General features: G+C 61.9%; 40 protein-coding genes, 1 tRNA gene, 11 pseudogenes and 1 riboswitch (1 of these 53 cut by a window edge). Of the genes and pseudogenes, 10 read left to right on the top strand and 42 right to left on the bottom strand.

The window, feature by feature from the left end; all coding sequences use genetic code 11:
- On the top strand, positions 1 to 3,925 hold a 3,925-nt coding region (locus QNJ43_RS10840; RefSeq protein ID WP_300469871.1), incomplete at its 5' end, for an antitoxin.
- A 542-nt stretch (positions 3,926 to 4,467) separates the two neighbouring features.
- Here the strand turns inward: QNJ43_RS10840 and QNJ43_RS10835 are convergent.
- From QNJ43_RS10835 to QNJ43_RS10790, 10 genes are all read right to left on the bottom strand, one after another.
- Positions 4,468 to 4,671, bottom strand: a complete 204-nt coding sequence (locus QNJ43_RS10835) for a hypothetical protein (protein ID WP_300469869.1) — start codon at positions 4,669 to 4,671, stop codon at positions 4,468 to 4,470.
- Positions 4,628 to 5,284, bottom strand: coding sequence for a hypothetical protein (locus QNJ43_RS10830; protein ID WP_300469867.1), 657 nt, complete (start codon positions 5,282 to 5,284; stop codon positions 4,628 to 4,630). The genes QNJ43_RS10835 and QNJ43_RS10830 overlap by 44 nt, the downstream gene beginning before the upstream one ends.
- Positions 5,278 to 5,565, bottom strand: a complete 288-nt coding sequence (locus tag QNJ43_RS10825; RefSeq protein ID WP_300469865.1) for a hypothetical protein — start codon at positions 5,563 to 5,565, stop codon at positions 5,278 to 5,280. Before QNJ43_RS10825 ends, QNJ43_RS10830 begins: the two co-directional genes overlap by 7 nt.
- A 360-nt stretch (positions 5,566 to 5,925) precedes the next feature.
- Positions 5,926 to 6,714: an AMP-binding protein gene (locus tag QNJ43_RS10820; protein ID WP_300469863.1), complete on the bottom strand. Its 789-nt coding sequence runs from the start codon at positions 6,712 to 6,714 to the stop codon at positions 5,926 to 5,928.
- A complete protein-coding gene (locus tag QNJ43_RS10815) occupies positions 6,711 to 6,833 on the bottom strand; it encodes a hypothetical protein (protein ID WP_300469861.1) in 123 nt (40 codons plus the stop codon). Before QNJ43_RS10815 ends, QNJ43_RS10820 begins: the two co-directional genes overlap by 4 nt.
- A gap of 7 nt (positions 6,834 to 6,840) precedes the next feature.
- Entirely contained in the window at positions 6,841 to 7,416 is a 576-nt protein-coding gene (locus QNJ43_RS10810; protein ID WP_300469859.1) for a nitroreductase family protein, read from the bottom strand.
- A 235-nt stretch (positions 7,417 to 7,651) separates the two neighbouring features.
- Positions 7,652 to 8,323 (bottom strand): ABC-type transport auxiliary lipoprotein family protein, encoded by a 672-nt coding sequence (locus QNJ43_RS10805; protein ID WP_300469857.1) that lies wholly within the window; start codon positions 8,321 to 8,323, stop codon positions 7,652 to 7,654.
- A 2-nt stretch (positions 8,324 to 8,325) separates the two neighbouring features.
- On the bottom strand, positions 8,326 to 9,993 hold the full coding sequence (locus QNJ43_RS10800; protein WP_300469855.1) for an MCE family protein: 1,668 nt from the start codon (positions 9,991 to 9,993) through the stop codon (positions 8,326 to 8,328).
- Between the two features lie 208 nt (positions 9,994 to 10,201).
- A complete protein-coding gene (locus QNJ43_RS10795) occupies positions 10,202 to 11,026 on the bottom strand; it encodes an ABC transporter ATP-binding protein (protein ID WP_300469852.1) in 825 nt (274 codons plus the stop codon).
- A gap of 7 nt (positions 11,027 to 11,033) precedes the next feature.
- Positions 11,034 to 12,179 (bottom strand): ABC transporter permease, encoded by a 1,146-nt coding sequence (locus tag QNJ43_RS10790; RefSeq protein WP_300469850.1) that lies wholly within the window; start codon positions 12,177 to 12,179, stop codon positions 11,034 to 11,036.
- A 113-nt stretch (positions 12,180 to 12,292) separates the two neighbouring features.
- On the opposite strand from QNJ43_RS10790, the gene dgcA reads away from it, so the two are divergent.
- Positions 12,293 to 13,285 (top strand): N-acetyl-D-Glu racemase DgcA, encoded by a 993-nt coding sequence (gene dgcA, locus QNJ43_RS10785; RefSeq protein WP_300469893.1) that lies wholly within the window; start codon positions 12,293 to 12,295, stop codon positions 13,283 to 13,285.
- A gap of 124 nt (positions 13,286 to 13,409) precedes the next feature.
- Here the strand turns inward: dgcA and QNJ43_RS10780 are convergent, their stop codons facing one another.
- Both QNJ43_RS10780 and QNJ43_RS10775 read right to left on the bottom strand, forming a co-directional pair.
- Complete coding sequence (locus QNJ43_RS10780; protein ID WP_300469848.1) at positions 13,410 to 13,730, bottom strand: MFS transporter; 321 nt, start codon at positions 13,728 to 13,730, stop codon at positions 13,410 to 13,412.
- A pseudogene (locus QNJ43_RS10775) lies at positions 13,693 to 14,325 on the bottom strand (MFS transporter). The gene QNJ43_RS10780 and the pseudogene QNJ43_RS10775 overlap by 38 nt, the downstream one beginning before the upstream one ends.
- Before the next feature lie 245 nt (positions 14,326 to 14,570).
- Here QNJ43_RS10775 and QNJ43_RS10770 point away from each other — a divergent pair.
- Together QNJ43_RS10770 and QNJ43_RS10765 are read left to right on the top strand one after the other, a co-directional pair.
- Positions 14,571 to 15,248, top strand: coding sequence for a protein phosphatase CheZ (locus QNJ43_RS10770; RefSeq protein WP_300469846.1), 678 nt, complete (start codon positions 14,571 to 14,573; stop codon positions 15,246 to 15,248).
- Positions 15,230 to 15,775 (top strand): hypothetical protein, encoded by a 546-nt coding sequence (locus tag QNJ43_RS10765; protein WP_300469844.1) that lies wholly within the window; start codon positions 15,230 to 15,232, stop codon positions 15,773 to 15,775. The genes QNJ43_RS10770 and QNJ43_RS10765 overlap by 19 nt, the downstream gene beginning before the upstream one ends.
- Here the strand turns inward: QNJ43_RS10765 and QNJ43_RS10760 are convergent.
- From QNJ43_RS10760 to QNJ43_RS10745, 5 genes and pseudogenes are all read right to left on the bottom strand, one after another.
- Entirely contained in the window at positions 15,695 to 16,090 is a 396-nt protein-coding gene (locus QNJ43_RS10760; RefSeq protein WP_300469842.1) for a hypothetical protein, read from the bottom strand. The two genes, QNJ43_RS10765 and QNJ43_RS10760, sit on opposite strands and share 81 nt — an antisense overlap.
- Positions 16,091 to 16,325: 235 nt before the next feature.
- Positions 16,326 to 17,306 (bottom strand): threonine/serine dehydratase, encoded by a 981-nt coding sequence (locus tag QNJ43_RS10755; protein ID WP_300469840.1) that lies wholly within the window; start codon positions 17,304 to 17,306, stop codon positions 16,326 to 16,328.
- 148 nt (positions 17,307 to 17,454) lie between these two features.
- Complete coding sequence (locus tag QNJ43_RS27050) at positions 17,455 to 18,081, bottom strand: glycosyltransferase (protein WP_346432934.1); 627 nt, start codon at positions 18,079 to 18,081, stop codon at positions 17,455 to 17,457.
- A complete protein-coding gene (locus tag QNJ43_RS27045) occupies positions 18,057 to 18,392 on the bottom strand; it encodes a glycosyltransferase (RefSeq protein ID WP_346432933.1) in 336 nt (111 codons plus the stop codon). Before QNJ43_RS27045 ends, QNJ43_RS27050 begins: the two co-directional genes overlap by 25 nt.
- A gap of 1,376 nt (positions 18,393 to 19,768) precedes the next feature.
- Positions 19,769 to 20,367: pseudogene (locus tag QNJ43_RS10745) on the bottom strand (UDP-2,3-diacylglucosamine diphosphatase); the annotation flags it as partial.
- Between the two features lie 204 nt (positions 20,368 to 20,571).
- Here QNJ43_RS10745 and QNJ43_RS10740 point away from each other — a divergent pair.
- Positions 20,572 to 21,351: pseudogene (locus QNJ43_RS10740) on the top strand (SDR family oxidoreductase).
- An 87-nt stretch (positions 21,352 to 21,438) separates the two neighbouring features.
- On the opposite strand, the gene QNJ43_RS10735 reads toward QNJ43_RS10740, so the two are convergent.
- The 3 genes from QNJ43_RS10735 to QNJ43_RS10725 are packed head-to-tail and all read right to left on the bottom strand — an operon-like array spanning position 21,439 to position 22,395.
- Positions 21,439 to 21,657, bottom strand: a complete 219-nt coding sequence (locus QNJ43_RS10735) for an outer membrane protein transport protein (RefSeq protein WP_300469838.1) — start codon at positions 21,655 to 21,657, stop codon at positions 21,439 to 21,441.
- Positions 21,630 to 22,067 carry an outer membrane protein transport protein gene (locus QNJ43_RS10730; RefSeq protein WP_300469836.1) on the bottom strand — a complete coding sequence of 146 codons (438 nt, stop codon included), beginning with the start codon at positions 22,065 to 22,067 and terminating at the stop codon, positions 21,630 to 21,632. The genes QNJ43_RS10735 and QNJ43_RS10730 overlap by 28 nt, the downstream gene beginning before the upstream one ends.
- Complete coding sequence (locus tag QNJ43_RS10725) at positions 22,000 to 22,395, bottom strand: outer membrane protein transport protein (RefSeq protein WP_300469833.1); 396 nt, start codon at positions 22,393 to 22,395, stop codon at positions 22,000 to 22,002. The genes QNJ43_RS10730 and QNJ43_RS10725 overlap by 68 nt, the downstream gene beginning before the upstream one ends.
- A gap of 827 nt (positions 22,396 to 23,222) precedes the next feature.
- Between QNJ43_RS10725 and QNJ43_RS10720 the strand changes: the two are divergent.
- A pseudogene (locus QNJ43_RS10720) lies at positions 23,223 to 24,073 on the top strand (fumarylacetoacetate hydrolase family protein).
- 242 nt (positions 24,074 to 24,315) lie between these two features.
- Here QNJ43_RS10720 and QNJ43_RS10715 read toward each other — a convergent pair.
- The 4 genes and pseudogenes from QNJ43_RS10715 to QNJ43_RS10700 form a co-directional block, all read right to left on the bottom strand.
- Positions 24,316 to 24,954: a hypothetical protein gene (locus tag QNJ43_RS10715; RefSeq protein ID WP_300469831.1), complete on the bottom strand. Its 639-nt coding sequence runs from the start codon at positions 24,952 to 24,954 to the stop codon at positions 24,316 to 24,318.
- A gap of 58 nt (positions 24,955 to 25,012) precedes the next feature.
- Positions 25,013 to 25,258 (bottom strand): annotated as a pseudogene (locus QNJ43_RS10710) (ABC transporter substrate-binding protein); the annotation flags it as partial.
- Between the two features lie 113 nt (positions 25,259 to 25,371).
- A complete protein-coding gene (gene thiD, locus QNJ43_RS10705) occupies positions 25,372 to 26,181 on the bottom strand; it encodes a bifunctional hydroxymethylpyrimidine kinase/phosphomethylpyrimidine kinase (RefSeq protein WP_300469828.1) in 810 nt (269 codons plus the stop codon).
- Positions 26,178 to 27,011 (bottom strand): hydroxyethylthiazole kinase, encoded by an 834-nt coding sequence (locus QNJ43_RS10700; protein WP_300469827.1) that lies wholly within the window; start codon positions 27,009 to 27,011, stop codon positions 26,178 to 26,180. Before QNJ43_RS10700 ends, thiD begins: the two co-directional genes overlap by 4 nt.
- A gap of 95 nt (positions 27,012 to 27,106) precedes the next feature.
- A riboswitch (TPP riboswitch) is annotated at positions 27,107 to 27,207 on the bottom strand.
- Positions 27,208 to 27,345: 138 nt separating this feature from the next.
- On the opposite strand from QNJ43_RS10700, the gene QNJ43_RS10695 reads away from it, so the two are divergent.
- Entirely contained in the window at positions 27,346 to 27,582 is a 237-nt protein-coding gene (locus QNJ43_RS10695) for an Lrp/AsnC ligand binding domain-containing protein (RefSeq protein WP_300469826.1), read from the top strand.
- Positions 27,583 to 27,628: 46 nt separating this feature from the next.
- Here the strand turns inward: QNJ43_RS10695 and QNJ43_RS10690 are convergent, their stop codons facing one another.
- From QNJ43_RS10690 to QNJ43_RS27025, 5 genes and pseudogenes are all read right to left on the bottom strand, one after another.
- Positions 27,629 to 28,558, bottom strand: coding sequence for a DMT family transporter (locus tag QNJ43_RS10690; RefSeq protein WP_300469824.1), 930 nt, complete (start codon positions 28,556 to 28,558; stop codon positions 27,629 to 27,631).
- A gap of 270 nt (positions 28,559 to 28,828) precedes the next feature.
- Complete coding sequence (locus QNJ43_RS27040) at positions 28,829 to 29,026, bottom strand: hypothetical protein (RefSeq protein ID WP_346432932.1); 198 nt, start codon at positions 29,024 to 29,026, stop codon at positions 28,829 to 28,831.
- The gene (locus QNJ43_RS27035) at positions 29,002 to 29,865 is read right to left on the bottom strand and encodes a molybdopterin cofactor-binding domain-containing protein (RefSeq protein ID WP_346432940.1); all 864 of its coding nucleotides are present in this window, start codon (positions 29,863 to 29,865) and stop codon (positions 29,002 to 29,004) included. The genes QNJ43_RS27040 and QNJ43_RS27035 overlap by 25 nt, the downstream gene beginning before the upstream one ends.
- 102 nt (positions 29,866 to 29,967) lie before the next feature.
- Positions 29,968 to 30,573: pseudogene (locus tag QNJ43_RS27030) on the bottom strand (molybdopterin cofactor-binding domain-containing protein); the annotation flags it as partial.
- Positions 30,462 to 31,085 (bottom strand): hypothetical protein, encoded by a 624-nt coding sequence (locus tag QNJ43_RS27025; RefSeq protein ID WP_346432939.1) that lies wholly within the window; start codon positions 31,083 to 31,085, stop codon positions 30,462 to 30,464. The gene QNJ43_RS27025 and the pseudogene QNJ43_RS27030, both read right to left, overlap by 112 nt.
- 467 nt (positions 31,086 to 31,552) lie before the next feature.
- Here QNJ43_RS27025 and QNJ43_RS10680 point away from each other — a divergent pair, with 467 nt between their 5' ends.
- Complete coding sequence (locus tag QNJ43_RS10680) at positions 31,553 to 32,425, top strand: DMT family transporter (RefSeq protein WP_300469891.1); 873 nt, start codon at positions 31,553 to 31,555, stop codon at positions 32,423 to 32,425.
- Between the two features lie 12 nt (positions 32,426 to 32,437).
- On the opposite strand, the pseudogene QNJ43_RS10675 reads toward QNJ43_RS10680, so the two are convergent.
- The 4 genes and pseudogenes from QNJ43_RS10675 to QNJ43_RS27020 form a co-directional block, all read right to left on the bottom strand.
- Positions 32,438 to 33,057, bottom strand: a pseudogene (locus tag QNJ43_RS10675) (substrate-binding domain-containing protein).
- Positions 32,972 to 33,346: a helix-turn-helix domain-containing protein gene (locus tag QNJ43_RS10670; RefSeq protein WP_300469822.1), complete on the bottom strand. Its 375-nt coding sequence runs from the start codon at positions 33,344 to 33,346 to the stop codon at positions 32,972 to 32,974. Before QNJ43_RS10670 ends, QNJ43_RS10675 begins: the two are co-directional and overlap by 86 nt.
- Before the next feature lie 118 nt (positions 33,347 to 33,464).
- Complete coding sequence (locus tag QNJ43_RS10665) at positions 33,465 to 34,784, bottom strand: AMP-binding protein (RefSeq protein ID WP_346432931.1); 1,320 nt, start codon at positions 34,782 to 34,784, stop codon at positions 33,465 to 33,467.
- Between the two features lie 70 nt (positions 34,785 to 34,854).
- Positions 34,855 to 35,022, bottom strand: a pseudogene (locus QNJ43_RS27020) (AMP-binding protein); the annotation flags it as partial.
- A gap of 336 nt (positions 35,023 to 35,358) precedes the next feature.
- Between QNJ43_RS27020 and pgi the strand changes: the two are divergent.
- Positions 35,359 to 37,005, top strand: a complete 1,647-nt coding sequence (gene pgi, locus QNJ43_RS10660; RefSeq protein ID WP_300469820.1) for a glucose-6-phosphate isomerase — start codon at positions 35,359 to 35,361, stop codon at positions 37,003 to 37,005.
- A 182-nt stretch (positions 37,006 to 37,187) separates the two neighbouring features.
- Here the strand turns inward: pgi and QNJ43_RS27015 are convergent, their stop codons facing one another.
- The 3 genes from QNJ43_RS27015 to QNJ43_RS10645 all read right to left on the bottom strand — a co-directional run bounded on the left by QNJ43_RS27015 (position 37,188) and on the right by QNJ43_RS10645 (position 38,022).
- On the bottom strand, positions 37,188 to 37,400 hold the full coding sequence (locus QNJ43_RS27015; RefSeq protein ID WP_346432930.1) for a BA14K family protein: 213 nt from the start codon (positions 37,398 to 37,400) through the stop codon (positions 37,188 to 37,190).
- A 4-nt stretch (positions 37,401 to 37,404) separates the two neighbouring features.
- Positions 37,405 to 37,674 carry a glycine zipper domain-containing protein gene (locus tag QNJ43_RS10650; RefSeq protein WP_300469818.1) on the bottom strand — a complete coding sequence of 90 codons (270 nt, stop codon included), beginning with the start codon at positions 37,672 to 37,674 and terminating at the stop codon, positions 37,405 to 37,407.
- Between the two features lie 272 nt (positions 37,675 to 37,946).
- Positions 37,947 to 38,022 (bottom strand) — tRNA-Lys (locus tag QNJ43_RS10645).
- 222 nt (positions 38,023 to 38,244) lie between these two features.
- On the opposite strand from QNJ43_RS10645, the gene QNJ43_RS10640 reads away from it, so the two are divergent.
- Positions 38,245 to 38,949 carry an HAD family hydrolase gene (locus QNJ43_RS10640; RefSeq protein ID WP_300469816.1) on the top strand — a complete coding sequence of 235 codons (705 nt, stop codon included), beginning with the start codon at positions 38,245 to 38,247 and terminating at the stop codon, positions 38,947 to 38,949.
- A 135-nt stretch (positions 38,950 to 39,084) separates the two neighbouring features.
- On the opposite strand, the pseudogene QNJ43_RS10635 reads toward QNJ43_RS10640, so the two are convergent.
- The 6 genes and pseudogenes from QNJ43_RS10635 to QNJ43_RS10610 all read right to left on the bottom strand — a co-directional run.
- Positions 39,085 to 40,169: pseudogene (locus QNJ43_RS10635) on the bottom strand (NAD(P)-dependent oxidoreductase); the annotation flags it as partial.
- Between the two features lie 188 nt (positions 40,170 to 40,357).
- Positions 40,358 to 40,804 carry a copper chaperone PCu(A)C gene (locus QNJ43_RS10630; protein WP_300469814.1) on the bottom strand — a complete coding sequence of 149 codons (447 nt, stop codon included), beginning with the start codon at positions 40,802 to 40,804 and terminating at the stop codon, positions 40,358 to 40,360.
- A gap of 46 nt (positions 40,805 to 40,850) precedes the next feature.
- Positions 40,851 to 41,333 carry a cytochrome c oxidase assembly protein gene (locus QNJ43_RS10625; protein WP_300469812.1) on the bottom strand — a complete coding sequence of 161 codons (483 nt, stop codon included), beginning with the start codon at positions 41,331 to 41,333 and terminating at the stop codon, positions 40,851 to 40,853.
- The gene (locus tag QNJ43_RS10620; protein WP_300469810.1) at positions 41,323 to 41,490 is read right to left on the bottom strand and encodes a hypothetical protein; all 168 of its coding nucleotides are present in this window, start codon (positions 41,488 to 41,490) and stop codon (positions 41,323 to 41,325) included. Before QNJ43_RS10620 ends, QNJ43_RS10625 begins: the two co-directional genes overlap by 11 nt.
- A 317-nt stretch (positions 41,491 to 41,807) precedes the next feature.
- A pseudogene (gene ilvN / locus QNJ43_RS10615) lies at positions 41,808 to 42,381 on the bottom strand (acetolactate synthase small subunit).
- A pseudogene (locus QNJ43_RS10610) lies at positions 42,378 to 43,614 on the bottom strand (acetolactate synthase 3 large subunit); it runs 549 nt beyond the window's last position. The pseudogenes ilvN and QNJ43_RS10610 overlap by 4 nt, the downstream one beginning before the upstream one ends.

Below are 43,614 nucleotides of genomic sequence, written 5' to 3'. Positions count from 1 at the left end.
CCCCCCCCCCCCCCCCACCAAGGGTGCGGAGATCATCGACACGATCACCAGCCGCACCACCGAGGTTGCGGAGATCCTGCAGGGCACCGGCGAATCCATCGTCGTCGACCTGTCGCTGCGCGGCGGCGAGATCGCGGCCAAGCTAGACAACACCGCAAGCCACCTCACTGAGACCATCACGGTCAAGGGCGGGGACCTCGCCGAACGGCTGGGCTCGATCGGCGAACGCATTCACGAGTCGATCACCGTGGAAGGCAAGGAACTGGACAAGCGTCTGGCCTCGCGCGGTGAGGCGATGGGCGAACTGATCGCCCGCCACGCCGCCGACTTCGACGCGACCGTAGCCTCCGCCACCACCGAGATCAGCGCGGCTCTGGGCGAACGCTCCTACGAGCTGGGCCAGCGCCTGTCGGAGACCGGCACCGAGCTTGCCCGCCTGATGGGCGCGCGCGGGGAAGCCATCGCCACCGACCTCGGCGAGATCGGCGGACGCATCTCCGAGACCCTCGACGTGCGCACCCGCGTGCTGCATGACAGCCTGGCGAGCCGGCTTGCCGAACTCGACAGCCTCATCAATGAGCGCGGCGGCGAGCTGGTCGGGTCCTTCGGCACCCACACCACCGAGCTTTCCAACACCCTGGAAGGCCACCTCGGCGCCTTCGACAACGCATTGGACGAGCGCACCAAGGCGCTCGACGCCGCCCTCACCCAGCACCGCTCCTCCATCGACGGAACGCTGGAGGAGCGCACCGGCGTCATCAACAGCGCTCTGGAACGCCGCATCGGCGCCATGGACCGTGCTCTGGAAGAGCGTACCGAAGCGCTGGAGGCCACGCTGGAAAGCCGCTTCAACACTCTGGACGCCACTCTCGAGAACCGCAGCCTCGCCCTCAACGAGGCCCTGGAGAACCGCACCACGGCGCTGGCCTCCGCTCTGGAATCGAGCAGCACGCAGATTTCGGAAGTTCTGGAGACGAACTCCACCAAGCTCGACGAGACCGTTTCCGGCGCCTCCACGCGCATCGTAGAAACGATGGAGAGCGGCACCGACCGCATCGCGGAGACGCTGGACGCTGGCGGCAATCGCATTGCCGACACGTTCGACGACAAGACTGCGATCGTGTCCGACGTTCTTAAGGCCCGCGCGGACGAGGCCGGAGCGGACTTCAACCGTCGTTCCGAGGAAATCGCCAAGCAGCTTGACGAGCGTTCGCGCGCAATCGGCGACACGATGAGCGAGCGGCTCGAGGCCTTCGACCAGGCGGTCGGCGAACGTATCGATGGGGCGGCCAGCCACATCAACGAGCACTCCGACAAGCTCATCGAGACCATAGGCAACAATATCACGCGCGTCGACCAGGCGCTGGATGCGCGTGCCCGCCAGATCAGCGAAACCCTGATCGCCCGCACCCGCGAGATCGCGGGCGCCTTCGTCGTCGGCCAGAACGAGATGACCGACGCGCTGAACGGTCGGCTGGAAGAAGTCAGCCAGGTGCTTTCGCACCAGACCCAGCAGCTCACCGAAACGCTGTCGGAGCGCATTGCGGAGATCAACGTCTCGCTCGGCTCCAAGGTGTTCGAGGTGGCGGAGACGCTGGACGGACACGCAGGCGAGATCGAGCGCATCCTCAACGACCGTCTGGCCGCCATCACCGGCTCGCTGTCCGAGGAGAGCGAGAAGGCCCGTTCAGTCGTCACCGAAGCCGTGAACCGCGCTTCGGAGATCATGAAGGGCGAAAGCGGCAACGTGCGCGATCTGGTTCTGCAGACCGTGGAACAGGCCGGTCGCTCGATGAACGCCGAAAGCGAGAAGGCCCGCATCATTCTGGAGAAAACCTCCGAGCAGTTGCACGCGCTTGTCTCCGGTCAGTCGGAAAGCCTGCGCGAGCGCGTCACCACCGCGGTCAACGAAGCGGCCCGTCTGCTGACTGATCGCAGCCGCAGCGTGACGGAGGATCTGAAGGTCCAGGCAAGCGACTTCAACCAGACGATAGCCGCACGCTCTTCGGAACTCTCCACCCTTCTGGGCACAGACGGCAACGAACTGGTCAACGCCATCGAGCAGCGCTCGCGCGACCTCACCGGCCGCATGGACGAGATCAATAACGCCATCCTCGATGCAATCACGGTCAAGGGCCGCGACGTTTCGGAGAACATCGCCCGCCAGGGTCTGGAAGCGGCTCGCACCATGACCGCGACCGGCGAGGAAGTCGCCACGAAGATCGAGGCGCGTTCGCGCGATGCGGTGGCGCTTCTGGGCTCCACCAACGATCGTCTGCAGTCCGAGATTGCCGGCATTCTGGACCGTCTCAACCAATCCAACGCGGGTCTTCGCGACGTGCTCTCCCATGCGGGTGAGAACCTTAACGAGATCGAGACCAAGCTCACCCAGCGCGCGGGCGAATTCCACACCGCAGTGGATCGCGCGGTCACGGACACCAACGAGTCCACCGCCATCATCGGCGATCAGGTGGCGGCGCTGCGCACCGTCTCCGGCGCGATGCTGACGGACATCACCGATCTGGCCGACCGCTTCGAGCAGCAGAGCCAGCAGATCACCTCTGCGGCCCGTCAGCTCGACGAGACCCAGCGCACCGTCACCAAGTCGGTGAGCGATCAGGCGACCACGATCGAGAACGCGGCCGAAAGCCTCGTCAACAAGACCGACGCGGTCGACGAGCTGATGCAGAACTTCGCACAGCTCCTGGCCGGCACGCTGTCGAGCGCCGACGACAAGGCCCGCGCCGTCGTCAACCTACTCGGCCGCACCACCGACGCCGCGACGCAGACCCTGACCGACCAGCTCGCCACCCTAGAAGAAACCGCGTCGTCCCACGGCGACAAGGCCCGCAAGGCCGTTCAGGCCGCCCAGACGCAGCTCGTCGAAGAGGTCGGCCGCGCGGTCGGCGAGGCATCCGAGCGCTTCAACGAGGCAACGGCCCGCATGCGCGACGTTGCCCGCGAAGTGCAGCGCGAACTGGAAGCGACCCGTGCCGATCTCAAGCGCGGCGTCCTCGATCTGCCGGAAGAGATGCAGGAATCCACCGCAACCATGCGCAAGGTAGTTTCCGAGCAAATCCGGGCACTCAACGAGCTGTCGGAAATCGTCGCGCGTCAGTCCAATGCGCTCGACACCTCCACACCGCAGCACAAGGCCCAACCTACTCAGGCACAGCAGCACGCCCCGCGCCCGGCTCCGATGGATCCGTCGACCGCCTCGCGCTGGCATGCCCCGCAGCAACCCGCCGCCAAGGCTCAGGCCCCGGCTCCCGCTCAGGCTCCGGCCAAGCAGCAGCCACAGGCCCAGGCGCCTGCCGCCCCACGTCCGCAGCCTCAGCAGGCCGCGCCGCGTCGTGCCGCACCGACCCGCTCCGAACAGCCGCGCGGTGGCCAGAAGAGCGCTCCCGTGCAGGGTCCGGCCCAGGGGCCTGCTCAGGGTCAGTTCAAGGGCTGGGTGTCCGACCTGCTCCGCCGCGCCTCGGAAGACGATCAGTCGCACGAGACTCAGGAACAGGCACCGGCCGCGCACCGTGACCGTTCCGCACCTGCGGGCCGCGGCAACGGCGGCCGCTCGCAGCTTCACATGGTTGAATCGCTGAACTCTCTGTCGATGGATATCGCACGCGCCATCGACCACGAAACCTTCATCGATCTGTGGGACCACTACCGTGCGGGCGAACGCAACGTCTTCACGCGCCGCCTCTACACGCTGCAGGGTCAGCAGACCTTCGACGAGATCCGCTCCAAGTATCATCGCGATCCGGAGTTCCGTGCCGCGGTCGACCGGTACATCGAGGATTTCGAGGCGCTGCTTGCCCAGGTCTCCCAGAACGACCGGGACAACATGCTGAGCGAGACCTACATGTCGTCGGACACGGGCAAGGTTTACACCATGCTCGCCCACGCCAGCGGCCGCCTCGACTAAGACGCGGCAATCACCGAACAAGAAAAGGGCGCGTCCGAGGACGCACCCTTTTTGTTATGTCTCGCGATACCAATGCCCAATCGCTGTGATAGCTGCGTCTACCCAGACAATCGGCCACAAACACAATTGTCATCCCCGCGCAGGCAGGGGCCCAGTAACCACTGGATCAGGTTGTGGCGCGAGAACCGCAAACGTCTCTGGAATGCTGGATCCCCCGCCTGCGCGGGGATGACAGTCGGGGGGCAAGACGTGCCCCGTCCCAACAGGCTTTCGTGATGGTTCGGCAACGGTCGGACCCCAAGTCCCACAGGGCGCCATCGCAAGACTGAGCACCGAAACCCAAAGAGAGCCGCACCTCCCGCACTCCCCTTTCCGTCGTCATCCCCCGGCTTCGTCCGAGGTATCCAGCCTTCTCCGGATATGCCGCTGCCTGCTGGATTACCCGGACTGCGCCGGGTAATGACGATGGAGGGAGCAGTGGTGAGCCTTGGCGCTCAGAAGCCGTCGCAAACACCCGGCCCTGCGCGCTCGACGCCCCAACCTCACGCGCGCAGCAACAGCGCCGAGCCGATACCGCCTGCGGCCGCGATCGCGCACAGGTCGGTGCCGCCGTGTCGCCCGAGTTCATGGTAGAGCCTGCAAGCGAGGATCGTGCCCAAGGCTCCGAACGGATGACCACGCGCGCGAGTACCGCCACCGAGATTAATCTTTTCCGTGGAAAGACCGGCCCCGCGCAGGCAGGCCATGGCCTGCGCCGCATAGGCCTCCATCAGTTCCAAGGCCAACACGCATCCGCGCTGATCCCCTCCCCCTCCAGAACCCGTTTGACGGCCCGGACAGGTGCAATTCCCGACAGAGTGCTCTCCCCGCCCGCATTCGCGCACTGAACAATCTCCGCCGCCCGCCATTCAGGGTGAGCGCGAAGGACATCGTCGCCGACCACGAGACAGAACGCGGCCGCATCCGCCTCGACCGCCGTCGCCGCGACATGACGGAACCGGAAACGATCGGCGTGCGCGCGGCAAGCTTCAGCTTCAGCGCGCGGGTGAACATGTCATGGTCGATGCCCGCAAGCGGCACGATCTCGCCCGCCAGCCGCGCGCGCGCGGCAAGGGCGCGGGCATAGCTTTCGACCGCAAAGGCATCCTGTTCCTCGCGCGAGATCCCGTAGTCGTGCGCCAGGACGTCGGCTGCATCCGCCATATCGGGATCACTGTCGGGGAAGAGAGAAAACGGCAGCCGGGTATAGAATTCCGGCTCGCGCCCGTCGGCAAAGGTATGCGCACGCAAGGGGCGCAGCGAAAAGCTTTCCGCCCCGCCCGCCAAAACGATGCGCGCCTGCCCCGCATCGATCAGCACGGCGCCAGGGCAACGGCGTCGAGCCCCCCGGCACATTGCGCATCGATGCTGAGGCCGGAGACATGATCGAGCCCCGCCGCCAGTGCCGCGACTCGCGCGGGATTGCCGCCCCCGCCGAGCGCGTTGGACAGGATGACCTGATTGACCTCTCCACCCTCAAGCCCGACCTCGCCGAGAACGGCCTCGATCACGGGGGCAGCCAGTTCGTGCGGACGCAACGCCTTGAAGCCGCTTCCGCGCGGCACCACAGCCGTTCGACGCGCCGAGACGATGAAGCTCATGCCACCCTCTTTTCCAATGCAGCGAGATCGGGCTTGCCGGAAACCCAGAAGCGGAAACGGGTCGAAAAAAAACGAACCGGCGCGGCACCATTTCCAATCCGAGATCGGCGCGGATCCTCTGCCGCAAGTGCCGTTCCCGGTCCGCATCCTCCGCCCCCTCGATGAAGGCATGGAGGACATTGCCGCGCAACGGATCCTTGACGGCAACGACTGCGCAGGCCGTCTGCCCCAGTTCATCCGCCAGCACCTTCTTGATTTCCTCGGGAAAGACGTTCTTGTCGGCAATCGTCACCATGCGGCTGCGCCGACCGACGAGCCGGAGATATCCCGCCTCGTCCAGATTGCCGAGTTCTCCGACCGTCAGGAACTCGCCGTCGCGGCGCGTCTCGACACTCTCGCCTTCCGCGTATCCTTCGAAGAGATAGGGGGGCTCTTGACCCAGACCTCGCCCACCCCATCGGATATGTTGCGGATCTCGATCGTCACGTCCGGATAGGCGCGCGCCACCAAGCCCTCGGGCGTGTCCTCATCCGATAGGGTGATGAAACTCGTCTCCGACGCGCCGTAGAATTCCCGGAAGATCGCGTTGGGAAAGATCGTCTGCACGCACTCTGCCGTCACCCCGTCGAGCCCCCCGCCGCCGCACAGGATCAACCGCACGCCGGAAAGGACACGGTCGGAGGGTAGCAGCCTCAACTGCGTCGGTGTGGCATAGAGGACAGAGACGCCCACCGCCTCGAGCCGGGCCGCCTGATGGTCGGGCTGCATACCCGTCAGAACCTCGGCGCCCGCGCCCGCATGAAGGGTCTCCAGCAAGCCGTAGAGCGTCAGCGACGCGCCGAGCGTGCCGAACACCGCCGCGCGATCCTCAGCGCCCAGATTGAAGAGATCCCGGTTGACCTCGAAACTGCGCTCCCACGAGGCGTAGATCCGCCGGATGACCTTCGGCTTTCCGCGACTGCCCGAGGTCATGCATTCGATATGTCCCTGCCCGGGCAGCTCCGCGACCCAGGGGGCGCGGTTCAGAACTCGCAGGCTTTGCCCCGCCGCGCGCAACGACAGCAGATGGCGCAGGGATTTAGCCGTTTCGCCCGATGCTTCATTTAACGCAACGCCGCCGCACCGAACGCTCTCAGCCGCGCGCGTCATATCCTAACCTCCTCCTCGAAGCCGCGGAATTCGGCGTAATCAGCAAGCGGCGCCCGCTCCGTGCGGAAACCGTCCACCGTCGCATTCGTATCGGCACGCCCGATCGCGATGCCGCACACGACGAGTTCATCTTCGGGAAGCTTCAGGCAAGCGATGGACAAAACGCCCGTAATTGGCGAAGGCCCCGATCCCGCAACTTGCATAGTCGAGGCTCTTGGCGGCCAGCATCAGCGCGAGGATCGACATGCCCAGATCCATGTAACAGCCCGCTCCCATATCCCGACGGATGGAAACGATGATGCCTACGGGCACATCAAAAAAACGATAATTGGACGCAAACTGCGCCCGGCGACCGGCAATATCGCGCCGCGCGATCCCCAGCGAATTGTAGAGCGCGTATCCGGGCGCCCTCTGCCGGTCTTTCAGAAAGGGCGGCATGGGCTTGGGCAGGTAGCCGTATTCATTCTGTTCGGGGCGTTCGGCCGCCACATGCGGCGCCAGCTCATCGCAAAAGGCCTGCAGGGCCGGATCGCTCAGGACGAAAAAAATGCCTGGGTTGCAGATTGGCGCCTTGCGGGTGGCGGTGAGGATCTCTTCCATGGTGGCGCGCGGAATGCGTTCATCCAGATACTTGCGACAGGAATGCCGGCTTTCCAGAAGCGAAAACAAGGGATGGTCAATTGAGGTCATAAGCTTAGTCACGATAGTGCGTCGAACCGAACGCCGGCAGCGGCTTATATCTCCGAACGGTTTATGCGAACAAGGACAGCCAGGTCATAGCAGATACCCACCGGCCGCGCGCCGGGTCGGGTGCAAGGGTTTCAAGATACGTGAGAGACGCGATTTGCGCGGAGCCCGTCTCCAAGGATGGGCCTCACGCACATCAAAACTCACGCAATTTCCAAAGCACCGCGTCCGCGGTTCAAACCCGCCGGTTTCAGACCCGCCCGAGCGTCCAGGTCACGAGATCGACGAGACACTGGTTGGTGGCGCTGTTGATGGCGGTCACGGCATCGTCCACCGTATCGCCGGAGACGCGCACCTCTGCGCGGAACGTGCGGCTGGCGACCACCTTGCCGTTCCGGTCGTTGATGATCTTGGCGGAAAACGCCACCTGCGCCGTGCGCCTGCCATCGACGGCAAGCTGGAAGGCGCGGATATCGGTGACGATCTGATAGTCGATCAGCAGGCCCTCGCCCGGCTGGCCAACGGCCCGCACGCCCCCGGAATTCTCGAACGCCTCGATCATCTTGGACTGGAGCAGACGCTGAACACGATCGCTCCAGGCCGCCCCGCCGAAATAGCTCATCGCGATCCCGTCGGAGATGACGGCGATATTGTCGGTATCAAGCGCGGCGAGCGTATGGGGCGATGCGATCAGAAGCTGGGCGCGGCTGTGATGGGCCTTGCCGGCGAAATCCGTGGGAGCGCCGAGGGTGTAGATATCGCGCGGAGCAGGCCCGCCGGTCACCGCGGCACACCCGCTCACCGCCGCCGTCAGCAGCGCGCCCACCGCGCCTTGCCGGGCCGCTTTCGCGATCCTCTTGTGCCACATCATGTCGTCCGTCGTCCCCTGTCCGTGCTCCTTGCACGGTGTCGATGAAGCCATCTCTAACGCCGTTTCCATCCGCCCTCATAGACGGGAACACTGTCCCCACCGTAGAGAACCCGACTCGGGTTGCGATCGAAATTGGCAAATACCGTACGAATTTCCACCACGGTCTGCCGTGCTTCCTCGATCAGACTGTCGACGTTGCGCAAGCCCCGGCCGGAAAAGCGGGCCAAGCCCTCGGTGATCGGGCCGATCCGCTCGTTCAGCGTGTCGGCAACCTTTCCCAAGGACCGCGCCGCCTTCGTCGCCTCGACGATCAGCCCCTGCCCGTCGCCTTCCACGTAGCGGTTGACCTTGTCCAGAATGTCGTTGGTCTTGGTGGAGGCGGTATCAAGCTTGCCGGAGATGCTGCGCACATCAGTGATCACCTGATCGATATCGATCTGGCGCTCGCGCACATCCTTGGTGAAGGCCTGAAGATCGGCAGATGCCCCACGCGCATCGGCAATGGCATCCTCGATATTGGTGGCCTGACCCGCGATGCTCGTAGAAACCTTGTCGATGGAGTCGACGATATCGGAGACACGCTGCGAATCAACGGCGGTAACCACCTTACCCACATCGCTCAGCACGCCGTGCGCATCGTCAGCCACGACCGAGAGACGGTCGGCGACTGTGCCCGCGGTGTCGATGAACTTGGAAATGTCCTCAGATTTGGCCGCCACCGTATCGCTGGTCTTGCGCAGATTGGCCGCCACCGCGCGCACATCGGTCACAAGATGGTCGATCTCATCCGCCCGCGCCGCGAGGCGTTCCGTCACAGTCTCCACATTGGTGACGATGGTGCGGATCTTCTGCTCATCTACCAAGGAGATGATCCCGTCGACCTTGGCAAGCTGATCGTTCAGCCCGACGGAAAACTTCGACAACTCGTCGGTGACCTTTTTGGCCCCGGCCGCAACCTGATCCACCTGATCGAGCGCCTTATCGAGCTTGCCCGAGGCGGCGCTGACATTGTCGACGAACTGGAACACCCTGTCCGGATCGACCGCCGCGGCCAGAACCTCCGCCCGATCAACCAGATTTTCCAACCGCCCCGACAGACCGGTGAACGCCTTGATCGCATCGGAAATGCTGGCCATGAACTCCCCGACCCCATCGGAATTCTGAACCAGAGCGTCCGTGAAGGTGGCGATATTGTCGACCGCCCGGCTGACGACCGGCCGTTTTTCGTCGATTATCCCGTTGATGGTGCTGAGCGACTTGTCGGCCTTGGACAGCACGTCGCGCGCGCCTTGCATCAGATCCTGGAAACCGGAACGCTCCGCTATCAGCGTCGGTTCCTTCTCCTCCTTGAGCAGCGCGGGCTTGTCCTTCGAGCCGCCGACGAGTTCCACATAAGCCACTCCGGTCAGGCCGGAAAAGCCCAGCGATGCCTTAGTATCGGAACGAAGCGGGGTATCGTCCTTGATGGCGACGAGCGCGACCACGCGCGTGGGATCGTCCTTCGCAAAGGTGAGATTGGAGACTTCGCCGACACGGATGCCGTTGAAGAAGACCTGACCGCCGACCTCAAGCCCCGTCACCGCGCCGGGAAAAATGACCCGGAGCGTCCGGCGCGAATTGCCCTCGCCCGTCACGGCCAGCCACCAAACGAAGACGAAGGCGGCCACGATCGTCAGAAGAACGACCGATCCGATAGCGATGTAATTTGCCCGGGTTTCCATTCCCGTCCGCTCCTTATGACCCGACCACCCGAAGATGATCCGGTCCCGCTTGCGTTATCGGCGCTTCATTGCCGCGACTTGACGCCCCCACGATGCGACGCAGATCTATATCACACTCATCCCGAGAACGCTCAGGCACCCGTTCGGCGCCAAAGTTGCTCGATTCCACGCACCCGCGACAAGCACAACAACCTCCGGATGTCACCCCTCAGGATACCGTGTCGCGCCGCCGTGCCCCCCGCACGCCGTTGAAATACTCCTGCACCCACGGGTGATCGAAGGCCAGCATGTCCGCCATCGTGTCTTCCACCAGCACCCGCTTTTCAGCCAGAACAGCGATCCGGTCGCAGGTTGAATGCAGGCTGTCGAGATCGTGCGTCACCATATAGACAGTCAGCCCCAGCGTATCGCGCAGCTTGATCGTCAGATCATCGAAGGCCGCGGCCCCGATCGGATCGAGCCCGGAGGTCGGCTCGTCCAGGAAGACGATTTCCGGATCGAGCACCAACGCACGCGCCAGGCTCGCGCGCTTGACCATGCCGCCGGAAAGCTCGGAGGGAAACTTCTCCGCCGCATCGCGCGGCAAACCGACCTGGTCGAGCTTCAAGAGCGCCAGCTCGTCCATCAACCTCTGGCTGAGATGCAGATGCTCGCGCATCGGCACCTGAATGTTCTGCCGGACATTGAGCGAGGAAAACAGCGCGCCTTGCTGGAACAGCACCCCCCAGTTGCGCTCCACATGAGAGCGCTCCTCCTCCGAGGCCTCATCCAGATCGACGCCGAGCACCTCGATGGTTCCCGCACGCTTCGGCGTCAGCCCCAGAATGGCGCGCATTAGAACCGACTTGCCAGTGCCCGACCCGCCGACAAAGCCGAGGATTTCCCCGCGGCGCACGTCGAGATCGAGATCCTTGAGCACGATCACATCGCCAAAGCCGACCGTGACGCCGCGCGCGCGCAAGACGATATCGCGATCCTGCGCGGCGGAGGTCTGCTCAGTGCCGGAGTGGCTGAGATTTGCGGCGGTGCTCATGCTCTCCTCAAATCCCGATCGCGGCGAAGAACATGGCGAACAATCCGTCCGTCACGATGACCATGAAGATCGCCTTCACCACCGAAAGCGTGGTGTGCAATCCCAGCGATTCCGACGAGCCGCGCACCTTGAGCCCTTCCACGCAGGCCACCAACCCGATGATCAGTGCCATGAACGGCGCCTTGACCAGACCAACCATCAGCGTCTGGAAGTCGATCGCCGCGCGCAGATATTGCAGGAATTCCTGAGGATTTATGCCGAGATAGCTCCACGCGACCATAGCGCCGCCGAACAGCGAGGCGAGATCGGCGAAGAAGGACAGCATCGGCAGCGCCAGCATCAGCGCCAGAATGCGCGGCAGCACCAGAACCTCGCCGACACGCAGGCCGATGACGTGCAGGGCGTCGATCTCCTCCTGCATCTTCATGGAGCCGAGTTCGGCGGTAAACGCACTTCCCGAGCGGCCAGCGACCATGATCGCGGTCAGCAGCACGCCGATCTCGCGCAAGACCAGCACGCCAACCAGATCAACCGAATAGCGGTCGGCGCCGAACTGGCGCAGATAAAACCCGCCCTGCTGGGTGATGATCGCGCCGATCAGGAAGCTCATCAGCATGACGATGGACACCGCACCGATGCCCGCGCGGTCGAACTGATGGGCAATGGATACGAGCCGCAGCCGGGAGAGATGGACCAGAATATTGGCGATAACCGCGCCGAGCGTGCCGAGAATGTGCAGCACGGCGACAGCATCCTTGCCCGCCTCTACCACCTGGCGGCCGGTTACCTCGGCAATCCACATCAACGAGATCCGCCGACGGCGCTCCTTCCACGCCAGCGGATGGTGGGTCTCCACGTCTTCCAGCAGAATGCGAAAGCGCTCCGACAACCCATTCAGCCGGACGCGCGCACCCTTGTACTCGCACCGCCCGCGCAACCGGTGAATCAGCCATGCCCCGGCCGTATCGAGCGCATCGACGGCGGACAGATCGATCTCCACCACGAAGGGCGAGCCAAGGTGCACGGTCTGCACCAGCTCCTCCGCGACGTCCGCATGAGCGAGCAACCACGGTCCAAACAACGACAGAAGCGCAGTGCTTCCCGCACGTTGTGATGAAATCGCCGGGACCGCGGAGGTAATTCGATAAGTCATTCGACTGCGAGAATCCGAAGGCAAAAGGACGTGTCAACAATAGCTTATTTGCCTTAACATGTCCGCAAGTAAGAATCCGAATCTTCGGCCTTTTCTCGAAAGCTATGATCAAAATGACACGCAGGCTAACAATTCGACGCGAGGCGTGGCCACTGGCCGGAGCCTTTACGATTTCCAGAGGTAGCCGCACGGAAGCGGTCGTCGTGGTCGTTGAACTCAAGCAAAACGGCCGTATTGGGCGCGGCGAGTGCGTCCCCTATCCCCGCTACGGGGAGACGGTCGAGAACGTGATCACCATGATCCGCGATCACGAGGCGGATCTGACCGCGGGTTTGGAACGCGAGGCGCTGAGGGCCACCATGCCCGCCGGCGCGGCACGCAACGCCATCGATTGCGCGTTGTGGGATCTGGAGGCGAAGCTTTCCGGCATTCCGGTCGTTGAAGCCGCCGGGCTCACCCCGCCCCCGCCCGTCACCACCGCCTACACGATCAGCCTGGGCACGCCCGAGGTGATGTTTGCAGCCGCGCAAAAGGCGAAAGAGCGTCCCTTGCTGAAGGTCAAGCTCGGCGGCGAAGGCGACGAGGAACGGATCGCCGCGGTACGCGAGGTCGCCCCGCAGTCGGTTCTCATCGTCGATGCCAACGAGGCGTGGAACGAGGCGGGCCTGGCGGCCTCCGTTGCCGCCTGTGCGACAGCCGGTGTCGCGCTGATCGAACAGCCCCTGCCCTCAGCCCACGACGATGCGCTACGCGGCACCGATTTTCCCGTGCCCATCTGCGCTGACGAAAGCCTGCATGTGGCCGCCGATCTGGAAAAAATCCGCGACCGATATGACGCCGTCAACATCAAGCTCGACAAGACGGGCGGACTGACGGAAGCGCTGGCGACACTGAAACGGGCGCAGGAACTGAAGTTCAAGGTGATGATCGGCTGCATGGTCGGCACCTCGCTCGCCATGGCTCCCGCGCTCCTGCTGACCGCGGAAGCCGCCTTCGTCGATCTCGATGCCCCGCTCCTGCTCTCCCGGAACCGGGATCCGGGCCTCATCTACGACGGCAGCATCATCCGCGGCTATGACAGCGCCCTGTGGGGCGGGATCGCCTAGGCGACCGACGCCCCGCTTCGCCCGTGCGATGCCGCCGCCGCCAGCAGAACGACCGAAAGCGCGCACGCTGCCGCCATCACCCAGAAGGCATAAGCGGGTTCAATCGCATAGAGCGGCCCGCTGATCAGCGGGCCGAACGCGGTGACGAGCCCGATAAACGTGCCCCCGAGCCCCTGCGCCGTGGCCGCCCGACGGGCCTGGATAGTAGCCGCGATGAACCCACCAATCCCAGATGCGCGGCACCGAAGGTGAAACCGTGCAGGGTCTGCATGGCAAAGACGGCGGCAGGCGCGCTGAGGAGCGGAAACAGCATCCACCTGACGACACCGGCAACCACACCGCAGGCGACCATGGCGAGCGGTGGCAGCTTCATGCCGAGACGCGTCACCATCATGCACAACCCGACCTCAACGATCACGCCGATGACCCAGAAAAACCCGATCATCGTCTCCCCAATGCCGAGCCCACGCCAATAGGCCAATAGAGTGAGCCGAACCCGTAATAGGCGGCATGGCCGTCTTCGAGGTGGTCTCGCCCTGGTTAAGTTCGGGCAGGAAAATCGCCGTCAGTCCGCACACCAGAAAGGCGACGTCCATAGCCTGCGGAACCAGCCCGGAGGACATCACCTCCAACGCCGCGCCCCCGGCCAGAGTCGCCACCATGAATGCGATCGATCCCCACAAGCGCATGCGTCCGTAGTCACCCTGTCCGGCACGGACAGTATCCATCGCATAGGCATCGCTCAGTGGAATGATCGCCGTTTGAAAAATTGCAATGGCAATCATAACGATAGACATTTCAACGAACCCGTCGGCCGACATGAATCAAGCCGCGGTAATACCGGTAATAATGCAAACAATTCATATTGCTGAAGAACGTCGCCCGATCCGATCTGCGATCGCAGCGATTGCGCGTCCCGAAACGATTCGGATCGCAAGCGGCGTGGCCAGAATGAAGCCGATTTCAGCTTCGTTCAGACCGCGATCAGAAAGGAAAATCGCGAAGTAGGGAAGAAACAGTTCCATCGCAAGAAACTGCAAGGTTAAAGAGCAGTCCAACGCGATGTTTGAGTACGAGTGACCCCGGATTCGCAGTAAGCATTACCGCTTTCTAAAATAGCGTTAACGAATTGGACAGATACTCGGCAGCCGACAATTCTAGGTGTGCCTCATATTCGCGGCGTTACCTTTACACGGCTTTTGAGCGGAGGCGAGAAAGTATGGCCGCAGTTAGCCCCCCTTCCGTCATGCGGGAGAAAGATTACGAAGCGATCGAATCCGCTGTCATGGAAACGACGCGAGGAGGCTGGTTCCTCGCCGAATATGCCCAACGCAACCGGTCTGCCGATACCAATATCCTGCTCGATGCAATCGGCAAGCTCGAAGGCATGATGCGCCGCGAGCGCAAGATTCCGAAGTTTGAGCGCATTCAGCTTGATCTGGCCGACATGCAGGAGGCGATCCAGCGCACCCGGCGCGAGATCGCCCAGATCAAGACCGAATCCACCGACGGCGACCGGTTTGCCGAGGCCTCCAGCGAGCTGGACGCCATCGTCACTCAGACCGAAGGCGCCACCCAGGATATCCTGCACAAGGCCGAGCTCGTTCAGGAACTGACCTGGACGCTCCGCGAACAGGGCTTGGACGAAAAGGTCTGCGACGATATCGACGCCCACACCACCGACATTTTCAGGGCCTGCTCGTTCCAGGATCTGACCGGTCAGCACACCCAGAAGGTTGTCCAGGTGCTGCGCTATCTGGAATCCCTTATCAACGAGATGATGGAGATCTGGGACGTTCAGGCCGACGACATGAAAGTCGAGGTGGGCCCGATCAATCCGGAGGAGCACCGTCCCGACGCCCATCTGCTGCACGGCCCCCAGAACGCCAACAAGGCCATTCAGCAGAACACCGTCGACGCGCTGATGGTACGTCCGCCAATTTCATGGACGACAACGACATGAGCGCGGGCGCCGGAGCGACCGAGGCGGAGGACGAAACGCAGATCGATGCGGATGCGGATCTGGAGTTCGCGCGGATAGAACCGGATGATGACGCAGCAGCAGCCGAGGCGGAGATGGCGGAAACCGGCGATATCGAAGCCGAGGCGGAAGCATCGGCCGAGACAGCGGACGCTGGCGACGAGATGGCCGTGCTCGATGAAACCGGCGATTTCGACATCAACGACATCTCCTTCGACAAGATCGAGAGCGCCGAGGTCGAGACCGAAGCTGAGGCGAACGAGCCGGAGATGATGGAGGCGGCCGCCGAAGCTCCCGAAGACATGGCCGATGAAGCGGAGAGCGACGAGGCGGAAGCCCTGGCCGAAGCTGAGATCGACATCGCGGACGAAGCCGAGGAAGACGCCTCGGAAGAAATGATCACCGCCGAAAGCGGAGCCGAGGAGAAGCTAGAGGATTCGGCCGAAGCACAGAATGTGCTGGAGGAGTTGCTCGACGCCTCGGAGGACGACGAATCCGCCGCCTTTTAAGCCGTTGCCGAGGAGCAGACGCAAGGCGCCGAGGAACTCGCCGGTTTCGAGATCGAGGAAGACGAGGACGACGCCGATCAGGCTTTCATGGACATGGAAGCCGCAGCGGACGACGATGAGGAAGAGGACGACGACAGCGCCGATCAGCTGCGCGCCCTGTCGACCGGCGAACGTCTGGCCCTCTTCAGCTAAGGCTCGAAGCCTTCCCGTCCGGACATCACAAACGTGCCCTTTCTCCCGCAGAAAGACGGCCAGGGTGACGGGATACGCCCCCACGGGGAATACGGAAGCCTCGACACCCCTCACCCGGCGCATGCGCGCCGACCTCTCCCAATGGGAGAGGTAATTGGGGCGCGTTACCAGATCCCTTGGAATGGCACGTCTGCAACGACCCGACGCAAACGTGTCCCCTCTCCCATGGGGAGAGGGTTAGGGTGAGGGGATGCGATCTCACGAGGGTACTACGAGAAACCGCCATATTTCCTCGATTCATCCGCGCCATCCTCCTCCCAAGGGATGAGATAATCAGCCAAGTCTCAGCAGGACGGACCTACCCCAGCGCACGGGCAAGCATCGACGTCTCGATGTTGCCGCCCGACAGAACGACGGCAATCGTGCGCCCCTTCGCCTCGATCCGCCCCGACAGAAGCGCTGCGAGGGCCGCGGCCCCGCCCGGTTCCGCCACGAGCTTCAGTTCACGAACCGAATAGGCGACGGCGGCAAGCACTTCCTTGTCGCTCACCGTCAGACCGCGCGCGCCACGGCGCTTGTTGATCTCGAAATTGATCTTGCCCGGCGAAGACGCCATCAGCGCATCGCAGACGGAACCAGAACTCGCCGTATTCGACAGACGCTCTCCCGCCTCAAGCGAGCGCGTGTAGTCGTCGAAATCTTCCGGCTCGACCGGATGAATGGCCGCCTTCGGCAACGTTTCCTCACGTCCGAGCGCGATACCCGCCGTCAGCCCGCCGCTGCTGCAGCTCACCAGAACGGCCTCCGGCTCAAGCCCCATCGCCGCCGACTGATCCGCGATCTCCAGCCCTACAGTGCCCTGACCGGCGATCACGCCCGGGTCGTCGTACGGATGAATGAAGGTCGCCCTCGTACGAGCCTCGATATCGTGAGCAATGGCTTCGCGATCGTCCTTCTCACGGTCGTAATGGACGATCTTGGCGCCGCTTGCGGCCGTGCGTTCCATTTTCAGTGCCGGAGCATCGACCGGCATGACGATGGTCGCCGCCATACCGAGAAGCCGTGCCGCTTCCGCCACCCCTTGCGCGTGATTGCCGGATGAACACGCAACCACGCCCTTGGCCCGCTCCGCTTCCGGGATCATCGACAGCCGGTTGAAAGCGCCGCGAAACTTGAAGGTTCCGGTGCGCTGCAGGCATTCCACCTTGATCAGGATGCGCCCACCGGTGCGTTCGTCAGGGACCGGGAAATTGAGAAGCGGCGTGACGACGGCATATCCGCGAATGCGTTCGCGCGCCGTGCACACGGCTCCCGGGTCGGGGGGCGGCAAAAGGCTCATGGGAGGGAACTCCTGAAGGCAACCGGAGCCATCCGCGCGGCACACGGAGTACGCGCCCTGAGTTCCGATCGAAGCAGACTGACGTCAATCAGCGTAGCAGCCGCCCGGCCTGCGAGCAAACATCGCGATTGAGCGCAGGATGCGCGCCCTACTCCGCCGCCTTGCGCTCAGCCACCCCTTTGGCTTCCAGGATATTGTCGAGAAACTGCCGCGCAGCCTTGGCCAATGTATACTCAAGCGCCACCTCGCCGCACCGTGTGCGGTCGATACCCAGCGCCTTGAGTGCCGCCTGGCCGAGATCCTCGTCCAGAACGCCCGCACCGGTTCCACCCAGAATATCGAGCGACCCGGTCACGGGAAAGGCGGCCACCGGCACGCCGCTTGCCAACACTTCCAGCACCACGTTACCGAACGTGTCGGTCAAGCTGGGAAAGACGAAGACGTCGCCGGCCGCATAATGGGCCGCCAGTTCCTCACCGAACTTCGCACCCGTGAAGTGCACGTCCGGATAGTTCCGCTTCAGGTCCTCAAGCTGCGGCCCGCCCCCCACCACAACCTTCGATCCCGGCAGATCGAGGCCAAGGAAAGCCTTGATGTTCTTCTCCACCGCCACCCGGCCCACATGCAGAAAGATCGGCCGAGGCAGATCGCACAAGACCTCCAGCACCTCGTCGCATGGATGGAAAAGCTCGTGATCGACACCGCGCGACCAGATCGAAAGACGATGAAAGCCCCTCTTCTGGAGATCTTTCAGAAGACTTTCGGTCGGGACCATGCATCACGCCCACCGTTGTGAAAGCAGCGGACAAACGGATGGATCCAGTCCGCCGGAATAGGCAGACGCGCATTGATATACTCGGGGAACCTCGTTCTGAAGCTGGTCGTGAACCCAATTCCGAGCTTCCGGCATGCGACACTTGCCGCCATCCCAATCGGGCCTTCCGTATTGAAATGAACCCAATCCGGCTTGAACTCATCGATTATCCGCCTCATGTGAGACGACCTCAGAAGCGACAGGCGTATCTCGCTGTATCCCGGACACGGAACAGTGAAAAATTGCGAGGGTTCGACAACGCGAACTTCCATTCCGATCTTTTCCAACTCCGCAACGTGGATCAGTGATGTTTTCGCAACACCGTTGACTTGCGGCGACCAGGTATCACTTCAGAATAGAATTCTCTTCATGAGATTCGCCACTCACCGTTTCAAGTGGCGAAGCTATTATCTCGCTGAAATGACAATTTTAATGAAATATAAAACAAGATTTTAATATTTGAAATACGATCTTTCCCGATGAAATTTGTAGTCACTTCGAAGATAAAACTCGAAATAAAAAATAAATCAAGTAAATAGATAAATACGCGATGCCCCGCGGGGCGAGGATCCTTGTACCCAACACCCGATAGAAATTTGACTTTCTCTGCTTCGCTAGAAAGAACCCAATATTCAAAAGATCTCCACTCAACATATAGACGAGGAAAAGAAAAAATAATATGCCGATGAAGCAGATAGTAATAATAGTAAAATTTACGTTAAAAAATTCCCTGCAGTGGATGCTTGCTAAACATAGATATTTACGATACACATCGACGCTAGAAACTTTGCCATCACATAAATTTCAGAATAAATGAGGAATTTTTCTCTTATTATAGAAGAAATTTCTCCCTCACCGCACTTAGTTCTACTAACGTTATTCCCGATCGCGATCATCTCAATCGAGACCGATACAAAACAGACGATTGCGATCAAGGTGACAGTAAGAAGCATTGCATTCAGTATGAGATATTATGCTCCGACGTTCGTTATGAATCGTTGGTCGTCGCTGGACTGATTCACAAACCAATACAATTCCTGCGTCGTCTTCGGGTCGGTCAGATCTCCGATGTAATTGGTCGTGAACATCAAGGCGGCAACGAGAATGAACAAAATGGTCCCAACCAAGCGAATGGGCGATATTTTTCTCTTATTCTCGGAGATCTCATCTACATATTCATGCAGTGATGACCACGTATAAACAGAATTTACGAATATAAATATTGCAGCCGATACATATAGCGGGCAGACTACCGCATATAGAAAGATATTATGGATATCGTCGAAGAGATATATCTGATTAGTATCTGCCCCTTTGGAGATTCCATAATATTCCGTCAAGATCGCGGGGATATAGCCCCAATAAACGAATTGAATGCACACAGAACGAACCAGACGCCCCATCCGACAACCGGGATTTCTTTTAAACAGGAAAACGTTTTAAACGATATTGCATAGAACTAAGACACTCGGCTCACCCGGGTTCTGAAAATAATCCCCTTTAGACAATTACAGAGCCGACACGATGCCATTCGCCTATATGAGTTCCCCACCGAGACCATCGAGAACTCATTAAAGCGACCCTAGAGATTTTATGCAACCGCCTGATGATGGGCGAGCTGTACCGGCGTTCCCGCCCGGCACATGCCCGCCCCGCGCCTGCGCGCCTCGTCCGCCAGCGTCTCCTCGAACCGGCCGATGAAATTGACCGCGTTCTTGACCTTGAGCTTGGCCCAAGCCGACAGCGACCAGTAGTGAAAGCCGAGCTTGCGGCGGACGGCGTTACGCCCGTGTTGACGTTGAGCGCGGTGACATAGGCCCAGTCGCCCAGGAAGGCTAGCCATTTGGCATGGCGCACGACCACGTCGAACTGGTCGCCGTGAATGACGAGGAACTTTTCTCCGACCGCCGTTTCGTGCAGGCAACTGTCCATCACCTCCACACCGCCGAAATTGGTGCCGAGATAATCACGCAGGAATTCATCGTGATTGCCGGACACGTAGACGATGCGTGCCCCCTTGCGCGCCTTACGCAGCAGCTTCTGCACGACGTTATTGTGTTCCTGCGGCCAGTGCCAGCCCTTGCGCAGGCGCCAGCCGTCGACGATATCGCCGACCAGATAGACAGTCTCGGCATCGTGCACGCGCAAGAAATCGAGCAGCAACCCCGCCTGACAGCCACGCGTTCCAAGGTGGATGTCGGACAGAAACAGGGCCCGGTAGTGTTGCGGCTCCGTCGGGGCGTTCATGTTCCGCTCTCCATTGCGAAAGTATGGCTGTTATTGGCGATTCACGTCTCACTATTGTGACAGTTACCCGTTTCTTGCCCTTTTGTTCTTGGCCGCCGACCGCGCTCGCGCACAGTACCGGTAGTGGCTCCATAGTGTTTCAACCATCGTGAAATATGCGATAGGAAGATAGGCACGAATTCTTCAAGGATTGGGAAACGCGACATGGATCTAGGTATTGCCGGACGCAAGGCGATCGTTTGCTCCTCCAACAAGGGGATTGGGGCGCGGTTGTGCGGAAGCCCTAGCCCAGACGGGATGCGAGATCGTGGTCAACGGCCTAAATGGCCTGGCTCTCAAGGAAAGCGCGGCGACCATTGCCGGAAACAACGGCGCCACGGTGATTCCGGTCGTCGGCGACGTGTCCGATCCCGGCGTTCAGCGCGCGCTGCTGGCCGCCTGCCCGGGGTCGGACATTCTCGTCAACAATAACGGCGGCCCGCCCCGCCAGGACTTCCGCGAACTCGACCGCAAGGCGATGGCCGCAGGCGTTGTCCAGAACATAATCACGCCGATCGAGTTGATCCAGGCGGTTGTCGACGGCATGGCGGAGCGCGGTTTCGGGCGTATCGTCAACATCACCTCCATGTCGGTGCGCATGCCGATCGAGGGCTGGACCTTTCAAGCGGCGCACGCGCCGGGCTGACGGCCTTTCTCGCCGGCGTCTGCCGTCAGGTCGCGGGCAGCGGCGTGACCATCAACAACCTGCTTCCCGGCAAGATGGATACCGACCGCCTGAAGGGCGGGTTCGAGCGCGCCGTGACCCAGACCGGACAGACAATGGAAGCGGTACGCGCCGCACAGGCTGAGAAAATTCCGGCCAGGTGCTTCGGCACGGCGGAGGAATTCGGCCAGACCTGCGCCTTCCTGTGCTTCGTCCACGCCGGATACATGACGGGGCAGAACATCCTGCTCGACGGCAGGCTCTACCCGGCCGCGTTCTGAGGCTCCTCGGACGAGGAACTGAGGCAGATATCAAAAAAGGCCGGCGTTTCCCGCCAGCCTTTTTCATGATCGATGCGGATAACCGTCTTACCAGGTGTAGCGAACCGCGGCCGACACGATGTTGACCGAGGAGTCCACGCTGCCACTATAGGTGAACACGCCGTTATAGTCCTGATAGTTCGGATCTATGTTCACCTTCGTATCGTTGGCGGAGAACAGATGCGAATAGGCGAGATCCACCGACAGGTTTTCCATCGTCTTGTAGGAGAGACCGGCGCTCAGCCAGATGCGGTCGTCATCCGACAAACGCAGCGACCGGATGTCCTCGGCGGCATCTCATAGGCGGCACCGGCGCGCACCGTCAACTTCTCGTTCCAGTCATACTCGGCACCAACCACGAAGAACCAGCTGTCCTCGTAGTTGAACGGCAGGGTCCTGAGCTGCGTGCCGGAATCCAGCAGCACGGCGGGTTCCTTAAGACGGCTCCAGTTGGTCCACTCGATCGTGCCCATGATCCGGAAAGTGTCGGTGATGCGCTGCTTGGCGGACAGGATGAGCATGTCCGGCGTCGCCATGTTCGCCGAGATATCGTAGGTGCCGGCAGGCAGCAGCCCGATCGCGGTCGGGGTACTGAAGTTGCCGTCAAGATCATGAAAGATGGCGGAGCGATAGCCGAGATCGATATTCGGTGCCTTCCATCGGCGTGAAGAGAACACCCGCCGTCAGGCCGAACCCGATATCGTCACCGGTCAAACCCGCAGTACCGGACCCAGCCGGCAAGCCCGTCGCGGAGGTCAGGCGGATATCGATATACTGAAACTGCATGCTCAGCGCGACGGAGAGCATGTCGTTGAACTTGTAGCCGACCATCGGATTGACGTTGACCGAGAACACTTCCGAGGTTCGCGCGAAGGTCTGGCCCGACCAGTCCGGTCCAGCCTTGGTCGCCAGGCCGAACTGGCTGTTGATCGCAAGACCCAGATACCAGCTTTCATCGATCTGGTAGCAGGTGTAGCTGGCCGGGATCCAGGCGTCGTTGTCCATGTCGCCGCTGTCGTTGCATCCGGCGTGATCACCGCTTCGGGAACGATCAGTGAATGGTGCGATTCAGAGACGAGCCCAATCGTGTTGGTGACCGTGGCCGGGTTCCAGAAAATCGAGGAAACGGAGTCCCCGCCCGCTGCGTTACCGGCAAACAACGATCCCTGGTAGTAGGCGCTCTGTTCGCGGAGCGCGAAGTCGCCCGCAAAGGCCTGGCTCGCGCCTGTAGCGAGAACCGCCACGGAAACCGTGAGAAGAAGGTGCTTTTTGTTCAATATGAGCGTCATCCGTTCCCCAATACTGCCTCGACAGCCCGTAATTCGCTATTCGATTACCCTTATTTGCGAGGACGGTAGCGACACCGGATAAGTACTGACAACAGCCGCACGCCCTATAACGCGGGCACGGCCAAGAACAGTGAGAAGAACAATTCGACGGCTTTTTTGCACTGCACCGTGGCGGCCATTCGGAAACGGTGCGTCAAATGGGGCTTTGCACTGCCAAAAGGGAGATATTCAGCTGAACAACGTGACGATTGCACACTTTTTGTGCACACAAAACATTCACAATGATGACCGTCACCATCGCCACATCGCCACATCGCCACATCGCCACATTTTCTTCCCAATGTTGCTGAATCGTGACAGTTCTGTGGCGCGTTTGCCCGCCCGTTCCTGTCGATCGCCGCGAATGGCGCGGCCAAGCCCGGAAACATGCCTCGAATCGTCGCCTCGTGGGACATCGAACGCAATGCTTTCCCTTAAATCCGCTCAAGCCAGCGACCATGATCGCGCACCTTCACAACACCACGACGAATTGGGGAAACGTCCATGAAACTCGTCCGCTTCGAAGCCATCGGCTCGGAAAAACCGGGACTGCTCGATGCAAACGGCGCCGTTCGCGATCTCTCCGCACACACGCCGGACTTTGCGGGCGACAGCATCGGCCTCGACGCCGTGAAGCGTCTCAAGACAATAGAGATCCGGAAACGCTGCCCCTTGCCCCCGCGGGAACCCGCCTCGGCTCGCCGCTGGCGCGCGTCAGCCATTTCCTCGCCATCGGCCTCAACTACGCCGACCACGCAGCCGAAGCCGGAATGCCGATCTCGGCAGAACCGATCGTGTTCTCCAAGGCGCCGAGTTGTTTGTCGGGGCCCGATGACGACGTTATCCTGCCGCCGGGTGCTGAAAAGACGGACTGGGAAGTGGAGCTTGCCGCCGTCATCGGCAAGCGCATGTGGCAGGTGAGCGAGGCGGACGCGCTGTCCTACGTGTCGGGCTATACGGTCTGCAACGACGTTTCCGAACGCAAGTGGCAGACGGAAGGCACGGGCCAGTGTATCAAGGGCAAAAGCGCCCCGACCTTCGGCCCGCTCGGCCCCTGGCTGGTTACGCCCGAGGAGATCGCCGATCCGCAGAAACTCGACATGTTCCTGGATCTGAACGGCACGCGCATGCAGACCGGCACCACCGCGACCATGATCTTCTCGGTCGCCAAATGCCTGTCCTTCATCTCCACGATGATGGCGCTGGAACCGGGCGACGTGGTCACCACCGGTACCCCTCCGGGTGTCGGCATGGGAAAGAAGCCGCAGGTCTACCTCAAACCCGGCGACGAGATGCGGCTGGGCGTCGAGGGGCTCGGCGAGCAACACCAGAAGGTGGTGGCGGAAGGCGCGTAAGCGCGCCATTGGCTTGGCGCAGATTTTCCCGGGCGGGCGGCATCTCGGGTCGCCCGTCCCTTTCCCAATTATCCCCGACCTTTCAGTCATCATCCCCCGGCGAGATCCGGGGGATCCATATCGGTCCGCGTACTCGGTGACCTGATGGATTGCCCGGACGAAACCGGTCATGACGGCGGAGGAAATGACGACAAGAAGCGAGCACGACAGACGGCTCGCGCCCTTTAACGCAGATCTCCCGGTCAGACCCTTGCGTTCAGGAACAGCACCTCGTTCGTCCGACTCCACGGCTGCATGATTGCGCAGGCTGCCTTGAAGCTGCGATAGACTTCCGCATCCACACCGCCCTTGTCCTCGAATTCCGCGAGCAACGCATCTTCGGGGAATTGCTTGAGCTTGACGCCGTGCTCCTCGGTCAGCGTGCGAAGCTGGTAGGCGTTCATCCATTCGCCTTCCGCCAGCCCAAGCGCATTTTCCGCGCGGATGGCATGCACGACGATGGCGCGCAGATCCTCCGGCAGACGGGCAAGAGCGGCCGCATTCACCAGCGCCTCGCCGGTGCCGTTCGACTCATGCCAGCCCGGCGCATAGTAGAGCTTGGTGACCTGATGGAATCCCATGGCGAGATCGGAGGACGGCCCGAGGAACTCGGTCGCATCGATCACGCCGGACTGCAGTGCGGTCAGGATTTCCGAGGGCGGGAGAGAGACCGGCGTCGCGCCGAGCCGCCGCATGACCTCGCCGCCAAATCCCGGCATGTGGATCTTCAGACCCTTGAGATCCGAGGCGGATTTGATCTCGCGCTTGTACCAGACGCCCATCTGGAAGCCGGTATTGCCTTCCCATGAAGGGCTTGACGCCGAAGGGTTCGTAAAGTGCATCCCATACCTCCTGCCCGCCGCCGCGCTCGATCCAGCAGGAATGCTCAAGCGGCGTGAAGCCGAAGGGGACGGCCGTGAAGAACGGGGCGGCGGACATCTTGCCCTGCCAGAGGAACGAGGCGGAGTGGCCGAGCTCGATCGTCCCGCCCGCGACCGCATCGAAGACTTCCAGCGAAGGCACCAGCTCACCGGCGGCATAGAGATCGACCGTCAACCGCCCGCCGCTCAAGGTACCGATGGCTTCCGCGATCCGCCGTGCGGAAACGCCCGGCCCCGGCAAATCCTTCGGCCAGGAGGTCGCCATCTTCCACGTGATCGTCGATTGCGCGATTGCGGGGCTTGCAAGCCCCGCGGCCGCCGCGACGCCACCTGCCGCACCGAGTGTCAGGGCCTGGCGTCGGGAAACCGTCTGCCGATTCATGTCGTTTCCTTCCAGAATGCATGGAAATGATGCACCGGCCCGTGTCCTTGGCCGATATGCAGCGTGTCGGCCGCCGCGATGGCCGCCGTCACATAGTCTTTGCCGAACCCCACCGCCTCGCTGAGCGACAGACCGCGCGCGCACCCGGCCGCAATCGCGGAGGACAATGTGCAGCCGGTGCCGTGGGTGTTGTTCGTGGCGATGCGGGCGGCCTCGTACCAGTGCTCCCCCGCCTTATCGAGCAGAAGATCGGCGCTCTCCCCGCCCATACCGTGCCCACCCTTCAGGAGCACCGCACCGGGGCCCATCGCCTTCAGCTTGAGCGCCTGATCGCGCATCGTCTCGCGCGTCTCGGCGACCGGCGCATCAAGGATGCGCGCCGCTTCACGCAGGTTCGGCGTGATGAAATCTGCCAGAAGAAAGAGCCGTTCCACCAGAAAACTGACCGCATCGTCGACGATCAGATGATCGCCGGAAGTCGCAACCATGACCGGATCGAGCACGACGTTCTTCACGTCCCAGCGCTCCAGTCCGGAGGCCACAGCCTCGATCGTGTCGATACGCGACAGCATGCCGATCTTGGTGGCATCCACCTTGAGATCGGAATAGACGGCATCGATCTGCGCGGTAACGAAATCCGAGGGAACATCGTGGATACCGGTGACACCACGCGTATTCTGCGCGGTTAGCGCCGCAATGACGCTCGCCCCGTATACGCCCAGCGCCGAAAATGTCTTGAGATCGGCCTGTATCCCCGCCCCACCGCCGGAATCCGATCCGGCTATCGTTACCGCAATCGACGTCATGTCGCTGTCAGCTCCCTTGTGGTTTCCCGCCCCGGGACGGCGAGATCCACCGCCTTCAGGCATTCTTCGTTCGCCTTGATCCGGCGCTTCACGTCCCTCTCGCTCACAGCATGCAGCGCATCCAGAATCGCAATTGAAAAGCTCTTCGGGCCGTGCGCCTGCCCGGCTGCGATCTCGCCCGCGATATTGACGAGGGACAGCCCCGTCGCCGCAGCGACCAGAGGCGCACGCTCCACCACGCAAGCAGCAGCGATCACCGCCGTCATCGCCGCGCCGAGCCCGGTCGTCAGCCCCATCATCTCGTGCCCGTTTTCGAGCATGAACTGACGCCTCCCGTCGCTAACCGTATCCACGACACCGCTCAACGCGACCGTGATGTCGCGGTCTCGGGCAAACCCGGCGATCGATTGCTTCTCAGGCAGAAGCGCCAGCAATTCCGTAACGTTGACGCGAACCACGCTCGGACGTCGCTCAAGCAGGCGCAGGGCCGCATCGCGCTGCGCGGGCGAACGATCGGTCATCGAGGGATCCAGCACCCAAGGCACGCGGATCTGATTCGCCGCCTTGACCACGTCATCGAGAGCGTCGATGCCGCTCTCATCCAGCACATCGAGATCGACGAACAGCGCATCCACCACTTCCACGAAGGCGGATGCATCGCTTGCGCTGGTGCTCATGGAGGGTACGGGGCCGAGCGCTCGCAGGATGCCGGAGGTCGCAGACTGCGTCAAAGCGCCGGTGATGCAATGAACACGCGGCCTTATGGTGCGCAGCCGCTGCAGGACACACGCAGTTTCAAGCAAAACCGATACCTTCCGGGATACGCTCATCTGACGACACACTCCGGGCAAGCAGACAACCTGGCCGCACGGAAGCGCGGTGCATTTTGGGGGAAGGTCGGGGCCGGCGACATCCGGCGCTGATGGATTCAGTCATTCCAATTCCCTCCGCCGGCATAATCCGATTCAGGTTCGAGGGGTTGGCACGAAGCCTCTAAGCCCTTGTAGGGCACCTCCATTGGATGAATTAACACCTAGTAGGAACGACCAGCCGTGACAAGAGCGACGGTAAAGCGCTGTTCGTCGTTGCACACCGAACTTGCCCCAGGCCGTCCAATCCGTTTGATTGGGGCGATTCAGCTTTCACCCTTTTCGGGAGACATCCATGGTCCCCTTCTTTGTCCTCATCAAATGCAAGCTCAGCAAGTCCTACGAGGTTGCCAACGAGCTGGCAGACGCCGAAATCGCCTCGGAAATCTATTCCACGGCGGGCGACTACGATCTGCTTGCAAAGTTCTACGTGGAGAACGACATCGATATCGGCCAGTTCGTGAACCAGAAGGTTCACTCCATCACCAACATCGTCGACACGAAGACGATGCTCACCTTCAAGGCGTTCTGATCGCGCTCGCCTGAACGCTCCCGCTCCGCACCTCATCTCGCTCGCCCTAAGATTTGCTGGGCGTGGAGGCACACCGGGAGCGGGTGCGGTCGATGCCGAGATGCTGTTCGCGGTAGAGCACGAAAAGTCCTGCCGCGATCACGACCGCCGCACCGGCGATCACCGTCGGCCCAGGCACCTCATCGAACATCACCCAGCCGAGCGCGGTTGCCCAGATGATCGTCGTGTAGTCGAACGGCGCGATGGTGGAGGCATCGGCGAAGCGATAGCTCGTCGTCATCAGGATCTGCCCGAGCCCGCCCAAGAGCCCGGTCGCCACGATCATGCCCCACTGCCAGCCCTCCGGCATGACCCACGTCTGGCTCGGCCAGATGGCTTCGAGCGGAATGGTCGTCAGGGCCAGAACCGAGGACGAGGCGGAGAACCACAAAACGATGGTCGCCGAGCGCTCCGAAGTAATCAGCTTGCGGACGATGATCGCCGCACCCGCCATGAACAGGGTGGCTGTCAGCGCCAGGCTGGCACCGATTGCGGTTTCCTGATCGAGTTGGCTAGAGCCGAGGTTCGGCGCCAGAATGATGACCACGCCGACGAACCCCACCCCGACCGCGCTCCAGCGATAGACGCCGACAATCTCCTTCAGGATGAAAACCGCCATCACCACCGTCAGCAGCGGTGCGGCATAGCCGATCGCGGTCGCATCCGGTAGCGGGATGAAGGCGAGCGCGGCGAAATTGAGGGACATGGCCGTCACGCCGATAATGGCGCGCAGGAAGTGGCCGAGCGGCCGTCGCGTCTTGATCGCAACGGGAAGCTGGCCTTGCGCCGCCATCATCACGAACACCGGGATCATGCCCAGGAAATTACGCGCGAACACGACTTCGCCGGTTGGAATCTCGTCAATGATCAGCTTGATAATCGCCGACATCAACGTGAACGTGATGGTGGAGAGAACCTTGAGGGAGATGCCGGTCATCGGCCGGCGAACCGTTTCGTAAACTGGCGTCGGAGACGCACCGAAAGACATGTAGGATAACTGCTTTCAGGCCACAGTTGCCGTGGCTCTCGGGTGTCGGCGCGGGAAATTCGGACCCGAAACGCCAGAGTTGGAGCAACAACCCTAGTACAACCGGTCTTGCTGTTAAATTACCGCGTAAGCAAAAAATCACCCTTTGCATGTCCTCCGAGGCAATTTGTCTCTTATCCCGAGAGCGCCACTTTTGCCCGCGCTCTCGCCGCCCGGCTCTCAGGTTTGCGCCGCCTGAATGGCCCGCCACACCCGGTCCGGTGTTGCGGACATATCGATATGCGCCACGCCCGCACCACGGCGCAACGCATCGCCCACCGCATTCATCACCGCGCCGCATCCGCCGATCGTGCCGGCCTCCCCGGCCCCGGCTCCCTTGATGCCGAGCGCATTCATGATGGGCGGAAATCGAACCACGGCACGTCCCCGGCGCGCGGCATGGCGTAGTCCAGAAACGACGCGCTCAGAAGCTGGCCGTCCTCGTCGTAGACGGTGTTCTCCATCAGCGCCTGTCCGATCGCCTGAACGATCCCGCCGTGAACCTGACCGGCCAGCAGCAGCGGGTTCACGGTGACGCCGAAATCGTCGACGATCGTGTAGCGCACAATCTCGCTCACCCCCGTCTCCGGATCGATCTCCACCTCGCAGATATGCGTTCTGTTCTGATAGGTCGCTTCCGTTTGCTCGATGCGCGCCTGGGATGCCAGATCCTGCGGATCGCCCGCATGGGTCGCGACCTCCGCGAAGCTGACCGACTTGTCCGTGCCGACCACGCGCACGCTGCCGCCATCGAGTTCCAGATCCTCCGCCCCGGCTTCCAGAAGATCGGCCGCCAGCGCCTTGATCTTGTCCGACAGGATGCGCGAGGCGGTATCGACGGAAGGGAGCCCGAGCGGGATGGAGCGCGACCCGCCCGTTCCGCCGCCGGTGGCGATAAAGTCGCTGTCGCCCTGCACCACGTCGATGCCATCCATATCGAGCCCGAGGATCTCCGCCGCCACCTGGCCGTAGGCCGTGGCGTGGCCCTGCCCGTTGGTCTGCGTGCCGATCAGAAGCGTCACACGGCCCTTTTCATCGAGCCGCATGTTTACCTCTTCCGAACCCGCGAAGGCGCAGGCCTCGATATAGGTCGACATGCCGATGCCACGATATTTGCCGCGCTCGCCCGCTTCCTGCGCCCGGGCCTCGAAGCCCGCCCAGTCGGCCTCGTCGAGCGCCGCATCCAGATGAACGGAAAAGGCGCCGGTGTCGTACATCCGGCCCGTTGCGGTCGTATAGGGAAGCTTGTCGTCGGCAATGAAGTTGCGGCGACGGATTTCGGCCGGAGACAGGCCCATCTCGATCGCCGCCTTGTCGACCAGCCGGTCGAGCACATAAGCCGCTTCCGGTCGACCGGCCCCACGATAGGCATCGACCGGCACCGTGTTCGTATAGACCCCGCGCACCCGCACATGCAGCACGTCGATATCGTAGAGCCCGGTCGACATGCTCGTCCCGACCCACGGGATATAGGGGCCGAACTGATGGAGATAGGCGCCCATATTGGCGATGACGTCGATCTTCAGACCGAGAAAGCGTCCCTCCGCGTCCATCGCCACTTCGGCATGGGTGACATTGTCCCGCCCTTGCGCGCAGGCCACGAAATGCTCCATGCGCTCGCTGATCCACTTGACCGGCCGCCCGAGTTTTTAGCCCGCCACCAGACACAGCGGATATTCGCGGTAGACGAAGACCTTCGGCCCGAACCCGCCTCCCACATCCGGCGTGATCACATGCAGCCGGGCGGGATCGATCTTCAGGATATCCTCGGCCAGGATATCGCGCACGCCGTGGACGCCCTGGGTGCCGACCGTCAGCGTATAGCGCCCGCTGTCGCCGTCATATTCCGCGATGCAGCCGCGCGTATCCATGTAGTTCGAGACAAGCCGGTTGTTGACGAGATCGATGGCGGTGACATGAGCTGCCCCGGCAAAGGCATCGTCCGCCTTCGCCTTGTCGCCGCGGCCGAGTTCGAACGCCTGATTGGTGCACATATCGGCCAGACCAGCGGCGCATCCGGCGCCAGCGCGCCTTGCGTATCGACGATCGCATCAAGCGGATCGTCGTCGATCTCGATCAACTCCGCCGCCAACTTCGCCGCCTCCACGCTGTCGGCAACCACGAAGGCGATCGCCTCGCCCACATGGCGCACCGTGTCCGAACACAGGATCTCGCGCGGCAGCACGGCATGTTGCGTCCCGTCGACCTGAGGAAGGACAGCCTTGGTCGGCATCAGTCCGAGATCCGAGACATCGGCGGCCATCAGCACCAGCGACACGCCCGGAGCAGAGCGCGCCTCCTCCAGTCCGGACACGGAGATCCGCGCATGCGCCATTGCCGAGTGCACCACGAACCCGTGCACCGTCCCCTCCGGCGTGATGTCGCCGACATACCGACCGTGCCCGGTGATCAGGCTCGGATCTTCCGTCCGGCGCATCGGAGTGCCGATACCGAACTTCGCATTGATCGGCTTGTTCATGGAAAAGGCGCCTCTCAATTGACGGGATTTGCGTGAGCCGGAACGACCTCCCTCGAGGAAAATGATGATGCGTAGGCAAATAGGTCGTTGCGTGAGCTTAACCAGAGACGAGGCTTGTCTCTACCCCTGCGGTACCGGTGAATTTCGAAGGCCCGGCCACGGGTGCCCGGTTTGCCCCTTTGAGCACGGCACCTTCAACGTCCCCGACGACATCTAACAACAAGTTGGGATGGCCCTTGCAACAAATATCCCTATGTTGAGTGGTGTCAGGAGTATAATACCGCATGCCCGACCATCCTCCGGAGCCCGGCTCAACCCCGCCACCGGGCCGATCAAAGACACATGGCCTCAAGGGACGCGCCAGACATCACATCCTGCGCTGGCTCGTCTGGTGGAGGGCTCTACCCGGAAATGCCCGCGGGGCATTGTGGATCCTCGCAGCCGCCTTCTTATTCACAATCATGACGACGCTGATCAAGCTCGCGGGCCAGGGCATTCACGTGGCGGAGATCCTGCTGACCCGTCAGATCGTGATGACCTGCATCGTCATCCCCACGATCATCCGGTCTTTCCCCTCCTCCCTGCGCACCAAGCGGCCGCAACTGCACCTGCTGCGCATCGTGCTGGCCTCCGGCGCCATGATATTCGGCTTCACGGCGGTCGTTCACCTGCCGCTGGCCGACGCCACCGCCATCTCGTTTGCGAAAAGCTTCTTCGTCACGATCTTCGCCATCCCGATCCTGAAGGAAACGGTTGACGTGCACCGTTGGGGCGCGGTCATCGTGGGATTCCTGGGCGTGATCGTGATGCTGAATCCGACCAGCGACAATTCGATGAACGCCTACGGCCTGATGACGGTGGCCGGCGCGGCCTGTGCCGGGATGGTCATGATCCTGATCCGCCAGATGACGCGCACGGACCGTCCGGTCACCATCCTGACCTATCAGGCCTTCGGCGTCGGGCTGCTGATGATCACGCCGACCTGGTACTACTGGGTGACGCCGACCTGGCACGAGATCGTGATCCTCGTCGCTATCGGCATGGTCGCGTGGTGCCCGCAGATGTGTAACATCCAGGCGTTCCGGACATGCGAAGCGACCGCGATCGCCTCGCTCGACTACACCCGCCTTCTATATGCGACCTTCTTCGGTGTCGTGATCTTCGGCCAATGGCCGGGCGTCAACACGCTGATCGGCGCAGCCTTCATCATCGCGGGCTCGCTCTACACCGTCCACCGCGAGGCACGGCGCAACAAACGCCTGGTGCGAACGCCGGAAGGACGCGGCTACAACAACTGACGCGGCAGCGGTTCAAGCGCCGTTGGAGTGCACCTTCCCGAACTCGGAGACATCGTAACCGCTCAGCTCCTTCGCCATGTCGGCGAAGGCCGCACTCCTGCAGAATTCCGAAAGCGTCTGCATCGGCGGGTCGAACCATGCGCGCCTCCAGACCAGCAGGTCGTAGCGCTCCCGGCACAGCGGAACGAAATCGAGCTTCAACTGGCGGGCCAGTGCAGCAAGACCGAAGGCGGCATCCGCCTTGCCTTCCAGCACCCCCAGTGCTGCTTCGCGCTCGTCGCGCGCCAGGCTTCCGGTCGGGGTAAGAGCCGACGGCTTGATCCCCACCCGTCGAGCATCAGCTCCATCAGCCGCTGGCTGCCCGCCTTGGCCTGACGCTGAACGACACGCACCCCGGAAAGATCGGCGATCCCGGAAAGACCGAGCGGATTGCCCTTGGCAACGATCAACCCGCGCTCGCGCCACGCCCATTCGATCAGAACGACGGGCCGATAACTGAACCGCTCGGCCACCGTGGCGCGGTTCCAGCCCAAGTTGCCATCTGCCTCATTCCCCTGTTCGGGAATATGCAAGCCGGTCGCGACGCCGCCCGCGTTCGGCAAAGCGCTCGATCCCGTCAAAGGAGCCGTCATAGAAGGCGGCAAGTCCGGAACAGGACTCGCGCAGCGCCCATTCCAGCAGCGGGTCGTGCGATCCCAGAAGAACGTTCGGCCGCTCCTCCGCTCCCCCCGCATGTCCCTCACCGCCGCCCGTACTCTCGATCCAGGCCAGCACAGCTTCGCGCGGAAACAGCAGTTTTCCCGTTGCACGCGAATACGGAACGGCGCCGGTTGAGATCAGTTCGTAAACCTTGCGTTCCTTGACCCGCAGCAGCTCGGCCATTTCCCGTGTGGCCAGATAGCTAGGCGGCGGCGATGTCATGAACGACCTTCGTCTGGAACTGGAACCAACGTGCATCCATCGTTATTTCTGACTATTTCCGATACAGTACCGCTGCATCGTGCGCAAGTATACAGGTCCACCCGCCGCCCGGCCGCGCTCATTCGGCGGCGACGTCTCCCGCCTTCGCCTTTTCCTCCTCAACCAGTTCCTTCTTGGACAGCTTGCCGACGAGCGTCTTCGGCAATTCATCCCGGAACTCGATCAGGCGCGGCATCTCGATGGTGGAGAGATGGCCCTTCAGGAAGGTCTTGAGTTCGTCCTCGTCCAGGCTCGCCCCTTCCTTCAGCTTGACGAAGGCCTTGGGCGCCTGCCCACGATAATTGCCGGCAACGGCGATGACGATCGCCTCCTCCACCGCCTCGTGCTGGTAGAGCACTTCCTCGATCACCCGCGGATAGACGTTGTAGCCGGAGCAAATGATGAGATCCTTGATCCGGTCGACGAGATGGATGTAGCCGTCCTCGTCGCGGTAACCGACGTCGCCGGTATGGAGATAACCGTTCTCGATGGTGCAGTTGGTGTCGTCCGGCCGCTCCCAATAGCCGAGCATGACCTGCGGGACGCGCACGCACAGCTCGCCCTTCTCGCCCTCCGGCATGACCACGTAAGGGCCTTCCAGCGAGCGGAACTCGCATTCCGTCCAGGCAAACGGCTTGCCGATGGAGCCGGCCCTTGGCTTGCCCTCCAGCGGATTGCACGAGACAACAGGAGAGGCCTCGGTCAGGCCGTAACCCTCCACCAGCGTGCATCCCGTCAGCGCCTCGAAATTCTGCTTCACTTCAACAGGCAGCGGCGCGCCGCCGGAAATACACATGCGGATGGAGGTGAGATGGTAATTCTTCGTCTGCGGCGCATTGTTGATGGCGGTATAGATCGTCGGCACGCCGGGAAACAGCGTCACGCCCTTCCGCTTGATGATGTCGAACAGCATCTTCAGCTCAAAGCGCGGCATCAGGGCCATCTCCGCGCCAATCAGGACGGAAAGGTTCTGCGCCGCCGTCATCGCAAACACGTGGAAGAACGGCAGGACGCAGAGCATCACCTCCTCGCCGGGCCGTACTTTTGAGAAGAAGAGGCGCATCTGCTCCATGTTGGCCGACAGGTTCGCATGGCTCAGCATAGCGCCCTTGGGAACGCCGGTCGTGCCGCCGGTATATTGCAGGATGGCGATATCGGTTTGCGGATCGACATGCGGCGCATCGCTGATCGGCGGCCCGTCGATCAGCTCGGCAAACGACTTGTGCGCCTCGTCCTTGGCAATCGTCGCCCGCTCCTTGGCCTTGAACAGCGTGAAGAGCAGCTTTTTCGGCTGCGGCAAGATATCGGCCATCGGGCAGACGATCACCGTATCCAGCGCGCCGGAGGCCCGCACGGCCTCCACCTTGTCGTAAGTGACCTTCAGATCGAGCGTAACCATGATGCGCGTCTTGGGAATCGCGCGCCTGGAACGCGATCTCGCGCTCCACGTAGAGCGAATTGTAGTTCACCACCGTACCGCCCGCCTTCAGGACGGTGAAATAGCAGATCGTGAAATAGGGCGTATTGGGAAGACACAGCACCACCTGAACACCGCGTTTCACGCCGAGCCGCCGAAAACCCTCCGCAGCCCGGTCGACATACGCTCCAAGTTCGCGATAGCTCCACCTCTTGCACATGAAATCCAGCGCGGGCCGATCCGCGAAAACGCGCACCGTTTCATCGAGATAGTCAGCCATCGGCCGTGGCGTGAATACCGGCACCTGTGGCATCGTTTCGCCTTTCATCGCGTTTCCCACTCATCAGGCTTTACGCAACCAATCAACGTGTCGCCGCGTTGAATGCGTAGCGCGCAGTTATTCTTGATCGCGCATCTGAACCGACTTTGGTCACGCTTTACACAAGGGTCAACTCCATAACGTTACGGAACGTATCATTTTCCATGACCCGACACCGCTGACACAGACGACGAAAGCGCATAGCCTACCTTGAAAGAAAAACGGAGCCGACGACGCATGACCGCGACCAACGCCTCGATGAGCGAGGCATGGCAGGCCCTCAAGGACCATCACCGCACTTTGGTTTCCCCCCCCCTGAGGTCTCTCTTCGAGGAAGACGAAAACCGTTTCGACCGCTTCTCACGCGAGGGGGCGGGGCTGCTGCTCGACGTCTCCAAAGTTCAGATGACGGGCGAGACTCTGGACAGGCTTGTCGATCTCGTCCGCGCCGCCGGTGTCGAGGAACGTCGTGAGGCCATGTTCTCCGGCTCGGCCATCAACACCACCGAAGAGCGCGTCGTCCTTCATACGGCGCTGCGCAACAGGGCCGACGTACCGGTGGAGCTGAAGGGCGTCGACGTGATGCCCCAGGTCGCCGCCGTCCTTGCCCGCATGTCGGCCTTTGCCGATGCGGTGCGCAAAGTCCATGCGGGCTCCCACACCGATACCCGCTTTACCGACGTGGTGAATATCGGCATTGGTGGCTCGGATCTGGGCCCGGCCATGGCGACCGCCGCGCTCGCCCCCTATCACGACGGCCCGAGGCTCCATTTCGTTTCCAACATCGACGGGGCGCATCTGGCAGACACGGTGAAAGGGCTCGATCCGCGTTCCACGCTGTTCCTGATCGCCTCCAAGACCTTTACCACCGCGGAGACGATGACCAACGCCGCCTCTGCGCGCCGCTGGATCGTGGAGAACCTGGGCGAACCGGCCGTGAAGACCCATTTCGCCGCCATTTCCACCGCGCTCGACAAGGTCGACGAATTCGGCATTCCCCACGATCGTGTCTTCGGTTTCTGGGACTGGGTCGGCGGACGCTATTCACTGTGGTCGGCAATCGGCCTGCCGCTGATAATCGCCATCGGACCGGAGCGCTTTCAGCAGTTCCTGGCAGGCGGCCGGGCGATGGATGCTCATTTCCGCGAAGCACCCATTGCGGACAATCTACCCATGTTGCTGGGCCTCGTCGGCATCCTGCATCGCAATGTTTGCGGCTATCCCACCCGTGCGATCCTGCCCTACGACCAGCGCATGCGGCTTTTCCCGAACTACATCCAGCAACTCGACATGGAGAGCAATGGCAAGCGCGTGACGCTGTCCGGCGAACCTGCAGCCGGGGCGACGGGCCCTGTCGTGTGGGGAGGACAGGGCACGAACGGCCAGCACGCCTTCTTCCAGCTTCTCCATCAGGGCACCGACGTCATTCCGGCGGAATTCATGGTCGCCGCCCAGGGACACGAGCCGCGCCTTCGCGACCACCACGCCATGCTGCTCGCCAATTGCCTGGCGCAAAGTGCTGCGCTGATGCGCGGGCGCACGCTTGAGGAGGCAAAGGCCCAGCTTGAGGCGGCGGGAAAGGACGCGGCAACGATCGAGAGGCTCGCTCCTCACAAGATCTTCCCCGGCAACCGGCCCTCGACCACCCTGCTCTATGACCGGCTTGATCCGGAAACGCTCGGCAAGATCATCGCGCTCTACGAACATCGCGTTTTCGTGGAAGGCACGATCCGGGGGATCAATTCCTTCGACCAGTGGGGCGTGGAACTGGGCAAAGAACTCGCCACAGCCCTGCTGCCCGCCGTCAAGACCGGCACCGCGCCGGAAGGGATAGACGGCTCGACCAGGGGCCTGCTTGCCGAGATCGGGAAGCGCAGCGACTAGGTGCGGTGCGTTTCAAGGACGCTGCCCATCCTTCGAGACGGCGCGAACGCGCCTCCTCAGGATGACGTTATCGTGTTGTCAGCTTTAGCAAAACGCACAAAACGTCATCCTGAGGAGCCCGCGCAAGCGAGCATCTCGAAGAATAGGCCACCCGATAAACCGATTCCCAACCATCCTTCACATCACCGCAAGACGGTCTTAGAAGAACGAAAGGCGGCACCCCGCAAGCAGAACCGCTGCTGACCGCCATAGGTCGTGTAATAGCCCGTGCGCGGATTGAAGGAGCGGTACTTGCGCGAGCAGTAGTCGTGCCAGGCCGGCCGTCCACGGCTCAAACCCGCCACCACCACGGGGCGGCGGCGGGCCACGGCGCGCACCGCGTATGCAGTCGTCATAGGCTTAGCGATAGTTGCGGTTCCAGTCGCCCGAGGACTTGCCTGCCCCCGCCACGGCGCCAACACCGCTGCCGATCGCAGCACCCCGACCCCAGCTTCGCGTGACCGACCCGATGATTCCACCAACGACGGCACCACCCACAACGTTTTCGCCGGTACGCGTCGCGCGGTTGGCATAATCCCTGGCATAAGCATCGCAACGGCGATGCGACTGGGCCGAGGCATCGATCGCGGCCATCGTCAGCCCCGACAAGGCGACCGCGATTGCGAGCACCGAATTGCGAACAATGACGCACCTCCTCTGCATCTTTCCCGAAATACGGCGGCCCTCGCGACTACGGCACGCGCCATCTACGCAAGACCAACCGATTCCACGCCGACGGTCTCGGTTACGGACCGACTGACGAGATTATGAAAGGCAAAATACGCCGCTTTGAAGATGACGTTAAGTGATCTGAATCACCAGGAGGCGAGCAGGAGCGAATTCAGGCCGCGTACACGGCTGAAACGACTTCGCTCGGCTAACAATTCATGAAGGAGAAAGGATGGTGGGTGAGCAGGGACTCGAACCCTGGACCCGCTGATTAAGAGTCAGCTGCTCTACCAACTGAGCTACACACCCATCGGCCGCGGCGAACCACCAAGCTTGGTGGGCGCGACGAGGGCTATATATCTAGCGAACGCAGAAAGCGCAAGCGGCGTGTCATCGTTTTTGCATGCTGGGGAAAACCTTATCTCCCGGGATCGTCTTCACATAACCCCTTCAATGGATTGCACAGTCGCCGGAAAGCCCCGAAACTCCCGGAACCGTGTATTACCGACACCAGATTGCAAGTCCTTCGCGATGCCCCTCGACACCATTGGCTTCGATGCCGACGACACGCTCTGGCACAACGAACAGTATTTTCGTTTGACCGAAGAGCGCTTCACCGACCTTCTGGCCGAGTACACCCGGCCGGATCATCTGAAGAAGCATCTGCTGGAAGCGGAGCGCCGCGACCTTTCGCGCTGTGGATTCGGCATCAAGGACTTCACTCTGTCCATGATCGAAACCGCGCTGGACGTGACGGACTGGCGCGTGTCGGCCTCCGTCATCGCTGAAATCCTGGAGGCGGGACGCACCATGCTCAGCCAGCCGGCCGAGCCCCTGCCCCACGCCCGCGAAACGATCGAAGCCTTGTCCGGGCGCTATCGGCTGATCCTGATCACCAAGGGCGACTTGTTCGATCAGGAACGCAAGATCGCGCAATCGGGGCTGGCGGAGATGTTCGACGCGGTGGAAATCGTCTCCGACAAGACCGTCGAGACCTATCGCACCCTCTTTGCCCGGCACGGAAGCGACGCGGACCATGCGATGATGGTGGGGAATTCCCTGAAGTCGGATGTCGTTCCCGCCATCCAGGCCGGCGCCTGGGGCGTCCATGTCCCCCACGATCTGACCTGGGCGCTGGAACACCATGACGCCGATATCGAAACCGACCGCTTCCGCGAGATCGCGGACCTCATCCAACTGGAATCGGAGATCGCCGGGATCGATCGGGACAGCTAGAGCGGCCCCGGGGCACGCGCCCACGGTTTCCCTGAAGAACAAGCGGCCGTGCCGGGTGATGGATCGGAGCGCTTACACCCGGTTCAGCAGGCGCGCGCGGATCTTTTCCAGGATCTCGACCGAATGCGGGATCTGGCCTTCGATATCGACGACTACGTAACCGATCTCGCCATCCGTCTGCAGATGCTGGGTGACGATGTTCAGGTCATGGGAAGCGAACAGCTCGTTGAGTCGCTTCAGGGAGCCCGGCGTGTTGTCATGCACCTGAATGAAGCGGGTCGCGTCCGTGCCCTTGGGCGGCAGCACCTGCGGGAAGTTGACCGCACCCATCGTCGATCCGACGTCGGAATACTCCACCAGACGCCGTGCGGCCTCCTCGCCGATGCGCTCCTGCGCCTCTTCGGTGGAGCCGCCGATATGCGAGGTCAGGATGACATTGTCGAACTCGCGCAAGGGGCTGACGAACTCATCCTTGTTCGACTTCGGCTCAGTCGGGAACACATCGACCGCGGCACCGGCCAGATGCTCGCTCTTCAACGCCGCAACCAGCGCATCGATATCGACGAGCTTGCCGCGCGCATTGTTGATGAGGAAGGAGCCCGGCTTCATCTTGGCGATCTCGGCCGCGCCGATCATGCCACGCGTCTCCGAGGTATCGGGCACGTGCAGGGACACGAAATCGGACTGTGCGAGAAGATCGTCCAACGATTCAGCCGACCGCACGTTGCCGTGGGAAAGCTTGTCGACCTGATCTTGATAGATCACGTGCATGCCCATCGCCTCGGCGAGCGTGGTGAGCTGCGTGCCGATATTGCCGTATCCGATGATGCCGAGGGTCTTGCCGCGGACCTCGCACGAGCCCACCGCCGACTTCGTCCAGCGACCGAGCGGGTGTTGGGAAACGGTGCGTTGAAAACCGGGATGCCGCGCTTCTTGGCATAGTGCAGGTCAACCTGGTTCGTCCCCACCGAGAAGCAGCTGATGGCAAACAGCGAATTGGTGGCGGCCAGCACTTCCTCGGTCAGCTACGAACGAGACCGAACGCCGACAATCTGCGTGCCCTGCAGGGCCTCGATCAGCGCGTCCTTGTCGTAGGCGATCTGGACCCGCTCGACATTGTGGTAGCCGTTTTCGTTCAGCACCGAGATCGCCGATTGGGAAATGCCCTCAAGCAGCAGCCAGCGAATTTGGTTCTTGGGACGGGAGAGGCCATTGCTCATATCGGCATCTACTTTCGTTCTTGATAGGTATGGTAGCGACGCCGGATCCGGCGTGCGGCCCAGACTTATACGCCAAGGCCGCGCGAGATCAACGGCCCCCGTCCGGGAAATCGGCGCCCGCCACGCACACGACATCCCCCCAGCAACGGCGCAAACGATCCGCTCAGGTTGCAGATTCAGGCCGTTATTCAGTCGCTTGGCGTCGCCTCGACCAAAACCTCGACATCGATCTTGCCTGCCTTCGCAAAATCGAGGGTCATCTTGAAGTGATCGCCGGTGTAAAACGATGCGGAATTGTCTTCCACGAACAGATGCTCGCGCCACTTGGCAAAGGCCAGAGGCTTGCCCGGCAGGAAGGAGACGGTGTCGGAATAGGCCGCCTCACCATGATCGAGGCGACGAACGCGCACGTCCTTGCCGATCTCTGCCGTGGCGCCCGCCAGCGTCACGGACGCCTTGCCCATGTTGAGGATCGCCCCGTAGACGGGCACGCCGTGTCCGGCTTCGCTCGGCGGCGCCCACAGATGGCCGATCCTGAACGAACCCAGCTTGTAGCCGTGCACCATCGCAAGGCCGGTGCCCGTCGGCACCAGAACGGCGGCCAGTATCACCGCGCGAATGATCCGCGTCAGCATGTCGTCTCCTCCCATATTTCGGATTTTGCCGAGGTCGCGAGCACACTCACCGCACGACCGGGCTGCCCGATCCCACGCGCTTGGGATCGACGCTGAAGTCCGCCTTTCCGCTCGCCGTCAGTTGCGTGTCGAGCTTTTGCGATCCCGCCTTCAACGCCCGCGCCGATGCCAGGTTGGCGGGGGACTGATCGTTGCTCTTGAAGAAGGTGTAGGACAGCGTCACTTCCTGCGTCTTGCGCACGCTCTCGTCCTTTTCGATCTCCTCATCGACATAGAAGACCAGCGGCATCCGCGCCGTCTCGCCCGGCTCCAGCTTTTCCTCGGTGAAGCAGAAGCACTCGATCTTGAAGAAATACGGCGCGGCGTAATAAGGCGTGACGTTGTAGGTCGCCCGCGCCACGATCGGATGATCGGAGCGGTTATGCGCGGTGTAGCAGACCTTGGTCGCCTCACCGATACGGATCTCGATACTGTGCTTTTCCGGTACGAAGTCCCAGTCGAGCCCAGCGACATTGGCATCAAAGTGCACCTTGATGGTGCGCCCTTCCGAATTTTTCCGCAATCGGCTTGGTCGTCGCCCGATTGACGGTTCCACCGTAGCCCATTGCGGCACAGAACATGCGGTAGAGCGTCGGCGAATAGATGACGAGCCCGACCATGACGCTCAGCATCGCAACAGCCAGCATCACCACGCCGCGATGACGCCTCGGACGCAGATGCGTTCGGATCAGATTCCTCGTGCGGAGAATTTGCGGTCATCGGGGCCCTCGACTGTGCGGACAGGCTCAGGCGGGCGGACCATATCGGCCAAGCGCCGTCGAACGCTTTCGGGCCTAACATCCCGTCACGTCAGGTACAAGGTGACGCACCGGACAGATTGTCGCAGGACGTTTTGGAGACTTCGTGATGGGCCTCCCCCGACACAGTCCCCTCAAACGCAAAACGCCCCTCGTCCGGTCGGGACAAGGGGCGCATGCATCAATTCCGAATTGCCGGGTGCGGATCAGAACCCGCCCGGCCCGCGCTGTACGGCGGCGATGCCCGAGCGCGAGACTTCCACCAGCCCGAGCGGCTGCATGATCTGGATGAACTGCTCGATCTTGGAGGTGCGCCCGGTGATCTCAAAGGTGAAATGCTCGGTGGTCGCGTCGATGACATTGGCGCGGAAAGCATCTCCGAGGCGCAGGGCCTCCAGACGCTTCTCGCCGGCCCCCTTTCCCTTGATCAGTGCCAGTTCGCGCTCCAGCAGCTTCTCCTGGCTGTTCTCACGCGCTTCGACGGTCAGGTCCCACCACCCGGTGCACCGGCACCAGCCGCTCAAGCTGGTGACGTATCTGCGTGATGATCATCGGCGTGCCGGTCGTCACGATGGTGATGCGCGACAGGTGCTGCTCGTGCTAGATCTCGCACACGGTCAGGCTGTCAATGTTGTAGCCGCGCCCGGAAAACAGGCCGATCACGCGTGCAAGCACGCCCGACTCGTTGTCCACGATCACCGAAAGCGTATGCGTTTCCACGTCGTCGCTCACCTTTGTAAGAAAGTAGGTCGAAGGCGCGTTTAGGTTTTGTGCGTTCATATCCGTTCCCCCTGATCAGACGAGAAGTTTGCCTTCGTCGGAAATGACGAGGCGATCGCCTCGTCATTGGCCTCATCCGGCAGCAGCATTTCGTTATGCGCCTTGCTCGACGGGATCATCGGGAAGCAGTTGGTGAGGTTGGCGACGCGGCAATCGAAGATGACCGGCCGGTCGGTGGAGATCATCTCCGCAATCGCGTCGTCTAGATCACCCGGTTTGGAGCATTGCATGCCGACGGCGCCGTAGGCATCCGCCAGCTTGACGGAATCGGGCAGCGATTCCGTATAGGAATTCGACAGCCGGTTGCCATGCAGCAATTGCTGCCATTGGCGCACCATGCCCATGTACTGATTGTTCAGGATGAAGACCTTCACCGGCAATCCGTGCTGAACGGCGGTGGAGAGCTCCTGGATATTCATCAGGATGGGGGCGTCGCCCGCAGTGTCGACCACGAGCGCGTCGCGATGCGCCGTCTGCACGCCGACCACCGCCGGCAGGCCGTAGCCCATCGTGCCCAGACCGCCGGACGTCATGAAGCGGTTCGGCTCCTCGAAACCGAAGAACTGCGCCGTCCACATCTGGTGTTGGCCGACTTCCGTCGTGATGTTAGGTGTCGTGCCCCTTGCTCGCCTCGTAAAGCCGCTGGATGGCGTATTGCGGCATGATGACATCGCTGTTGGGCTTGTAGGCGAGCGAATCGCGCGCCCATCACACGTCGATCTGTTTCCACCACGCTTTCAGCGAATTCTCGTTCACCTTCAGTGCGGACGAGCGCCAGATCCGGACGAGATCCTCCAGAACGTGCCCCACGTCGCCGACGATCGGCAGATCGACCGGGACGTTCTTGTTGATCGAGGAAGGATCGATATCGATGTGGATCTTGGTGGAATTGGGCGAGAACGCATCGAAACGCCCGGTGATGCGGTCATCGAAGCGCACGCCGACGGCGACCATGACGTCGCAATCGTGCATCGCCATGTTGGATTCGTAGGTGCCGTGCATGCCCAGCATGCCGAGCCACGCATCACCCGATGCCGGATAGGCGCCCAGCCCCATCAATGTGGAGGTGATCGGCACGCCGCTGAGTTGAACCAGTTCCCGCAGCAATTGGCAGGCTTCCGGGCCCGAATTGATCACGCCGCCACCGGTGAACAGGGTCGGCCGGCGCGCGGAGGCCAGCAGCTCCGCCGCATGACGGATGGCGCTCATGTCACCCTTCACCTGCGGGCGGTA

This window comes from Breoghania sp. (genome assembly GCF_030066895.1).
GTDB lineage: Bacteria > Pseudomonadota > Alphaproteobacteria > Rhizobiales > Stappiaceae > Breoghania.
Note: the sequence above shows the minus strand (reverse complement) of the source record. Positions and strands in the feature narration are given on the sequence as shown.

Coding starts and splice junctions, on each gene's coding strand:
- QNJ43_RS10835 (WP_300469869.1), bottom strand. CDS start 4,671: ATGGCCTGCCTGCGCGGGGCCGGTCTTTCCACGGAAAAGATTAATCTC.
- QNJ43_RS10825 (WP_300469865.1), bottom strand. CDS start 5,565: ATGAGCTTCATCGTCTCGGCGCGTCGAACGGCTGTGGTGCCGCGCGGA.
- QNJ43_RS10820 (WP_300469863.1), bottom strand. CDS start 6,714: ATGACGCGCGCGGCTGAGAGCGTTCGGTGCGGCGGCGTTGCGTTAAAT.
- QNJ43_RS10805 (WP_300469857.1), bottom strand. CDS start 8,323: ATGGCTTCATCGACACCGTGCAAGGAGCACGGACAGGGGACGACGGAC.
- QNJ43_RS10800 (WP_300469855.1), bottom strand. CDS start 9,993: ATGGAAACCCGGGCAAATTACATCGCTATCGGATCGGTCGTTCTTCTG.
- QNJ43_RS10795 (WP_300469852.1), bottom strand. CDS start 11,026: ATGAGCACCGCCGCAAATCTCAGCCACTCCGGCACTGAGCAGACCTCC.
- QNJ43_RS10790 (WP_300469850.1), bottom strand. CDS start 12,179: ATGACTTATCGAATTACCTCCGCGGTCCCGGCGATTTCATCACAACGT.
- dgcA (WP_300469893.1), top strand. CDS start 12,293: ATGACACGCAGGCTAACAATTCGACGCGAGGCGTGGCCACTGGCCGGA.
- QNJ43_RS10780 (WP_300469848.1), bottom strand. CDS start 13,730: ATGATCGGGTTTTTCTGGGTCATCGGCGTGATCGTTGAGGTCGGGTTG.
- QNJ43_RS10770 (WP_300469846.1), top strand. CDS start 14,571: ATGGAAACGACGCGAGGAGGCTGGTTCCTCGCCGAATATGCCCAACGC.
- QNJ43_RS10765 (WP_300469844.1), top strand. CDS start 15,230: ATGGACGACAACGACATGAGCGCGGGCGCCGGAGCGACCGAGGCGGAG.
- QNJ43_RS10760 (WP_300469842.1), bottom strand. CDS start 16,090: ATGCGCCGGGTGAGGGGTGTCGAGGCTTCCGTATTCCCCGTGGGGGCG.
- QNJ43_RS10755 (WP_300469840.1), bottom strand. CDS start 17,306: ATGAGCCTTTTGCCGCCCCCCGACCCGGGAGCCGTGTGCACGGCGCGC.
- QNJ43_RS27050 (WP_346432934.1), bottom strand. CDS start 18,081: ATGGTCCCGACCGAAAGTCTTCTGAAAGATCTCCAGAAGAGGGGCTTT.
- QNJ43_RS27045 (WP_346432933.1), bottom strand. CDS start 18,392: ATGGAAGTTCGCGTTGTCGAACCCTCGCAATTTTTCACTGTTCCGTGT.
- QNJ43_RS10725 (WP_300469833.1), bottom strand. CDS start 22,395: ATGGACAACGACGCCTGGATCCCGGCCAGCTACACCTGCTACCAGATC.
- QNJ43_RS10715 (WP_300469831.1), bottom strand. CDS start 24,954: ATGCACTTTACGAACCCTTCGGCGTCAAGCCCTTCATGGGAAGGCAAT.
- thiD (WP_300469828.1), bottom strand. CDS start 26,181: ATGACGTCGATTGCGGTAACGATAGCCGGATCGGATTCCGGCGGTGGG.
- QNJ43_RS10700 (WP_300469827.1), bottom strand. CDS start 27,011: ATGAGCGTATCCCGGAAGGTATCGGTTTTGCTTGAAACTGCGTGTGTC.
- QNJ43_RS10695 (WP_300469826.1), top strand. CDS start 27,346: ATGGTCCCCTTCTTTGTCCTCATCAAATGCAAGCTCAGCAAGTCCTAC.
- QNJ43_RS10690 (WP_300469824.1), bottom strand. CDS start 28,558: ATGACCGGCATCTCCCTCAAGGTTCTCTCCACCATCACGTTCACGTTG.
- QNJ43_RS27035 (WP_346432940.1), bottom strand. CDS start 29,865: ATGTACGACACCGGCGCCTTTTCCGTTCATCTGGATGCGGCGCTCGAC.
- QNJ43_RS27025 (WP_346432939.1), bottom strand. CDS start 31,085: ATGCGCCGGACGGAAGATCCGAGCCTGATCACCGGGCACGGTCGGTAT.
- QNJ43_RS10670 (WP_300469822.1), bottom strand. CDS start 33,346: ATGACATCGCCGCCGCCTAGCTATCTGGCCACACGGGAAATGGCCGAG.
- QNJ43_RS10665 (WP_346432931.1), bottom strand. CDS start 34,784: ATGGTTACGCTCGATCTGAAGGTCACTTACGACAAGGTGGAGGCCGTG.
- pgi (WP_300469820.1), top strand. CDS start 35,359: ATGACCGCGACCAACGCCTCGATGAGCGAGGCATGGCAGGCCCTCAAG.
- QNJ43_RS27015 (WP_346432930.1), bottom strand. CDS start 37,400: ATGACGACTGCATACGCGGTGCGCGCCGTGGCCCGCCGCCGCCCCGTG.
- QNJ43_RS10640 (WP_300469816.1), top strand. CDS start 38,245: ATGCCCCTCGACACCATTGGCTTCGATGCCGACGACACGCTCTGGCAC.
- QNJ43_RS10630 (WP_300469814.1), bottom strand. CDS start 40,804: ATGCTGACGCGGATCATTCGCGCGGTGATACTGGCCGCCGTTCTGGTG.
- QNJ43_RS10620 (WP_300469810.1), bottom strand. CDS start 41,490: ATGCTGGCTGTTGCGATGCTGAGCGTCATGGTCGGGCTCGTCATCTAT.